We start from the raw sequence: 57,671 nt of genomic DNA on the forward strand, positions 1-57,671 counted from the left end.
CGAAGTCGAATCGCAGCGTGGACGTCTGACGCGGGGAGACGACGGAATTGACGACCGAGGCGACAGTGCCGTCGGCGAATTCGACGAGGGCCATCGAGACGTCCTCGGTCTCGACCGGGCGGGAACGGCGGGCGGCGATCGCCGTGACCCGTTCCCACGGCCCGAGAATGGAGAGGAGCAGGTCGAACTGGTGAATGCCGTGACCCATGGTCGGGCCGCCGCCCTCGGTCTCCCATCTGCCGCGCCACGGAACCTGGTAGTAGGCGTCGTCGCGGAACCAGAGGGTGTGGCAGGTGGCCAATAGCGGTCTGCCGAGTTCTCCGCTCTCCATCAGTTTCCGCAACCGGACCGCGCCGGTCCCGAAACGATGCTGAAAGACCGTGGCTACCCTGTCCGATATATCGGATATAGCGTCTATCTCGTTCAGTGACAGCGTCGGCGGCTTTTCCATCAGCACGTTCACGCCCGCGAGGAGGCACTGCCGGGCCAGGGGAGCATGGGTGGATGGCGGCGTGCACAGCTGCACCAGATCCACGTTGCCCAGTCCCAGCAATTCGGACAAGTCGCTATATACGCTCTTTATACCCCACGTCTCGGCGAAGGCCTGCGCTCGCGCGGGCACCAGGTCCGCGACCGCAACCAGCGAAATGCGATCAGCGTGCTTGCGCAGCGCCTCGGCATGAGCGGTCGCGATCGCCCCGGCCCCCACGATCGCGGCGCGATACCTCATGCGGCATCGATCGCGGCCTGCAGCTCCTTGACGAAGCTGGTCGCCGCGTCCTGCGGGGTCTTCCGCGCGAACAGCACGTCCTCGGTGTGCCGCTTGAGGATCTGCTCGACGTCGCTGGCCCCGTTCGGCGTGACCCGCGGCGACTCGCCGACCTTGATCGTGTCGAGGTATTCCGCGGCGGCCTTGTCGGTGTCGGTCAGCTTCGGCACCAGCGCCGAGCGGATCTTGGTGTTCGCCGGCACGCCCCGGTCGGTCAGCATGATGTCGGCCGCCTCCTGGCTGTTGGCCAGGAAGTCCACGAAGAGCGCCGCCTCGGCCGGCTGCTTCGACCGCGACGAGATCGACCAGAACATCGACGGCTTGTAGTACCCGCCCGCCGACGAGGCCTGCGCCTCGCCCGGCAGTTTCAGCAGCTTCAGCTTTTGCCCGCTGGCCGCCGCGAGCGAGGTCAGCTGACTGTTCCACCAGCTGCCGAACGCGGACGCGTTGGTCGCCGTGCCGGACTGGTCCAGCGGCGCGCCGGCCCGCTCGACGCTGACCGAGGCCTGCGGCGCCATGCCGCCCTTGGCCAGGTCCACCTGGTACTGCCAGAACGAGGCGAGCAGGTCGGGCGGGATCACCACCTTGCCCTCCGGCGAGTAGAGGGCGGCACCGTGCTGACGTGCCCAGATGTTCACGCCGCCGATGTCGAAGCCGAGCGACTGGGTGCCGGTGACCTTGCCGCCGGACGCCTTGGAGACCTGGTCGGCGACGGTCTTGAGGTCGTCCCAGCTCCACGTCGCGTCGTCGGGGACGGTGACCTTGTACTTGTCGAGCAGGTCGGTGTTGACGACGAACGAGTACGCGGCGAGGCCGGTCGGGATCGCGTACTGCTTGCCGTCGATCGCGCCCGTGGCGAGGGCCTTCGCGTCGAAGTCGGTGGTGGTCAGGTGCTTGTCGGCGGTCTTCAGGTCGAGCAGGGCGCCGCGCTCGGCGTACGACGCGAGGTAGAGCTCGTCCATCTGGATGATGTCCGGCGCGTCGTTGGCCGCGACGGTCGTGGCCAGCGCGTCCCAGTACCCGTTCCAGTCCTTGAACTCGCCCTTGATCGTGATGTTCGGGTGGGCCTTGGTGAAGGCGTCGATGACCTGCTGGGTGCGCTTGTGCCGGGCATCCGAGCCCCACCAGGTGAACCGCAGGGTGACCTGATCGCCGGAGATCTCGCCGTTCGCGTTGCCGCCGCCGTTGCCCCCGCAGGCGGCGAGCGCCGCGCCGGCGGCGGCCACGATGAGAGCTTCTCGACGCGTGAACCGTTTCATGAACCCCTCCGGGGAGACTATTTGATGCCGGTGGTGGCGATCCCCTTGATCAGGAAGCGCTGGCCGAGCAGGAAGGCGAGGAAGACCGGCAGCAGCGACACGACGCTCATCGCGAACATCGAGCCCCAGCTCGTCGACACCGTCGCGTCGACGTACGACCGCAGCGCCACCGGCACGGTGTACTTGTCCGGGTCGGTCAGGTAGATCAGCTGACTGAAGAAGTCGTTCCACGTCCAGATGAACGTGAAGATCGCGGTGGTGGCCAGCGCCGGGACCATCAGCGGCAGCACCACCCGCAGGAAGATCCGCGGGTGGCCGGCCCCGTCGATCCGGGCGGCCTCGTCCAGCTCGCGCGGCAGCCCGCGGATGAACTGGACCATCAGGAAGACGAAGAACGCGTCGGTGGCCAGGAACTTCGGCACGACCAGCGGCAGGAACGTGTTGATCCAGCCGAGCTGGGAGAACAGGATGTACTGCGGCACGATGATCACGTGGATCGGCAGCATGATCGTGCCGAGCATGATCGCGAAGAGGACCTTCTTGCCGGTGAACTCGAGCCGGGCGAACGCGTACGCCGCGAGCGAGCAGGACATCAGGTTCCCGATCACGCAGCCGAGCACGACGATCGCCGAGTTGATCAGGTAGTGCCCGAACGGCGAGGCCAGCGAGTTCCAGCCCTCGGCGTAGTTCTCGATCCGCAGGCCGCCCAGGATCAGGCCGGGCGAGCGGAAGATCTCGTTGTTCGGCCGCAGCGAGCTGACGACCATCCACAGCACCGGGTAGAGCATGACCAGCGCGAGCAGGATCAGCCCGGCGTGCTTGACGATGCTGCTCCCGGTCGAGCGCGGCCGGATCGGCGGCGTCTCCTCCCGGACGGGAGCCACCCGCTCCTGAAGGTCAGTCATCGTAGAAGACCCATCGCTTCGAGGCCCAGAAGTTGATCGCGGTGAAGATCGCGATGATCACCAGCAGCAGCCAGGCCAGGGCCGACGCGTACCCCATGTCGAAACTGTGGAAGCCGCGCTGATAGAGGTAGAGCGTGTAGAACATGGTCGAGTCGGACGGCCCGCCGGTGCCGCCGGAGACGACGAACGCCTGGGTGAACGACTGGAACGCGTGGATGATCTGCAGCACCAGGTTGAAGAAGATGATCGGCGACAGCAGCGGCAGCGTGATGCTGCGGAACTGGCGGGCCTTCGACGCGCCGTCGACCGCCGCCGCCTCGTAGTACATCACCGGGATCTGCCGCAGCCCGGCCAGGAAGATCACCATCGGGGCGCCGAACGTCCACACGTTCAGCACGATCAACGTGGACAGTGCCGTGCCCGGGTCGGAGATCCAGCTCTGCCCCTGCACCCCGAACCAGCCCAGAACCTGGTTGAACAGGCCGTCCGCGCCGAAGATCTGCCGCCACAGCACCGCGATCGCGACACTCGTGCCGAGCAGGCTGGGCAGGTAGAACACCGAGCGGTAGAACGCCAGCCCGCGCATCCCGCGGTCCAGCAGCAGCGCGAGGCCGAGCGCGAACGCCAGCTGCAGCGGGACGGAGACGAAGACATACGTGAACGTGACGCCGAGCGCGTGGTGCAGCCGCTCGTCGTGCAGCATCCGCTGGAAGTTCTCCAGGCCGTTGAACTCCGGCGGCTGGATCAGGTTGTAGTCGGTGAAGCCGAGCACGAACGACGCCGCGACCGGCCCCGCGGTGATCAGGACCAGCCCGGCGAACCACGGTGACAGGAAGAAGAAGGCGGCGCGGTTGTCCCGCTTGCGCGGCGGGCCGGCCGTGGAGGAGCCGAGTCGCTGAAGCTCGCCGAGGCTGCTCACGCGTCCTCCTTCCGGGTGGCGTCCCCCGCTGCGGGAAAACGTATTCCAGAGTTTGGGTGTGCCGCCCGCCACACGTCAAGTGTTTCCGTGAGATCACATCAAACTCATCGATGGATCAAACCCTTTTCCCGTACGCGCGATCTCGGCTGTGCGGGAGGTCAGGGGCGCGGGGCGCAGCTCTCGCGGGCGAGGAACGTGCCGACGACCACCTCGCGGATCGGCGCACGGCCGGGAACGACGTCGGCGAGCGCCATCTCCACCGCGCGCGCCCCGCTCGCGGCGTGCGGCAGGGCCAGCGTGGCCAGGCGCGGGGTCACGTCCGACGCCAGCGGGACGTCGTCGAACCCGGTCACGGACAGGCGCCCCGGCACGGCGATCCCCGCGTCCCGGCAGGCGGAGAGCGCGCCGATCGCCACCACGTCGTTGACCGCGACGATCGCGTCGACGCCGTCCAGCCGGCCGGTGTCCAGGGCGGTCATCACCGCGTCGTAACCGCCCTGCCGGCTGACCTCGCACTCGGCCGTGTCGATGTCGCCGCCGGCCAGACCCGCCACGAATCCGGCGTGCCGGCTCGCGGCGAAGGCCCGGTCCGGCGTACCGGCAAGAATGAGGATCTTCCGATGCCCGGTGGCCGCCAGATGCTCACCGACCAGCCGGGCCGAGGTCCGGTCGTCGAAACGCACCGAGTCGAACGGCAGGTCGACACTCCCGTAGATCACCACCCGGCCGCCGTTGCGCTCGTACGCGCGCAGTTCCTCGATGAGCCGGACGTTGCGAGCCGTCCCCTCGACCCGGGTCGACGTCAGCACCAGCGCCCGCGGGCGGAACGCGCACAACGTCCGCACGGTCTCGAACTGCCGCTCCGGTACGCCCCGGGTCTGCGCGACGCTGACGAACGCCCCGACCGTCCGGGCCTGACGCTCCATCGCCGCGACGACCATCCCGATCGACGGCGTGGTCAGATCGTCGGCGACCAGGGCGACCGTGTCGGTGCGCCCGCGCATCGCCCGCGCCGACAGGTCCGGGGTGTAGTTCAGTTCGGCGGCCGCGGCGAGCACCCGGCTCCGGTACTCCGCGGCGACCTTCCGCGTGCTCGCGCCCAGGACCCGGGAGGCGGTGGCCAGCGAGACGCCGGCCGCGCGGGCCACGTCGTGGAGGGTCACGGTCGGCCTGGCCGGATGCGGCACGTTCCCCCCTCGCTGGTCGCGGCACTCTCCCTCGGCCGCGGTGCCCGCCCTCGGTCGCGGTGCCCTCTTCGGCCACGCGCTCACTTCGGCCGCGCGCCTTCCCTGGTCGCAGCGCCGAGAATACTGTCCGTGGCGGGGATGCGCGCTCACGGGTGACTGGCAGAATCGGCGCCGTGGAGCAGGAACCGGACCGGCGACGGGTGACGTTGCACGACGTCGCGCGCGAGGCCGGCGTCTCCTACGCCACCGCGTCCCGCGCCCTCAACGGCAGCGATCGCAGCGTCCGCCGGGAGAACGCCGACCGCGTCCGCGAGGCCGCCGCCCGGCTCGGCTACCTGCCCGACCTTCCCGCCCAGGCGATCGCGAAAGGCTCCAACGGCACGGCCGCGCTGGTCGTCAACGGCATCGACGACCCGTACTTCGTGACGATCGCTGCCGGCGCCACAGCGGCCGCCGAAGAGGCCGGGATCATCCTCACGCTGGCCGTTTCCGATCACTCCCCGGATCTCGAGCTGCAGATCGTCCGGACCCTCCGCGGCCAGCGCCCCCGCGCGATCCTGATCGCCGGCACCCGGGTCGCCGGCGCGCCGTCCGCCCCGGATCTGATCGCCGAGCTGGAGGCGTACCGCACGGCCGGCGGCCGGATCACCCTGCTCACCCAGCCACAACTGCCGTTCGCGACGCTGGCCGTCGACAACCACGGCGGCGCCCGGCAGCTCGCCGAAGCCCTGATCGACCGTGGCTATCGCAGGTTCGCGCTGGTCCACGGCGACGACCGGCTGCTCACGTCCCGGGAACGGCGCGAGGGCTTCACCGCCGCCGTCCGCGCCGCCGGCATGGACGCCCCGCTGCCGGTCCCGTCCGCCTTCAGCCGCGACGGCGGCGAACAGGCGACCCGTGCCCTGATCCGAACCGGACTCCACGACATCGAGGCGATCGTCGCGGTCACCGACGTCATGGCGATCGGCGTCCAGTCCGCCCTGCGCGCCGCCGGCCTGGTCCCGGGGCGCGACATCGGGGTGGCCGGCTTCGACGACATCGCTCCCGCCCAGGACGTCACCCCCACCCTCACCACGGTCCGCGTCCCGCTGCACGACCTCGGCCGCCGCGCCCTCCAACTGGCCCTCACCTCGGAAACCCGGGAGACGATCACCGTCCCCACGCAGGTCGTCCTCCGGGACAGCACGCCTCCCCGGCACTGACAACCCCTTCCCGCCTACGCCGCGAGCCCCGCCCGTTGCCCCGCCGTGAACCTGCCGGGCCCCGCCGTGAACCCCCGCCCGTGCCCGCCGGGAGCCCCGCCCCGTGTCCCCCGCAAGGCCGCTGCCACTCCAGCCAGCCTCGCGCCCGCTCCCCCGGCTGGTGCTCACGGTCGTCATTCGTTCCTCATGACGACCGTGAGCACCAGCCGACAAGCCCGCACCGCCCGGCGGGGCCGGCGACGCGCGACCCGATCCGCCGGTCAAGCCCGCACCACGCCCGCGGCGCCGGCCCACCCCGCGCGACCCGCACCGCTGGCCGGGCCGGCGCCGCGGGCGTCCGGGTCTCAGCTGGTTCTCATGGGCGTTATCCGGCCCGGATAACGCCCATGAGAACCAGCTGGGAGGGGTGCGCCGCGGGGCGGAGCTGGAGTCGGGGTGGGCCGGCGCGGGCGGGCCAGGGGACGCTGCTCATGACGTACGCGGGACAGGGTTGGGGTTTTCAGGGCTTCGGCAGGCATGTCAGGATGTCGATGGAAACGTTTTCACGACATTCCAGCGGACCGCATCGGAGGGCCTCATGCCGGATCACGCCGAGCTGCGGGACGTGGCGCTGCTGCTGCGCGACGGCGATGACGTGGCCGTCGCCACCGAGGACCTGGCGCGGGGGCGGGCGCTGCGGCACGGCGGCACGGAGCTGACGGTCGTGACCGAGGTGCCCCGCGGGCACAAGATCGCCCTGCGGGACCTGGGCACGGGGGCGCAGATCCACAAGTACGGGCAGGTCATCGGCCGGGCGACCACCGCGATCCGGGCCGGGGAGCACGTGCACGCGCACAACCTCGGGATGGACGCTGTCGAGCACGACTACGAGTTCGGGACCGGCGTGGTGAGCATTCCACGGGCGGCCACGACCAGGACGTTCGAGGGGTTCCGGCGAGCGGACGGGCGGGTCGGCACGCGCAACTTCGTCGGGATCGTCACGAGCGTGAACTGTTCCGCCTCGACCGCCCGGATGATCGCCGATCAGTTCCGCGGCCCGATCATGGAGATGTACCCGCACGTGGACGGCGTGGTCGCGCTCGCGCACGACTCCGGTTGCGGGATGGTCCCGGCCAGCGAGGGCGGCCAGCTCCTGCGGCGGACGCTGCGGGGCTATGCGACCCACCCGAACATCGGCGGCCTGATCGTTCTCGGTCTCGGCTGCGAGATGCTCGGCGTCGAGGCGCTGCTCGCCGATCTGGACGCGCCCGCCGACACCCTGATCGAGCGGATGACCATTCAGGACACCGGTGGGATCCGTGCCACGGTTCGCGCCGGAACGACGGTGGTCCGCGCGATGCTGGAGCGGCTCGACGAGCGCCGCCGCGAGACGGTTCCCGCGTCCGAGCTGGTCCTCGGGCTGAACTGCGGCGGCTCCGACGGGTATTCGGGGATCACCGCGAACCCGGCGCTCGGGCGCGCCTCCGACCTGCTCGTCGCGCAGGGCGGGATCTCCGTGCTGGCCGAGACGCCCGAGGTGTTCGGCGCGGAGCACCTGCTCACCCGGCGTGCGGTCGACCGGGAGGTCGGTCAGCGGCTGCTCGACCGGATCGCGTGGTGGCACAAGTACGTCGAGGCAGGCGGCGGCACCCTGGACAACAATCCGTCCCCGGGGAACAAGGCCGGCGGGCTGACCACGATCCTCGAGAAGTCGCTGGGCGCGGTGGCCAAGGGCGGGGCGGCGCCGCTCGCCGCGGTCTACGAGTACGCCGAGCGGATCACCGAGCCGGGCTTCGCCTTCATGGACACGCCCGGCTACGACCCGGTGTCGGTGACCGGGCTGGTCGCGGGCGGGGCGACGGTCGTCTGCTTCACCACCGGCCGCGGCTCGGTCCTCGGCGGCAAGCCGGCCCCGGTCATCAAGATCGCCACGAACACGGAGATCTTCGAGCGGATGCGCGAGGACATGGACATCGACGCGGGCGGCATCGTCACCGGGGCGACCACGATCGACGCGGTGGGCGAGGAGATCTTCGAGACGATCCTGGCCGTGGCGTCCGGGAAGGTCACCGCGAGCGAGGACCTGGACCTGGGCCGCGACGAGTTCGTCCCCTGGCAGCTCGGCGCGGTGACCTGATTCAGTACAGTGCGGAGCCGGTGACCTTCGGGTTGCCGGAACCGAGGTAGAAGATGCCCGGCAGGCCGGTCGTCTCGAAGCCGGCGCTCGGGTTCCGGCGCAGCTTCGAGTTGCGGATGACCACGGTCCCGGTGCGGTCGTTGCTGACGAAGAAGATCGCGCCGCCGCCCTCGGCCGCCTTGTTGTTCTCGATGACGGTGCCGTCCAGGGTGAGCGTCATCCGGTCGCCGTCGTTGTAGATCGCGCCGCCGCTGCCCCCGCCCGGGGTGCCGGAGCGGGCCGGGTTCGCCCCCTTGCCGACCGCCGAGTTGCCCGAGAAGTAGCTGTTCAGCACCGTCCACGAGACGCCGATGCTGCTCAGGGCGGACCCGTTCGAGCAGACCCCGCCGGTGAACGTGCTGCCCACGACGTAGACCGGCGTGTCCCCGCCCTGCTCCAGCACGCGGATCGCGCCGCCGCCCAGGTCAGGACCCGTACGGTCGCACCTGTTACCGGTGAACCGTGAGTTGATCACCGTCAGGTGGCCGCCGCGCACGAAGATCGCGCCGCCGCCACCGCCCTCGGTGGTGTCGCCGGTGCTGTTGCCGCCGGTGAACGCCAAGTTCTGGATCGTCATCCGGGGCGTGTCCTGATCCTGGCAGTGCGACGTGGTCCAGCCCTGCGCCTGGTCACACGTGTTCTGGTAGAGGATCCGGCGCTTGCCGCCGCCGCTGAGCGTGACCTTGCCACCGCCGTCGAGCACGAGCGTGGGGTGCGCGTTCCGCACCTTGGCGGTGGCGGTCATCGTGATGGTGACCGGCGCCGGGCCGCAGTCGAACGTGACGATGCCGCCGGCCGCGACGGCCTTCACCACGGCGGCGGAGGTGCAGCTCGCCGGGGTGCCGGTGCCGACCGTCCGGTCCGGCTTCGCGGTGCTCACCGGCTTGGCCGCGCCCGGGATCGACGCCTTGCCGCCCGGGTTGCCGGGCTTCGGGAGGAAAGTGTCCTTCACCGTCTTCTTCGGAGTGGGCGTCGCGGAGACCGACGGGGCCGCTGACGGCGCCACCGACTCGGCCGGGAGCGGGAGCGTGGAGGCGGGCGCGGCGACGAAATCGACCGGCTCGTCCGCCTTGTCCTTCGCCGAGCACGCACCCACCATGAGCAGGCTCAACACGCCGGCGACCAGTACCCGTCGATTCCGCACCGGGCGATGCTAGCGGTAACCGGAGATCAAGTGGGCCCCACGCCGGGCGACGCCCGCACCACCGGGCTCGGCGGCAGCGGCGACGTCCGCACACGCGGAGATGACACCGCCCTCCCGGGCTGCGGACGATGTCGGAACGAGATCGTCAGGACAGGAGCAGTCATGAGGCGTTTTCCCCGCCGGCACGGCCTGCGCACGGTCGCGGTCCTCGCCGCGGCCTCGGTCATCGCGTTGCCGGCCGTCACGGTCGCCGCCGACGCGCATCCCGATCGCAGCGCGGCCCTGGACCGCGCGATCATGGGCGGCCGGGCCCGCAACGTGATCCTGATGATCGGTGACGGCATGGGCGACAGCGAGATCACGATCGCCCGCAACTACCAGGTCGGGGCGGCCGGCCGGCTGGCCATGGACACGCTGCCGTTCACCGGCGACTACACCACCTATTCGGTGGTCAAGGACTCGCCCGGCATGCCCGACTACGCGCCGGACTCGGCGTCGACCGCCACCGCCTGGTCGATCGGCCGCAAGACGTACGACGGAGCGGTCGGGGTCCTGCCCGACGGGCAGCCCGCACCGACCTTGCTGGAGCTCGCCAAACGGGCCGGCTACCGCACCGGCAACGTCACCACCGCGGAGCTGCAGGACGCCACCCCGGCCGCGGCGGCCGCCCACGTGGTCCACCGCAACTGCAAGGGCCCCGACTCGATGGCCGCCTGCCCGCAGAACGCCTCGGAGAACGGCGGGGCCGGCTCGATCGCCGAGCAGCTGATCAAGACCGGGCCGGATGTGCTGCTCGGCGGCGGCATGCAGCACTTCGGGCAAACCGTCCGGGGCGGTCCCGACCAGGGCCGGACCGTGCTGGAACAGGCGCAGCGCCGTGGCTACCGGCTGGTCACCGACAGGGCGGGCCTGGCCGCGGCGCGACCCGGCGAGCCGTTGCTCGGCGTCTTCGCGCCGAACAACCTGGCGCCGGAGTGGCAGGGCCCGTTGCCTTCCCCGCAGAACACGCCGCCCACCCGTTGCGTGCCCTACGCGGGCCGGGTCGACGCCGAACCGCATCTGACCGACCTGACCGACGCGGCACTCCGGCTGCTCGACCGCGGGTCGGCCGGGTCACGTAAGGGCTTCTTCCTGCAGATCGAGGGCGCCGCCATCGACAAGGCCGACCACGACGCCAACCCGTGCTACCAGGTCGGCGAGACGGTGGCGTTCGACGCGGCGATCGCGAAGGTCCTCGCCTACCAGCGGTCGCATCCGGACACCCTGGTGGTGGTCACCGCCGACCACGGTCACACCAGCCAGATCGTCGAGGCGGGTTCGGTGACCCCCGGTCTCACGGCGACCCTGCGCACCAACGAAGGGGGCGACTTGACCATCAACTACGCCACCTCGCCGGCGGGGACGTCGCAGCAGCACACCGGCACCCAGGTGCGGATCGCCGCGACCGGCCCGCAGGCGGCGAACGTCACCGGGATCACTGATCAGACCGATCTGTTCTTCACCGTCAAGCGGGCGCTCGGCCTGCGCTGACCGGACGCCGGCCGCGCCCGCCCCGTCGCGAGGCCGCGGCCGGCTCCACCCCACGACCGGTTTTGTGCCCTGACCGTGCCCACCCACGGAGATCGCCCTGGAGGGCTTCGCGTTCCGGGCCGGCCACGGCCCTGCGAAGCCCGCAAGGGTCCCCGCGGGAGCTGCGCAGAAGGACCACAGCGGAGAGAGGACCTGAAGATCTCAGGTTTGCATGATCGTGACCCCGGCTTCACGAAGGGCCCGCAGCGTCGGATGGTCCGGGCCGGCGTCGGTGACGATGCCGGTGACAGCCGACGGGGGCAGGACCGTGAACGGTGAGGCGGTGCCGATCTTCTCGGCGCTGGCCAGGACATACGTCTCGGCGGCCCGGGCGGCCAGGGTTCGCTTCATGGCGGCCTCGTCGGCGTCACCCGTGGTGAGCCCGGCCTCCTCGTGGACCCCGGTCACGCCGAGCAGGAAGAGATCGGCGGTGATGCCCTGTGCGGCTTCGGCGGTCGCGGCGCCGCAGGTCACCGCAGAGTGCTTGAACAAGCGGCCACCCAGGACATAGACGTCGACCGACGGGTGGGTCACCAGGGCCGCGGCGACGGTCGGGCTGTGCGTGACGATCGTGGCGTGTAGGTCCGGCGGCAGCGCGGCGGTCACCGCGAGCGCCGTCGTGCCGCCGTCGAGCAGGACCGTGTGGCCGGGACGGATCAGCGCGGCGGCCGCGCGAGCCACCCGTTCCTTGCTGGCGACGGCGAGGGTGGCGCGGGTGCCGTAGTCGGCCGCCGCGGGTGACACCGGCAGCGCGCCGCCGTAGACCCGCTGGCAGAGCCCGGCCGCAGCGAGGTCCCTCAGGTCGCGCCGGATCATGTCCTCGGTGACGCCCAGCGCGGCGGCGACCTCCTTGGCGACCACTTTGCCGTCGGCCCGCAGCCGGGACAGCAGCACATCGCGACGCTCGGCCGCCAGCATGCGTGTTCCTCCTCATTGTTGTCGACTGTTGCGCGTTCAGAAGCTACGGTACCGCCATGACTCCGATTCCTGGCATCGACATCCCGGACGCGCGTGGCCGCACCGGCCTGGACCGGGCCGGCCGTGACCTGACCGGCAACCCGGACGTGACCGTCCGCGATGTGGAGCTGCTGGCCACCGCCTGGCACGTGTTGCGCCGGACGACGTACGACTTCCGCCGCAGCGACGGCACTGTCACCCGCGAGCAGCGCGAGACCTACGACCGGGGCGACGGCGCGACGGTCCTGCTCTACGACGCCGAGCGCGGGACCGTGCTGCTGACGCGGCAGTTCCGCTATCCGGTGTATGTGAACGGCCACCCCGACGGCAGGTTCGTGGAGACGGCCGCCGGGCTGCTCGACGGCGACGATCCGGCGGCCGCGGTCCGGCGCGAGGCGAGCGAGGAGCTGGGTGTGGTGATCGGCGAGCTGGAGCCGGTCTTCGCGGTGTGGATGAGCCCGGGGTCGGTGACCGAAAGGGTTCACTGCTTCGCGGCGCCCTACTCGGCGGCGTCGCGGCTCGGCCCGGGTGGCGGGCTGGCCGACGACGGGGAGGACATCGAGGCGGTCGAGATGCCGTTCGCCGAGGCGCTCGAGCGCATCGGGACGGGCAGGATCGCGGACGCCAAAACGGTCATGTTGCTGCAGTGGGCGGCGCTGCGCGGCCCGTTCCGGCAGGCCGCCCCATCGACTCGGTAGGAGTGCCATATATTTGCGCGATGGCAAAGACCGAGCGCGTCCTGGATGTCCTGATCGTCGACGACGATGACGCCGACACCCTGATGATCGAGGAAGCGCTGATGGCCGCCTCGCCGCCACCGGCGGTGCACCGGGTCGCCGACGGCAGCGAGGCGATCGACTACCTGCGGCAGCGCGGGCAGTACACCGACGCGGCCCGCCCGGATCTCATCCTGCTGGACCTGAACATGCCGCGGATGAGCGGGCACGAGGTGCTGGCCGAGGTGAAGAGCGACGAGCGGCTCAAGAGCATCCCGGTGGTGGTGCTGACCACGTCGACCGCGCTGCCGGACATCACCGCGAGCTACACGCGGCACGCGAACGCGTTCGTCACCAAGCCGATGGATCTCGACGGCTTCGAGGCCGCGGTTCTCAAGATCAAGCGCTTCTACAACGAGACCGCGGTCCTTCCGGGGGACAGAGAATCGTGAAACACCTCACGCTCCGTAGAGGTTAGGCGAGCCTTACAAGTACTTTTACCTGCGCAAATGGCTTTCGGGCGGTATCCCGACCGGCAGGACGAAACTTGATCTGAACCTAGGTTGAAGTTTTAGAGTTCGTCTTCGCCCGGACGTCGATCTTGGCTGAGCCGGATTCGCAGATACGAGTGAGTGAGGGATCGCGACCTATGGACCGCCCCCTGAGGGTTGCCGTCATCGGCGCCGGCCCGGCCGGCATCTACGCCGCTGACCACCTCATCAAGGCCAACCCGGACGTCACCGTCGACATCCTCGACAAGCTGCCCACGCCGTACGGCCTGATCCGCTACGGAGTGGCGCCCGACCACCCGCGGATCAAGGAGATCATCACCGCGCTCTTCCGGGTCCTGGACAACCCGCGGATCCGGTTCATCGGCAACGTGGCGTACGGCGTGGACGTCAAGCCGGAGGAGCTCAGCCGCTTCTACGACGCGACGATCATCTCGACCGGCGCCGAGAAGGACCGCGCGCTCGACATCCCCGGCATCGACCTGCAGGGCAGCTTCGGCGGCGCCGACTTCGCGTCGTGGTACAACGGCCACCCGGACGTGCCGCGCGAGTGGCCGCTGGACGCCAAGGAAGTCGCCGTCATCGGCGCCGGCAACGTCGCGATCGACGTGGCCCGGATCCTCGCCAAGACCGCCGACGAGCTACTGGTCACCGAGATCCCGGACAACGTCTACCAAGCGCTCAAGCAGAGCCCGGTCACCGACGTGCACCTGTTCTCCCGGCGTGGCCCGGCGCAGGTCAAGTTCACCCCGCAGGAGCTGCGCGAGCTCGACCACTCGCCGAACGTCGAGGTGATCGTCCACCCCGAGGGCATCGAGTTCGACGAGGGCAGCCTCGAGGCGATGCGGCAGACCCGGCACGTGAAGATGTGCGTGGACATCCTGCAGAACTGGGCCGTGCGTGACCCACGGGACCGCCCGCGCCGCCTGCACCTGTACTTCCTGCAGGCCCCGGTCGAGGTGCTCGGCGAGGACGGCAAGGTCGTCGGCCTGCGCACCGAGACGCAGGAGCTGACCGGCGACGGCTGGGTCCGCGGCACCGGCGAGTTCACCGACTGGAACGTGCAGGCCGTCTACCGCGCCGTCGGCTACCTGAGCAGCGCGCTGCCGGACCTGCCGTTCGACACCCGGACCGGCACCATCCCGCACGCCGCCGGACGGGTCCTCGACCTGGACGGCGAGCACATCCCCGGCATGTACGTGGCCGGCTGGATCAAGCGCGGCCCGGTCGGCCTGATCGGCCACACCAAGGGCTGCTCCGGCGAGACCGTCACCAGCCTGCTGGAGGACATGGACCGCTTGGAGAAGGCTCCGCGGCACGACCCCGCCGAGGTCATCGCCTACCTGGAGCAGCGCGGTCTGCCCTACACCACCTGGCAGGGCTGGCAGAAGCTGGACGCCCACGAGATCGCGCTGGGCGAGGCCCAGGGCCGCAAGCGGGTCAAGGTCGTCCCGCGCGACGAGATGACGACGATCGCCGGTCGCTGAACGCGAAAAATCCGCCCGCTGGGTCGTCTCACAGCGGGCGGATTTTCATCACTGTCATGTCACAGCGGGCGATCTCTCGCCCCGTCATGTCACAGCGGGCGGATGTTCTCCGCCTGGAGACCCTTCTGGCCCTGGGTGACCTGGAACTCCACCCGCTGGTTCTCCTCCAGGCTGCGGAAGCCGGAAGCCGCGATCGCGGAGAAGTGCGCGAACACGTCCGGGCCGCCGTCGTCCTGGGTGATGAAACCGAAGCCCTTGTCGCTGTTGAACCACTTGACGGTGCCGGTCGCCATGACCACTCCTTGTCGGTGTTCTCGAAAACACCTGTCTAAAAGCAAAACGCCTGCTGGGGTCAATACCCATCAGGCGCGTGACATCGTTACCCTAGCACGGGCCCGCGGTCAGCGGACCGAACCCAGCACCGAAACCTCGGTGATCCCGGCGTCCTGTGCCGCGCCCAGCCCGGTGATCCGATAGGCGCGCAGCACCTGCAGCCAGTGCTCCGGCACGTGCCCGCGACCCGGATCGCCGACCAGGACGGTCGCGCCGCGGGCGGTCGCGCGGCGCAGGAACACCGTCATCCGCGCGGCCAGGTCACGGTCGTAGAACGCGTCCCCCACCAGGATCACCTCGGCGTCACCACCGTCGCCACCGAGCAGGTCACCCTCGAGCAGGCGCAGGCTCACGGCGTTCGCGTCGGCGTTCATGGCCGCGGCCGCGCACGCGTACGGATCGATGTCGTTCGCGGTCACCACCGCCGCCCCGGCCCGGGCCGCGGCGATCGCCGCCACGCCGCCGCCGCACGCCACGTCGAGCACGCGGCGGCCGGCCACCAGCTCCGGATGGTCCAGCACATACCGCGCGACGGCCTGCCCACCGGCCCACGCGTTCGTCCAGAACGGGTGGAACGTCATGCCCGACTGGATCTCCAGCCGCGCCTCCAGCACGATCGCGTCGTCGGCGAGATGCAGGGAGATCTCCGGCACGAACGGCAGGCGCACCAGCCGCAGGCCGTCGTAGCCGTCGGCATCGGCCTCGGAGGTGAGGAAACGGGCAAGCAGGGTTCCGGAAGGGCTCGGCACGGCACGCTCCTGTCATGAGGGCCGCCACCGGGCACGAAAACGGCTGGACCCGACAGTACGCGACCGGACCGGCCCGCACCCGTCGACGGTGTCACACATGACACGTCCGGGTGGGAGCCGGCCCGGGAGCGCCTCAGGCCGTCTGCGCCGGGTTGTACTGCAACGTCCACCGGTACGCCTGGACCAGCCGGGTGTCGAAACCGGACGCCGACCCCCATAGGAAGATCCGGAAGCGGCGGTAGAGCTCCTCGCCCCACCGGGCCACGATCTCCTCGCGCCGGGCGTCGAGACGTTTCGCCCATTCCCGGCACGTCAGGTAGTAGTTGTGCCGGTCGTCCTGCACGCTGAGCAGGTCGAACGGGGACCGCGCGACCTGGTGCAGGTATTGGTGGAGCAGCAGTGGCGCCGAGCGGCCCGGGTACACGTACTGCTTGAAGAACGTCGACGCGATGTGCTTGCGCCGCATCGCCAGCGCGTCCAGGTAGACGCGCCCACCTGGTTTGAGCAACCGCGCGTACGTCCGGAGGGTCGCCGCGTAGTCCGGCAGGTGCTCGGTGACGCCCATGTTGACGATCGCGTCGAAGCGTTCCTCGGACCGGAACCGGAGAATGTGCTCCCGGACCACGGTGACCGGCAGCCTCTCCCTGGTGAACAGCTCCTTGAGGAACCTCTCCGACTCGGCCGCCAGGGTGACGGTGGTGACGTCGATGCCACGGCGGGCGGCGTGCTCGGAGAACGCGCCCCAGCCGCCGCCCACCTCGAGGACCCGGTCGCCCGGTTTCACCCCGAGGTCGTCGAGGGCGATGTCGAGCTTGCGGGTGACCGCGTCCTCCAGCGGCTCGTCGTCCCCGGCGAAGACGCCCTGGGTGTAGCAGCGGTGCCGCTCGTCGAGGAAGGTGAGGAAGAAGTCGGACTCCTCGTCGTAGTGCTGGGAGATGGCACGCCGGTCATGGCCGGTCCGGCCGTGCCACAGCGACGGCGCCCACCGGCCGGCGAACGCGACGGGATGGAGGTCGGAGAAGAACCTGCGCATGTCGAGTGCGGCGCCGAGGTCACCCTCGACGTCGAGATGCCCGCGCAGGTACGCCACGGCGACCTGCAACTGATCGAGGGACGCCAGTGCGTCGTGGCCCGCGTCGTCGCGGACCACGAAGCAGAATCTGGACGGGGCGGACTCGCTGACGCCGTACCGCAGAGTGGCGCCGTCGCGGGTCAGGATCTCGAAGGGAATCGGGGTGCGGTCACGGAAGAATTCGTCGTAACGCCGGCTGAAGACGTCGGCCAGAGAACGCCGCCTCATGCCGTGATCCTGCCACCACGATCAGGCCGCGATCAATGCGTTCTGCTCGCGCATCGCCCACGGCGAGCCGTACTCGGTGAGCAGGTCCAGGAACGGCCGCGGCGGGAACGCCTCCGGGCCGAGCACGCCGGTGCCGGTCCACACCCCCGTGGCGAGCAGTTCCAGCGCGACGACCGGGTTGATCGCGGTCTGCCAGACGACGGCCTGACTGCCGTACTCCCGCATCGACCACTCGTTGTCGACCACGTGATACAGGTAGACCTCGCGCGGCGCGCCGTCCTTGGTGCCGCGCACCCAGGTGCCGGCGCACGTCTTGCCCCGCATCCGCTCCCCCAGCTGCGCCGGGTCGGGCAGGCTGGCCGCGACCACGTCACGCGGGGAGACGGTCACCGGGCCGTCCGGGCCGGGCACGATCACGCCGTCGGTCCGGTCGAGCCCGATCTGGTGCAGGGTGCGCAGGGTCCGGATGAAGTCCTCGCCCAGGCCGTACTTGAACGTCACGCGGCGGGCGCCCACCCAGCGCGGGATCAGCAGCACCTCCTCGTGCTCCACGTTCACGCACTGGACCGGGCCGATGCCCTCCGGGAAGTCGAAGATCTCGGGCTCGCTGAACGGCGCCGTGGTGAACCAGCCACGGCCGGCCTCCCACACCACCGGCGGATTCAGGCACTCCTCGATGGTCGTCCAGATGTTGAACGACGGCGCGAACTCATAACCGTCGACGGTCAGATTCCCACCATCGCGTACGCCGATCTCGTCGATCTCGTCGAACAGCTCGTCGGCCGCGTAGCGGGCGAACACGTCGGAGAGTCCCGGCTCGACGCCCATGCCCACGAGGGCCAGCGCGCCCTTGCTCTCCCACACGGTCTGCTCGGCGAACTGCGCGTCGCCGAGCTTCACCCCGGTCTTCGAGTACGGCGCGTCGGGGTGCGGCCTGGACAGTGACATCGCCATGTCCAGGTAGGTCACCCCGGCCTCCTGCGCCGCCTCGAACAGCGACGTCACGAAGCGCGGGTCGGTGGCGTTGAGCAGCACGTCACAGCCGGCCCGGCGCAGCAGCGCGACGACGGCGCCCGGATCCGAGGCGTCCACCCGCTCGGCCCGGAAGCGGGGGTCACCGGCCGATGCCACCGCGGCTTGCGCCCGGCCCAGGTCGTAGTCGGCCACCACCATCTCGTCGAAGAACGGCCGCCGCGCCGCGATCCGGGTGATCGCCGTGCCGACGCCACCCGCACCCACCAGCAGGACACGCATGACCTGCTCCTTTCCTTGCCTTTCGCACCAGAGTCATCAGGGGCCCCGCACAGATCAAACTGTCCCGGACGGCGTAAGGTCAACTGTGTTGGCATAAGAGGGCGGAGGTGACCCGTGCCGAAAGCAGTGGTCAGCGAGGAGAGGCGACGCCGCCGGCGCCCCACCCGCAGCGGCACCGTGCTGTCCGAACAACTGATCGTCGATACGGCGTTACGCCTGCTCAGAGAGCACGGCAGCGCCGGGCTGAGCGCCCGCCGGCTGGGGCTCGCACTGGACTGCGACGCCAGTGCGCTCTATCGGTACTTCCGCGGCATGGACGATCTGACGCTGGCGATCGGGGACACCCTGATCGGGCAGGCGCTCGACGGATGGCGGCCGACCGGGGCGTGGCGCGAGGACCTGCGGCGGCTCGGCATGCGCATCCACGCGGCGTACGTCGCGCATCCGCAGGCCGCGGTGCTGACCACCAGCCGGGTCACGGGCCGGGCCAACGAGCTCGCGGCGGACGAGGCGGTGCTCGGCGTGCTGCGGACCGCCGGGCTGCCGGTCGCCGAGGCCGTCCGGGTGTACCACGCGTTCATCGACCAGACCCTCGCGTTCGCCGCCCTCGACGCGGCGTCGCTGGCGCTGCCCAACGCCGCGCTGCGCGCCGAGGACGAGGTGTGGCGGTCGACCTACGGCCACCTCCCGGCGTCCTCGCACCCGAACATCGCGGCGGCCGCTCCCCTGCTGGCCACCGAGATGGTCCGCAGTGCCTACCCGTCCGCCCTGGACCTGCTCCTGGACGCCGTGCAGGCACGACTGACGGCCTGATCTCGCCTCAGCGACGGCCGTTGCGCCGGCGGACCATCACCACGATCCCGGCGACCACGAGCAACAGGGGAAGAAAGAGCCCCCACATCAGCCATCCGTTCACCGGAACCCCTCACGCTCGGCGGAACCATCCCGGCAAGCGTCGAGCCCCGCCCGCGATGACGAATCATCCGCGCCGGGTGAAGGACGGCGTCACGGTGTTCACGCGGCGCGACGTCACCCGCCGGGGGCAACCTATCGATCATGGTGAGCGCGGCAGCGGCGTGGCGCTATGGTGGGGGCCGTGCCGATTCGCGGAGTCCGGCCTCTGGCCCTGCTGGCTCTCGCGCTCACCTGCCTTCCCGCGGCCGGCTGCGACCACGTGGTGGCGGCACCGGCCCCGAGCCCCTCCCCCGCGCGGACGGCGCCGGCGCCGAGTCAGTCCACACCGGTGAGCCTGGCCCCACCCCGGAGTCCCGCAGCGACGCCGAGCCCGGTCAGCTCCTCGGCTCTCGACCTGCTCACCGGGCCGGCTCGACCGTCCGACCTGGACGTCATGACGTTCAACCTCCGCTATGCCAGCGAAGCCGGCGCGAACACCTGGACGCAACGCCGGCCCGTGATGCGCGAGTTGCTCGACGACGAGCGACCGGACCTCATCGGCACTCAGGAGGGCTTCGCCACCCAGCTGCGCGACGTCGCCGCCGACCTCGGCCGCGACTACTCCTACCTCGGCCTGGGCCGGGACGGCGGTGACCGGGGCGAGCACATGGCGATCTTCTACGACACGACGCGACTGCGCGCCGTGGAGTCCGGCGACTTCTGGCTGTCCGAGACGCCGGAGGTCCCCGCGTCGACGAGCTGGGGGACGGCGCGCCCCCGCATGGTCACCTGGGCGCTCTTCGAGGACCCGCGGACCGGCAAGCGGTTCTACGCCGCCAACACGCACCTGGACAACGTCAGTGAGAACGCCCGCCGCCACGGCGCCGCGCTGATCGCCGGGCGGCTCGCCGTGTTCGAGCGGCTGCCGATCGTGCTGACCGGCGACTTCAACAGCCCGGCCACGGCGGTCAGCGAGGTCCACCGCACCCTGGTCGACCGGGCCGGCCTGCAGGACGTCTGGGCGACGGCCCCAGTGCGCGGCCCGGCCTACGCGACGATCCACAACTACGGGCCGCTGATCGCGGACGGCGAGCGTGACGACTGGATCCTGACGACGCGGGGCGTCACCGCGGTGGCGGCGCTGATGAACACGTACCGCCGTGCCGGCCGGTATCCCAGCGATCACCTTCCCGTCCAGGCACGCCTGCGCCTGCCCTGACGGCTGTCGATCATCGCGCAGGGCTACCAACCGGTAACACCCCGGCGTAGCGTGACGGCCAGGCACTTCCGACGTCGCCAGGGGTGAACCGATGACCACGACGCATGGGAAAGACGTCTCGGAGAAGCAGGCCCGCCAGGTGGCCGAGGCCGCCCGCGAGTCCGAGTGGCGAAAACCGAGTTTCGGCAAGGAGCTCTTCCTCGGCAAGTTCCGCCTCGACCTGATCGATCCGTGGCCCTCGGCGCCGCCCAGTCCCGAGGCCGACGATTTCCTGCGGAGGCTCGGCGCGTACGTCCGTGAGGGGCTGGACGGCGAGCAGATCGAGCGCGACGCCCGGATCCCGGACGAGGCGTTCCACGAGTTGGCCCGGCTGGGCGCGTTCGGCATGAAGATCGATCGCGAGTACGGCGGTCTCGGTCTGTCCAACCTGCACTACTGCAAGGCGCTCACGCTGATCGGCTCGGTCAGCCCCTCGACGGCCGCGCTGCTCTCCGCGCACCAGTCGATCGGGGTGCCGCAGCCGCTGAAACTGTTCGGCTCCGCCGTACAGAAGCAGGCCTTTCTGCCTCGCCTTGCCGGTGGCGAGGTGTCGGCGTTCCTGCTGACCGAGCCGGACGTCGGGTCCGACCCGGCGCGCCTGGGCACCGTCGCCGAGCCCGTCGACGGAGGTTTCCGCCTCAACGGCGTGAAGCTCTGGGCGACGAACGGGACCCTGGCCACGCTGCTGGTGGTGATGGCCCGGGTGCCGGAGAAGGGAATCACCGCGTTCGTGGTCGAGGGCGACTCGCCGGGGATCACCGTCGAGCGGCGCAATGCGTTCCTCGGGCTGCGCGGCCTGGAGAACAGCGTGACCCGCTTCCACGACGTGTTCGTGCCGGCGGAGAACGTGATCGGCGGGCTCGGCAAGGGCCTGCGCATCGCGCTGACCACACTGAACACCGGCCGGCTGTCGCTGCCGGCGATGTGCGTGGGTGTCGGCAAGCGGGCGCTGGCGATCGCGCGGGAGTGGTCGGCGGACCGGGTGCAGTGGGGACGGCCGGTCGGCAGCCACGAGGCGGTCGCGAAGAAACTCTCCTTCATCGCCGCGACGACGTACGCGATGGAGTCGATGCTCGACCTCTGCTGCCTGATCGCCGACGACGCGCGCAACGACATCCGGATCGAGGCGGCGCTGGTGAAACTCTTCGCCAGCGAGATGGGCTGGCAGATCGCCGACGAGCTGATCCAGATCCGGGGCGGGCGCGGCTACGAGACCGGCGATTCCCTGCGGGCCCGGGGCGAGCGCGGCGCGGAGGCCGAGCAGATGCTCCGCGACATGCGGATCAACCGGATCTTCGAGGGCTCGACCGAGATCATGCACCTGCTGATCGCGCGCGAGGCGGTCGACGCGCACCTGTCGGTCGCCGGCGACATCATCGACCCGGACGCCGATCTGGCCCGCAAGGCCCGGGCCGGGGCGCGCGCCGGGCGGTTCTACGCGCGCTGGCTGCCGACGCTGGCGGTCGGCAGGGGGCAGAACCCGGCCGAGTTCGCCGAGTTCGGGCCGCTCGCGGCGCATCTGCGGTACGTCGAGCGGGCGTCCCGCAAACTGGCGCGCTCGACGTTCTACGCGATGTCGCGCTGGCAGGGAAAGCTGGAACGCAAGCAGGGCTTCCTCGGCCGGATCGTCGACATCGGGGCCGAGCTGTTCGCCATGTCGGCCGCGTGCGTGCGCGCCGGCGCGTCGCAGCGGGCGCCCGAGCTGGAGCTGGCCGACCTGTTCTGCCGCCAGGCCCGGATCCGCGCCGAGGCGCTGTTCGCGGCGCTGTGGGACAACACGGACAGACTGGACGTGAAAGCGGCGAAACGGCTCCTCGACGGGCGGTACGCGTTCCTCGAGGAGGGTGTCGTGAATCCGGCGTCCGACGCCGCCTGGGTCGCCCCGTGGCAGCCCGGCCCGGCCACCACCGACGACGTCCGCAGGCGCATCTCCCCCGATCGGTAACACGCGCGTGCGGCATTGACGGAAACCACAGTGATCTTGAGGAGGGTTTCGGATAAGGTTGCCACTCGGTGAACTGAGGGTTAATCAGCAGGGAAACGGGGAGTCGGTCGAGCGTGCCAGCCAGAGATCGTGCGGAGTCGCGCGCGCGCCGCCCCGGCAATCGCCCCAGCACCAGGAACGTCGGCAAGTGGGGATACTGGGTGCCCCCGGTGGACCGCTCGGGCCGCACCCTGAAGCTCGCCGGCCAGGCCGAGCGCGTCGAGCTCAAGGTCGTCTCCAGCGAACGGGAGTGCCGCTCGCTGGAGATCGACCGCGCGCGGGCCCGGACCCGCCGGGTGTTCTTCCTGGACACGCCCGATCTCGCGCTCTACCGCCACGGCCTGGTCGTGCGGATCCGTGACCACGACGACCGCCCCGACGACGCGGTCGTCAAACTCCGGCCGATCGGCTCGCACACCGTGCCGAAATGGCTGCGCCGCAAGAACGCCCTCGAGGTGGAGATCGACGCCATGCCCGGGCAGCAGGTCTGCTCCGGCTCGCTGAAGGTCCGCCTCGGCCGCGGCGTCGTCGCCCGCACCTGGAACGCCGGGCGCCCGCTCGCCAAGCTGCTCGCCCAGCCGCAGCGCCGGCTGCTCGCCGCCTGCGGCCCGGACAGGTTGTCACTGAACGACCTGGTCGTCTTCGGGCCGGTCGAGGTCCGCAAGCACAAGCTCCAGCCGGCCGGCTTCGACCGTCAGCTCTGCGCGGAGAGGTGGGCGTTCCCGGACGGCTCCTCCGTCCTGGAGTTCTCGACCCGCTGCCCGATCGGCAAGGCCCCCGAGGTGGCCGCGCGCCTGACCGCGATCCTCAGCGCCCACGGCGTCTCGCCGTCGCAGGAGCAGGCCACCAAGACGGAGATGACCCTGCGTTACTCAGTGGCCGACTGGGCCGCCTGAGGCACCTGCGCGCCGGCCGGCTCCCGGCGGTGACCAGTCGCGCGCGGCCGCGACGAGGACCGACGGCCTCGACGCGGCTCGACCAGCCGAAACCGAAGATCAACGTCAAGTCTTCCTTGCCTGCCCTGCTGTGGTCCAGATCGTCGCTCCTGCGGGGACCCTCGCGGGCTGCGCAAGGCGCCGGGCGCCCAGAACGCTCAGCCCGCGAGGGCGGCGGATGCGGCTTCGCCCGTCGCTCAGCAGGCGCGGCTGAGCGCATCGAGACCGCCGCGGACGTCGCCACAGCCGACCCGGCCCACCCCCTGCGCGCCGCCGACGAGGCTGTGTGCGCCGCCAAAGCCCGCCGGCCGCAACCGCATCGTGGCTGGCTCGACCGGCTCGCATCCGACACCGAACACCGTCAACCAGTCCGATGAATCAGTGCATCGACCGCAGCGCGGCCGCACTCCTCGACGATGACATTCTCGAGTGGGACGGCATCCTCAGCCGCATCTCAGGATCAAAAAATACACTCGCCAGTGTGCTTTTGACGGGAACGACTGACACTACGGGCATCCGAGCCCTCAGCCTCACCAAGAACTACGGCCGCCGTACGGCGGTCAAGGAGCTCTCCTTCACCGCCGCACCCGGAGTGGTCACCGGTTTCCTGGGGCCGAACGGAGCCGGCAAGACCACCACGATGCGCATGCTGCTGGGCCTGACCAGACCGAGCAGCGGCACCATCACCATCGGCGGCCGGCCCCTCGCCCGGCTCGACAACCCGGCGCGCGAGGTCGGCGCGCTCCTGGACGCCCGTGCCACCCACCCGCAACGGACGGCGTTCCATCACCTTCTCGCCTTCGCCCAGACCATGGGTCTGGGCCGCGGACGGGTCGACGAGGTCCTCGGCCTGGTCGGGCTCTCGCAGGTCGCGGGACGCCGGACCGGCGAGTTCTCCCTGGGGATGAATCAGCGGCTGGGCATCGCCACGGCACTGCTCGGCGACCCCGAGGTCCTGGTGCTCGACGAGCCACTCAACGGCCTGGATCCGGAAGGCATCCGCTGGGCGCGGACGTTCCTGCGCGACCTGGCGCGCGAGGGCCGGACCGTCCTGTTCTCCAGCCATCTCATGTCGGAGATGGAACTGACCGCGGACGACCTCGTCGTCGTCGGGCAGGGGCGGCTGATCGCCGAGTCCAGCCTCGACGAGTTCGTCCGGGCCAACACCGTCCAGGCGGTCACCGTGCGTGCCGCGGCACCTGATGAGCTGGCCCGCGCGCTGACCCGCGCCGGGACCGGCGTCAGCGTCCAGCCCGACGCAGCCCTGCTGGTGACCGGCACCGACACCGCCACCGTCGGCCGGATCGCGGCAGCACAGGGAATCGCCCTCATCGAGCTGGCACCGGTCCGCGAATCGCTGGAGGACGTCTTCCTGCGCCTCACCGACGACGCCACCGAATACGAAGGACAGCCGGCATGAATCTCCTGCGTTCCGAATGGACCAAGCTGCGCAGCGTCCGCAGCACCTGGCTCGCGGCGCTCAGCGCCGTCGTGGCCGGCGTCGCCCTCAGCGTTCTCGGCGTCTCCGACTTGCTCGGCACGTCCTCCGCCGACCTGCCGCCGCGCTGGGACCCGACCGCGGAAAGCCTGAAGGGCTTCCTGTTCGCCCAGCTCATCATCGGCATGATCGGCGCACTCAGCGTCACCGCCGAACACGGCACCGGCATGATCGGTACGAGCCTGGTCTTCGTGCCGTCCCGGTCGCGGCTGCTTGCCGCCAAGGCCGTCGTCGTCGCCGGCCTGACGTTGCTGATCAGCGCTCTCACGACGGTGCTGAGCTTCACCGCCGTCCAGGTAATGCTGGGCAGCTCGGGACTTCCCGTGGCCGGCCCCGGCGATCCGGGCGTCGCCCGCGCGCTCGCCGCAGGCACGCTCTACCTGGCCCTGATCGGGCTTGTCGGACTGGCCGTCGGCTCCCTGCTCCGATCGGCCACCCAGAGCCTGGCCGTGCTGGTCGGCATACTGCTGCTCGTACCCGCGCTCGGCCCGGGGTTACCCGGCGCCGTGGGTGACTGGTTCGCCCGGTTCTGGCCGATAACCGCCGGTCAGGCGGCCTACGCGGTGGTTCCGGGCGCCGGCACGCTTGCCCCGGGCCCGGGCATTCTGATCCTGGCCGTCGCCGCTGCGGGGATCACCGCCGCCAGCCATGTAGCGTTCCGGCTGCGCGACATCTGAGCCTCAGCGGTAGGCGCGGAGAAAAGCGTCCACGCCGTCGGCGATGATCTGCTCGGCGACCGCCGAGGGCGACCCGTCCCCGGCGGCCTCGCCCTCGTCCAGACGGTCGGCAGTGGCTTCTTGGGCTGAACGGATCGTCAGCGCGGTGAAGTGCCGCGCCGCAACGCCCGGGTCGGATGCCCGCAGCGCACCCTGCGCCGCCAGTTCGGCGAACCGCTCCGCCAGCATCTGTTCCGGGCGATCACGGACCGCCGCGGGAAGCCGGGGCACCGGCCGTTGCCGCGACGTCAGCCGGTGGAAGGCCGAGTAGTCCGACGACGCGAAAGCCCGGTCGACGATGCGGTGCCCGAAGCCGAGCAACGCCTCGCGGAGATCACGGCCGGGGGCCAGCTCCTCGTCGATCGCCGTCCGGACGGTGCCCACCAGCGCGTCGGTCACCCGCTGCAGCACCCGCAGAAAAATCGTCTCCTTGTCGCCGAAGTGGTCATAGACGGTCCGCTTCGACACCTGGGCGCGTGCGGCGATGGCGTCGACAGTCGTGCCCTCATACCCCTCGGCGAGGAACAGAGCCTGGGCCGCGTCGAGAACGGCGGCCTGCTTGCCCTCCGAGCGCCGGCGGCGACCTGGGGTCTGCACCTCCGCGATCGCCCTGGCCACGGCGGCCAGCTTACGCCGCCCCATCAGGTTCGAACGGCCCACGCCCGAGGCGCCGACACCCTCGGAGCCGATCGGCCTTCCAGCAGAGCCACTGCCCTGGGCTCTGTTTCGCGAGACACCACCGAACGTCTTCTTCGCACCACCAGGGGCTCGTGATGGCGGGTGACAGTCACGAGTGACGGCTCAAGGCGGCCTTGGCCGAGGCCGATCGGTACGACCGGCCGCGGCACGGCCTCAGGGGCCGGCGAGGGGCAGGGTGAGCGCCAGCGGCCACGCCACGACGACGGCGCCGGTCACGGCGATTGCCCAGGTGGGCGCGGCGAAGCGGTGCAGGAACGCGCTCCACAGCGCCTGCCAGAGCAGCAGCCCGATCAGCGGGACCAGCACGAGCAGCACAAAACCGCTGGTCAGTCCGGTGACGGCCGCAGCAACCAGGACGACCACGAAGACCGCCGCGATCGGCACGAGGTTGAGGGCGACGCCGCCGGAAAGCTTCTCCGAACCGTAGGCGAGTACGGCGAACGCCGCCCAGACGATCACCAGCAGCCACCAGCGATCGCCGGCCGGCCAGGCGTGGGTCATTCCCCAGTGCACCGGTACGGCGATCGAGGTGATCGCGTACGCAACGGCCAGCAGCAACCGGGGACTACCGGTCGCCGACTCGGGCTGATACGCGGAACGCCTGCTCGCGTACGCGAAAAGCAACGCCCCGGTGACCGTCGCATAGCCGACGACGTACCCGGCGATCGCCAGTGGCAGCCGAGTCGAGGGCAACAACCGAGCGAACACCGCCCCGATGACCGCCGCCACCACCGTCACTCCTGCGATCCGAGCCGTCCTGCGCCACGAGGAGCCGGAGCACCGCGGCCACGGGCGGGCGGCCGTGCCGGACAGCCAGGCCACGAGCGGATGGAAACCGAGCAGGAACGCCAGCATCAGCAGAACCGTGCCGATCAGACGCCGGGCGGGAAACGGGATCGCATGGTCGTTGCGTGCCCCACCGAACGCGTCGTCCAACCACTTCACCATCTGCCGGTGCGTTTCCGGGGCGTACAGAATGGTGATGTGCTCGACGCCGGGGATGATCCGGAGCGCGCGGTCGCCGTGGCCGGCCGCCACACTGCCGGCGACCGATCGGAAGGCGGGGAACTCCAGCGCGCCGGCCATGGTGAGCAGTCGCGCGGGCCGGCCGGCTGACGCGTCGGCCGCGTCCGGCAGAGAGATCGCCACGGTCGCGGTCACCTCGGGGTGGGCGCCCGCGTACCGAGTGACGGCGCCGGCACCCATCGAGTGCCCTACCAGCGCGACCTTCGACGCGTCGACGTCCGACAAGGATCGCAGGTGGGCCAGTGCCACATCGAGATCGTGCTGCAGGATCCCGGTGGAGTCCTGGTTCGGAAGCCGCCTGGTGCTGGCACCGTGCCCGGCGAAGTCGAGCAGGACGACGACGTAGCCGCGGGCCGCCAGGGTGTCGCCGAACGGAGCCATCAGCTTCGCCGACCCGGCGTAGCCGTGCGCGACGACGACGCCGGGATGCCGGCCGCTCACGGCCGGATGCACCTCGTCGAGCGGAACACCGGCCGACGTGACATGCGCGTGACGCAGGCCGTGCCCGGCCCCGGCGATCAGCCAGCTGCCGCCGGCCGCGAGGAGGAGCAGAACGAACAGAAGACGTTTCACGGACTCTCCCCCGCTCCGGCTCCGTCAACTCTTTCCCTCCGAAGACGGACGACGAAGGAGAGGATCACACATGGACGCCACTGCGATACTCCTGCGGTCGCGCGAACAGCGCGGCGAGCGCGGTGGGTGGGCCGGCACCCCGGCGGGCGTCACGACTCCACCGTGACGCCCGCCGGGGCGTGGTTAGACTTCCGGGTGGCAGTTCGACTGTGCGTCACGAGCGATCGCGGCGCGGCTCCGGGAAGGTGTTGCAGCACCTTTCCGGAGCTCAGTCACAGAAGACCCGCACCTTCGCGTCGGGCTGGTCGACCTCGACGGTCATGTCACCGAGGTGTTCCACCAGCTCCTCCAGCTGCTCGGGCTTGAGCTGGGTCAGGTCGAACGGGATCCCGTTCTTGCCGAGCTCCTCGTTCGCCTTCACCAGCGCCTGCGGCGGGATGAGCGCGGCCAGCCGCACCCCGGCCCGCAGCAGCTGCAGCGGCACCCGCACGTTCACGCGGCCCGGCTCGCCGCCCTCCGTGGTGTCCACCTCGACCCGCAGATACTTCGGTTTGCCCGCCGGCCGCAGGTCGGACGCGGTGGCCACGGACGGCCGCCCCCGGTCGAGCGCGGCGATCAACTGGTCCGCCTCCTCCGCGGTGATCTTGCCCTCGGCCAGCATGTCGAGGATGTCCCTGCGTTGTTCGGTCATGTTTCTCTCCTTGTCGGATGGTGACGAGCCCCGTCGGATGGTGACGAGCCCTATCGGATGGTGACGAGCACGGCCGAACGCCCCTCGTGGACGTCGACCCGGGTGCCGGACAGGGCGCAGAAGAACCGCCATCCCGTGACGAAGGCCTGCAGCACCGAGATGCGGTAGACCACGCACGCGACGACCGCCACCAGCGCGGCCAGCATCAGGAGCGGCGAGAACACCAGTGCCACCGGCAGCACCGGCAGCCAGAACCGGATCAGGCGACGCGACGGGCGCTGCACCCGGACGGTCACCAACTGCGGCATCACGCGCCGCCACCCAGCTCGGCGAGCGCCTGCTGCGCGGTGATCTCGCCGCGCCGCAACCGGTCGATGACCTCGGCCCGCGGCGGTGCCGGATCCGTCTCGACGAAGTCGAGCTTCTGGGAGATCCGGTTCAGCCGGGACTTGATCGTCGGGTAGCTGACCCCGAAGATCCGCTCCATCTCCTTGATGGAGCCGTGACACCGCACGAACGCCGTCACGAACACCTGGTCCTCGACGCTGAGCTGAGCCAGCTGCGGCGGCTCGAACCCACCCTCGATGGCGACGCCGTTGTCGGCCAGGCGCACCCGCTCGACCACGAACGGCTTGCCCCTGGTCAGATTCGTCAGCTCCTGCCAGTCCATTGCCCGCTCTGTCATAACTAAAGTTATAGACCACGACAGTATTGATTTTCTACAAGTTGATCTTAAATTTATTAATCTCAGGGTCAACTCAGGGTCAGGCCACGGTGAACTCGCACCACGGCGACCATCCGTCGGCCGGGATCCAGGGCGGCTTGCGGCAGCACTTCGATCGCGTACAGGCGCTCTCCCGCGGTTGCAAGCTCTCTGCGGATGGGGTCCAGAACCACGGTGGCCGTCGCGCCCCGCGCCAGGACGAAGCGGGTGTGCACACGCAGCTCGTCGACCGGCACCACGTTCTGCGCGCGGCGGGCGACGAGCAATGCATGGTGCTCGAGTTCCAGGACAGCTTGGCGCCACCTGGTCGACGCCGAAGCCGAGCGCGTCAGCGAGCCGTTCGAGGGTCGTCGGCGCGTACGGCGAGCCGCAACAGCACCGCGGCCGACTCCTCCAGGCGCTCGTCGACGACCGGACGCGGGGCCGCAGGCGCGCTCACAGCAAGCAGCTGCGCCTGTGCGATCGCGCCGGCGAGCGCCTGCCTGATCCGGTCGGCGTGCCAGAACTCGATCGTGCCGTCTGTCAGCTGGGTTCGCAGTTCCTCCAGCGCGCTCTCCCAGCCGGCCGCGGACCGCGGGTACCGGTCGCGGACGACACGCTCCACGACCCGCTCGGCAGGTTCGGTCCGGACGATCCCAGTATCGAGATCGGCTTGCAGACGACGGCTGGCCGTGCGTGCCTCATACGCCCGCTGCCGGCACGCACGGCCGCGGCAATAGCGCAGCAACCGGCCCGTGGCGTTCTGCCGCACCGCCTCACCGCACCCACTCACACGGGGTCTGCAGCGGCCGCTCGGACACAATCATGCGGCAAACCGTACGTCACTGACATTCGAAGAACACCGTGAATGCCAAGGGGTGTACTGCGGACAAGTGCAGGCTGGTGCGAGATCTGCCATCTCGTTGTCAGCGGCCGCCGCTTGAGTGACAGCAGATCTGCCGCGAGCGTGTCAGCAGGTATCGGAGTTCGAGCGCCCTTACATTGATCGGGGCCGCTGACTGGCCTGGGTGGGGTGTTCGTGGGAGAGGGCTGCGGCATGGCGGGCTCGGACCGGCGGGTGTTGCGCGACGCCGCGGTACGTCGGCTCGTCGGGCTGGCGAAGGCCGGGCCGCTGTCGCGGGAGCAGGTCGCGCTGGTGGCGCAGGGCTTGGGTGTTTCCGAGCGGACGGTGTGGCGGTGGCTTGCCCACGTGGCGGGGCGAGCGCCGTCGTCGGAGCGGGCGCGGTTCACGCTGGATGCCGCGCTGCGGCAGCGGCTGGCGTTCTGGCGCGGCAACGTCGCTGCGGTGCACTGGGAGCTGACCGCGACCGCTGCGGCTGGTGGGCCGCCGGCGCCGAGCCTGCGGACGTTGCACCGGGCGGTGGATGCCGCGTTGAGTCCCGGTGAGCTGGCTGGGGTTGCGTAGGGGCGAGCACGCAGCCCGGGCGTACGACGTGTTCATGCAGCGGCCGGCGACGCATCGCAATCCGCGATCCGGGTGACCGCCGTGCCGACGCCGCCCGCACCCAGGCGTGGGAGGCCGACCATGTCGAGGCGCCGGTGGAGGTCGACATCGACGGGCGGTTGGTGAAGCCGTGGGTGACCTGGTTCGTCGACACTGCGGCGAACATCGTGTTAGGTACCGCGGTGACCCCCGGGGGGCGCCAAGCCGGGAGAGCATCCTGGCGGCGCTGCGCGCGGCGATCAGCATGGAGGAGCCGTACGGCCCGGCCGGTGGGCTGCCGCAGGTGATCCGGATCGATCGGGGGCAAGGACTTCCTGTCGGGCACCGTCGCTGCGGCGTGCGCGGTGTTCGCGGTCCGGATCGCGGATCTGCCCGGGTACACGCCGCATTTGAAGGCTCGGTGGAGACGCTCAACGGCGCGGCGAAGCCGATGTTCTCCGCCGGGCTGCCGCGCTACACCCAGGCACCGCGGCTGGCCAACCGTCGGCCGGCGGACCCGGACGCGCCGCCGTTGCGGTTCGAGGCGTTCGTCGACGTGCGGAAGACCAATGGGTCTGTGGGCTCCTAGACCAACTACCCCCGAGCAACGCCGCGTGATGGAAGTTACGGCTTCATTCACCGTGTCCTCACCGAGTCCGGAGTCCAACTGCGGCAGCGTGGCGGCGCGAGACGGCGGAAGAAGGCTTAACGGGGACGGCGCGAGGACCGGAAGAGCACGGTAGCCGGGCGTGCTGGTAGCCGGCGCGCTGCAGCTGGGCCGCTCCCCACTGGGCTGCCTGGGGTGATCCTTTCGCCGCTTGCCCACAGGAGGGCGTCCGCTAGGGCAACCTTCACCGGATGGGATTCCTCGCGAATATGTCCATTAAAAAACGCTTGCTCCCTTATATCCTGGTCGGTGGTGGGGGCCACGGAGGCTGCCTTGGCGCACGGGTGGGGCTCGGTGGGCAGGATTCTGGTGGTCGATGATGAGCCGGATCTGCTGTTCATCCTGCGGCGGGTCTTCACCCGTGCCGGTCACGAGGTCACCGAGGCAGACAACGGTGCCGCCGCGCTGGCAGCGGTGCAGCAGTCGCCACCGGATCTGGTGGTCACCGACATCATGATGCCGGTGATGAGCGGCGTTGAACTCATCCGGGCGCTGCGGGCCGATCCGGCGACCGCGGCGATTCCGATCCTGTCGGTCAGCGGCGACTGGCAGCTGGCGGTCGACGCCGACGCCGCGCTGGCCAAGCCCTATCAGTGCAAAGAAATACTCACTGTGGCCGAAGGTCTGCTGCGGGAAGGACGGGGCACAAGATGAAGCGGCTGACGACCGGGCTGCCGGACCTGGATTTGATCCTCGGCGGTGGCCTGCGACCTGGTTCGGTGGTGGTCCTGGCCGGGCCGCCGGGTGCGGGCAAGACGATCCTGGCACAGCAGATCTGTTTCGCCAACGCCACCGTGGAGCACAAGGCCGTCTACTACACGACCCTGTCGGAACCGCATTCCAAGCTGGTGGAGCACCTGCAGGGATTTCCGTTCTTCGAGGCTGCCGCCCTGGGGCCGAAGGTCGAGTACGTGCACCTGGGCAACATGCTGCGTGGCACCAGCGCGAACGATCTCGAACCGATGATCAACGAGGTGGTCCGCAAGTCCCTTGACGATCAGCCGGTGCTGGTGGTGATCGACAGCGTCAAGATGCTGCGCGACTTCGTCAGCGACCACGCCCTGCGGATGGCGCTCTACGACCTGACCAGCCGCGTCGCGCACAGCAAAGCCGTCCTGCTGCTGCTGGGCGAGTACACCCCCAAGGAGATGAAGAGCGGGGCGGAGTTCTCCCTGGCCGACGGTGTCCTCCAGCTATCACACAAGCGCCGCGACCCGGTCGACCGGCGCGGCCTGCGGGTGATCAAGATGCGCGGCGCCTCCCATCTGGGCGGCGCCCACACGGTGCACATCACCGACGACGGTTTCCAGGTGTATCCACGCGTCGAGTCGTTTCTCACGGCAGAGGTGCCCCCGACCAGCGGGCGAATCCCCACCGGGATCCCCGGCCTGGACGCGTTGATGGCCGGTGGCATACCGGAAAGTGACGCCACCCTCGTCCTGGGACCCTCCGGCGCGGGTAAGACCATCGGCTGTCTGCGTTTCGTCGCCGAAGGCCTGGCCCGAGGCGAGCGATGCCTCTACATCACCTTCCAGGACACCGCAGATCAGCTCGTCGGCATGGCCGGCAAGTTCGGGTGGGACTTCGCCACCGCCCGCACCAGCGGTCAGCTGGGCATCTCTCACGTGCCGGTCGGCAACCTCGACCTCGACGTCGTAACCTCAGTGATCCGCCACGGCCTCGCCGACGGCGCCACGACCCGCATCGTGATCGACAGCCTCGCCGAAATGGTCCAGGCCGCCCGGGAAACCCACCGGTTCCCCGCCTACCTACGCAGCATCATCGGCGTCATCCGCGCCGCCGGCGCCAACCTCTGGGTCACCAGCGAGACCCGCACGTTCGGACCCATGGAAGAACCCCTGGCCGGGCTCATGTTCCTGTTCTACAACGTGCTCCAGATCCGCTACATCGAACACTGCACCGACACCGGCCGGACCATCAACGTGTTCAAGATGCGCAACAGCCACCACGACAACAGCATGTACGCCTGCCACATCACCGACGACGGCGTCACCGTCGGCGACAAAATCGACCACCTCACCGGAATACTCGGCTGGAGCGTCCTACGCGACTGCCCCACCACCTCAGGACACGACCAGACCCAAGCACCGGGCTGAACACCGCATCGGTACCGACGCCCTACCCGGCGGCTCGCCTAAGCCCCGGGAGCCCTGGACCCCTCTCTACCAACATGCCTGGTGTCGAAGATGGCGATCGGCGTGGCTGCGTCCACGGGTGAGGCGGACGCGGCAATGGTGCTGACGACAGGCCGGCTCGCGCAGGAACGTGACCGGCTTGTCGACGAGCGGCAGCAACGCGCCAGTGAGCACCACCGGTGGGAGGACATCGGGAGGACGTGGCCGACGCCCGTGAAACGTGCTCTCGGATCAACCGGCTCCAGATGGTAAACCAATGCATCCGTTGCCAGACTGAGTATCGGACATTACGGGTACGCTGAGCGTGACAGCGTCGATCGATCGCCTTCCGGGCATGGCGCGGCCACCAGCCGAGACCCCTGCTGGGGGTGTGTGATGACGCACGACGCATCCGAGAAGGTCAATGAGACCGCCGGTGTGGTGGGGCAGGCGCAGGCCGTGCTCGCGGTGGCGCTGCAGGCGTATATCGCCATCGACACCGACGGCCGGGTGAAGGGCTGGAACCCCGCCGCCGAGCGGATTTTCGGCTATACCCCCGCGCAAGCCTGTAAACGCGATGTCGCCGATCTGATCGTCCCGGCCCGGTTGCGTGACGCGCACCGCGCCGGCCTGGCCCGCCTCGTCGTCGGTGGCCCCGGGCGGCGGCTGGGGCAGCAGATGCAGCTGAGCGCGTTGCACCGCGACGGCCACGAGTTCCCGATCGAGCTTGCCCTGACCGTCACCGAGGAACCGGGTGGGCGGATGTTCCATGCCTTCGCCCACGACGTCACCACCGCGCGCCGGGCCGCCCGGTTTGCCGACATCGAAGCCGCCATCGCCCTGGGAATGGCCGAGGCCGACTCCAGCACGGTCGCCGCGCGGCGGGTGGTTGACGCCCTGGGCGTGAAGATGGGCTGGGCGGTCGTGGAGCTGTGGCTGGTCGACGAGGACCGGCAGCTGCTGACCTGCGCGGCCCGGCACACCGAACCGGGTCGGCGGCTGGGTGACTTCGCCCTCAGCGACCTGGAGTTCGGGGTGGCGCTGCCCGGCCGGGTCTGCGCCGACGGCGCGGCGCGGTGGATTCCTGACCTGTCGGCTGACGGGGCGTCGCTGCGCAGCGTCGCCGCCGCCCGCCTCGGGCTGCACGTCGCCGTCGGCGTGCCGCTGTCCACCGGCCGGCACACCCTGGGCGCGTTGTGTGTGTACGGCGACCGCGTCGAGGACCCCGAGGACACCGTGCTCGGGCTGCTCAGCGGGTTGGCCGCGCACGTCGGGCAGTACCTCGAACGCCGCCGGGCCGAAGAACTCACCGTGGAACTGGCCCGCACCAAAGACGAATTCCTCGCCATGGTCACGCACGAACTCCGCAACCCGCTGGCGGTGATCGCCAGCACCGTCTCGCTGTTCGGCGAGGAACTCGACGACCTCACCGGTGAGCAGCAACGCCAATACCTGCGCGTCATCGCCCGCAGCTCCCAGCGGCTGTCGGTGATGGCCGAAGACCTCCTCGACCTGGCCAGCCTGGAATCCGGGCACCTGGCCGTCGACCTGGTCGACACCGACCTGTGCGCCATCATCACCGAAGCCGTCCACACGAACACCACCCCGGTCGCCGCGAAGCAGCTCACCATGACCGCCCATCTGCCCGACCGCCTGGATCTGCACGCCGACCCGTCCCGGCTGCGTCAGGTCGCTGACAACCTGCTGTCCAACGCCATCAAGTACACCCCGGCCGGTGGCACGATCACCGTCACCGCCGGCCTCGACGACACCGGTCAGAAGATCGTCTGGACGGTCGCCGACACCGGTATCGGCATCCCCCGCGCCGAACGGCCCCGGCTGTTCCGCCGCTTCTACCGCGCCTCCACCGCCCTGAACAAACGCATCCCCGGCTGCGGTCTCGGCCTGGTCATCATCCGCACCATCGTCGAACGCCACCGCGGCACCATCACCCTGGGCGAACATGCGGGCCCAGGCACCACCTTCGTGATACGCCTGCCCACCAGCGCACCCACCGGCTGACCGGTCAATCCCCTCGGCACGCGCGCCGCTGGTGAGCCCATCTGCCCGGTGCGCCCCGGGCCCGGCACGGACCGGGCCTGAGCGAACCAACCCGCAATCGCCGAGGTTCGGGACGACGATGGGGTCGTGGGCCTGCCAAGGAAACCGGACCGAGGTCAACTCCAACCCGCGCTGCCGCGCCTCGGCCACCATCGCGGCCGCCGCGGTCTGCTCCGGCGACAGCCTTCGGCTCTCGCCCCCGGGGCTTCTTCCGTGGACTCAACGATCCTCGAAGTCATTACTCAGTGCCCATCCCACGGTCTCAAATCCGGCGAATCGGGCCAGAAACACCGTTGTCCGTGGTACAGCCCCGAAGCCTTGGGCGGACGCGGGTGTGGTTGGCCCGGTGCAACGCGGTCGCGTCGTCGGCCCACGCCTGCACCGGCGTCCACTCTGCGTCCGGGATCGGCCGCTCGTCCTGCCGGACCGACAGCGAGCAGTGCCACACCGTCTTGTCCTCACCGACCGACCCGGCAGCGATAGGGGAACGTTCAACGGACGCCGGGCGTCACGACTCACCGATGGCATCGGCCGGCGCCTTGCGCGTCTCAAATGAGGTGTCCGGAGATTTGTCCGGTGAGCGGGGGTCATCCGTTACGCTTGCTGGGTGACCGCCGCGCTGATCGGGTACGCCCGCTGTTCCACCGTCGCGCAGGACCTCGAAGCGAACCGGCAGATCCTGCTGGACCTCGGCGTGAGTACCGATCAGATCTACCTCGACCGCGGCTACTCCGGCACCAACCGCGCCCGGCCAGCACTTGATCAAGCGGTGGCCGCCGTCCGGCCCGGCGACACCCTGGTGGTTCCCAAGCTCGACCGGTTGGCCCGATCCGTGCCTGACGCCCGGCAGATCGCTGACTCGCTCGCGGCCCGCCGGGTCCGGCTGCAGCTGGGCACGATGATCTACGACCCGACCGACCCGATGGGCAAGACGTTCTTCAACATCTTGGCGACTTTCGCCGAGTTCGAGGTTGACCTGCTGCGCCTGCGCACCCGCGAAGGCATGGCCGTCGCCAAAGCCAAGGGCAAGCTCAAGGGTCGCGTGCCGAAACTGTCCCCCACCCGGCAGGCGCACCTGCTCAAGCTGCACGCCGCCGGCGAGCACACCATCGCCGAACTGGCCGAGTTGTTCGAGGTCTCCCGGCCGACGGTGTACCGGGCCCTCGACCGCGCCGCCGCGAGCGCCGAACCGGCGGCGTGATCGGCCGCACTGATCATTGCGTCAGCGGCGCCGGGCGGTTCCGCGCGTTCGGCGGCGCCCGGGCTTACCCCACCGTGCGCGAACAACGCCTGCCCACGGTCCCCGCCGCCCTGCGCCGCGATGCCGACAGCGCTGTCACGCAACGACAGGTGGCGACCGACCTGCAGGGTCGTGCAGATCGGCGGAGCACTAGGCACGACCACACTGTGACGCCGCGTTACGGAGCATGTAACGTTTAGGCCCCCTTTTTCGGACAACGCGTCGAACGCTTCCGTCGGAGCGCTGTTTATACAGTTCAGACGGTAACGGGATGCCCCACGCATGTGTCCGTCGAGGGCCCGCTTATCGTACGGTCGGAGTACGCTAGAGCTTGACAGCGTCGATCGACCGCCTTCCGGGCATGGCGCGGCCACCGAGCCGAGGCCCCTGGGGTGCGCGATGGCACAAAAAGTATTGGAAAGAGTCAATAACGTCGATGGCGTGGTTGGCCAGGCGCAGGCCGTGCTCGCGGTGGCCCTGCAGGCCTACATCGCCATCGACACCGACGGCCGGGTAAAGGGATGGAACCCCGCCGCCGAACGGATTTTCGGCCATACCGCCGCCCAAGCCTGCGACCGTGACGTCGCCGACCTGATCATCCCCGCGGGATTTCGTGACGCGCACCGCGCCGGCCTGGCCCGCCTTGCCGCCGGTGCACCCGGCTGCCGTCTCGGACAGCAGTTGCAGCTCAGCGCCCTGCACCGCGACGGTCACGAGTTCCCGATAGAGCTGACCCTGACCGTCACTGAGGAACCCGGCGGGCGGATGTTCCACGCCTTCGCCCACGACATCACCACCGCGCGCCGGGCCGCCCGGTTCGCCGACGTCGAGGCCGCCCTCGCCCTGGGGCTGGCCGAGGCCGACTCCAGCACCGTCGCCGCGCACCGGGTGGTCGACGCCCTCGGCGTGAAGATGGGCTGGCCCGTGGTCGAGCTGTGGCTGGTCGACGACCAGCGGCAGATGCTCACCTGCGCGGCCCGCCACACCGGGCCCGGCTGGCGGCTGGGTGACTTCGCCCTCGCCGAGCTGGAACCCGGCGTCGGGCTGCCTGGCAGGGTCTGCGCCGGCGGCGTTCCGCGATGGATTCCGGATCTCGGCTCGGACGGGGTGTCACTGCGCAGCGTGAGCGCCGCGCGTGTGGGGCTACGCGTCGCCGTCGGGGTGCCGCTGTCCACCGGCCGCAACACCCTCGGTGCGCTGTGCGTCTACGGCGACCGGGTCGAAGATCCCGAAGACATCGTGCTCGGGCTGCTCGGTGGTCTCGCCGCGCACGTCGGGCAGTACCTCGAACGTCGCCGCGCCGAGGAACTCACCGTGGAACTGGCCCGCACCAAGGACGAGTTCCTGGCCATGGTCACGCACGAGCTACGCAACCCGCTGGCGGTCATCGCCAGCACGCTCTCGATGTTCGGCGAGGAACTCGACGAGCTCACCAGCGAGCAGCAACGCGAGTACCTGCATGTCATCGCGCGCAGCTCGCAGCGACTGTCGGTGATGGCCGACGACCTGCTCGACCTGGCCAGCCTCGAATCCGGGAACCTCGCCACGGACCCTGTGGACACCGATTTGTGCGCCATCATCGGCGACGCCGTGCAGGCCTGCACCGCATCGGCCGCCGCCAAACAGCTCACCGTGACCGTGCGGCTGCCCCACCGCCTCGACCTGCACGCCGACCCGAACCGGCTGCGTCAGGTCGCCGACAACCTGCTCTCCAACGCGATCAAGTACACCCCCGCCGGCGGCACGATCACCATCACCGCCGGTCTGGACGACACCGCCCGGACGATCGTCTGGAGCGTCGCCGACACCGGTATCGGCATCCCCCGCACTGAACGCCCGAGGCTGTTCCGCCGCTTCTACCGCGCCTCCACCGCCCTGGGCAAACGCATCCCCGGCACAGGACTCGGCCTGGTCATCACCCGCACCATCGTCGAACGCCACCACGGCGCCATCACCCTGGCCGAGCACACCGGACCCGGGACCACCTTCGTGGTGCGGCTGCCAGCAGCCGACGCCTGACCTCGTCAGCACTCCAGCACCGAAACGACGTCCGGTCGAACCCGACCGGCAGGTCCAGCGCTGACCGCAGGACCCGGTAGCGCCCGCATCACCGACCGCGGCCGGCACCCTGCCGACACCGCCACCACAGGCATGCCCGCCACCGGGCACTAAGCCACCCGTTCCTCGGCCACGAACGCGAAGGAGGCCCCATGACCAGTGCATAAAACGTCGTACGTCACCACGGCACCATCATCCTGGCCTGGCACAGCGGACCCGGGTCCACTTTCCTGGTGGGACTGTCCCAGCACGGCAGCCGGCGCCTGACCTGTCAGCCCCACCGTAAGGACCGGCACCGCAACATCGCCGGTCGGCCAAACCCGCCAGCGGGTCCGCGCTAACCGCAGGATCCGGTAGAGCGCCTGCACCACCGACCGCGGCCGGCGCCCTGCCGACGCCGCCACCACAAGCGTGCCCACCACCGGGTGCAAAGCCGCCCATTCCTCGACCACGAACGTGAAGGAGCCCACGTGACCACTGCGCGATTCGACTACAACCGGACGGCCCGCAAGAACATGCTCAGTGCCCTCACCGAAGCTGTCGGCGCCGAGGCCGCCACGGTACTGACCAACCTCGCTTTCAGGAGCCTGGACCAGCGACGTGCCGCCAGCGCGGAGGAACTCATCAAGATGGCGGACTACCTCATGGAGCTGGGGAACCTGGTCCGTGGCGCCGCGCGGTCGCAGAAGGTCGAGGCCGTCACCTACCGGGCCTTGTTCGCTGCAGTGGACTGATCCGCGCGCACTGCCACGTCCACAAACATCGTCATCACCCGCCGACGCCGGTCTTCGACGTTCCCCGAGGCGCCGACGCGCCCCGCACGAACAGTGCGGGGCTTCCCACGACTTCTGCAAGGCATAGACGTCCACTTGCACAACGACCTTTTCGGAGTGTTACTGGTGCCATATACCACTGCCACAGCGCTGGGATTCGACGATCGCCCGCAGGTCCGGCAAAGGCCTCCGGCACGACCCGTCCGTCGGAGCGGCGGCGCGCTGGCCACCTTGGTGGTCCTCGTCGTCGACGACTCGGCGCTGATGCGCCGGGCGATCAAGGAGATGTTGACCGATGCCGGCGGGTTCGAGGTGCACACCGCCCGCGACGGCCTGGACGCGCTGGAGCGACTCGGCCAGGCACCGGGCGCGATCACGATCAGACCCTCGCGAACATCGAACCCGACCTTGAGGCCGGGCTTCCAACCGAGGCTGGCCGTGATGAGCGTCCGCCCGTCGGAAGCCAGCGATCGCGGCCGTGCAGTCCGACGTCCTCCTCGTCGAGCCGGAATCAGGTTCCCGGATCGGCAGCCTGCGCACGGCCGGCGCCGGCAAGCTGGCCGTCGCCGGAGACGGGACGTGGCTGGCCACCGCGATCAGCAATGTCGTGCAGGTCTGGAACGTCCAGGACCACAGCCTGCTGAGCACGATCTGCGCGACGCTGGGGTATGCCCACCCCATCGCGGCCGTGCCGGACGGCAGTTGGTTTGCCGTTGCCGACCACCGGGTGGTGTTGATCTGCGACGTCAGCGCGGGAGCCGTCGCCCGGCGGCTGGTCCGGCACAACGGCATTGTGCTCGCGCTGGCCGTCTCGGCCTACTGCAGGCACTTGCCGGATCGGGCCTGGCTTGCGGCGGGCGGCAGCAGGATCCAGATGTATCACCCGGCCGACGGGACGCAACGGACCTTCGCCGACGGGCCGTTCGAGGTGGGCGCGCTGGCCGCCTCCCTCGACGGAACCGTACTGTTCGCGGCTGACGACCGGACCATCCGGTCGTGGAGCGTGCCCGATCGCCGCCCTCTTGCCATGCTCACCGGGCACACCGGTGTGGTCCGGGATCTCGCGGTGTCACCGGACAGCGGCCTGCTCTCCTCGGTCTCCGGCAACGGGGAGTTGCTCGTCTGGCGCGACGGCGAGCCGATCGCCACCATGCGCGTCGACGCGCAGCTCACCTCCTGCCTCTGGCAGAGTCGGGATGTCCTGGTCATCGGCGGTTCCCGGGGAACGTTCACCTTCCAGGTCGTCAGCGAACCTTGAGGACAGCACTAGGCGAACCGGCAAAATCCGTTGACGGCGGGCAGGGCAGGTCCGAGGGTTCGATGGTGATTATTCGACGTGAGCGGTCCGGCGATGTCGACGCGATCCGCACGATTACGGCGGCCGCGTTCCGTGGTGTCGCGTACAGCGCGCCGCCGGTGGAGCCGGGTGGTGATCCGGGCGAGGCGACGCTCGTCTCGTGGCTGCGCGACGATGCCGGCTGGATCCATGAACTGTCGCTGGTGGCGGTCGAGAACGACCAGGTCGTCGGCCATGTCGTCGCGACGCGGGCCCATGTCGGCGAGCGGCCGGCCCTGGGTCTGGGGCCGCTGAGTGTCCTCCCGAGCCGGCAGCGGGCCGGGCTGGGGTCCGCCCTGATGCACGCTGTTCTCGGCGCGGCCGACGCGCTCGGCGAACCCCTGGTCGGGCTGCTCGGCAACCCGGCCTACTACGGCCGGTTCGGCTTCGTCGCGGCACAGCCGGTGGGGATTGTCGCGCCGGACCCCGCGTGGGGTGAAAACTTCCAGGTCAGGACCCTCAGCCAGTACGACGGTCAGACCGGCCGTTTCCGGTACGCGGAACCGTTCGACCGGATCTGACCTGGTTCTGACGGCATTGACGGCCGCACCCGGACGGGGCGGGATCAGGCGGTCGTCGCAACCCTGCTGGTGAACGACTACAACGCCGAGCCCAGCGAGTACAGCAGCGCCATCAGCGACGGCCCGTCACGGCTTGCCGGGCGCGCGGATCGCGGCAGGGCCCGGCCTGACGCCATCGGCATCTCGGCCAAGGTCCGGGGCTCGGTGCGCTCGCTACCGTGGGCGGCGACCCGGCCGACGATCCGTGAGCTTCGGGCTCGAGGTTTGGCTTTGTCGGTCAGTCCGCCGAGGCAGGTTCCGCATGGTTTGCAGACTGTTCTTCGCGGATTCGGGCAGTCACGCCGCCCGAGCGCTGGAGTCGCTGCGGGCCGGCCCCAAGGAGGGAGACCCCCTGTGGATCTGACCCAGGCCATGCTGGCCGCCACCGACAACCCGCCGCCCACGAGCATCGACGTCGACCGGCTGATGTCCGGCGAACGCCGGCGCACCCACCGCCTGTACGCAGTCACCGGCGCCGCCCTCGCCGCGGTGCTGGTCGGCGGCATCGTGGTGGCGCGGCAGCCGGTCAGGCACGCCGAGGCGACCGCCGGTGCGGCGCCCCCACCGGCGGTCGCCTCGGAGGAGCCGCCGTCCTGCGGAATCAGCACACAGCTGGATGACGGCCTGCTCACCGGCAAGCCACCGCTGCGGCCGGTCACCGAGTCGTGCCTCGTCGGGGCCGGCCGCCTCGGCGACGCGCTGACCACGGTCCTGACCGACCAGCTCCCGGACACCACGATCACACCACCGCTGCCGGCCGAGATCGCGAAGCTCGTCGCGGGGGACGGCTACTTCACCGCGTTCCGAGTCGCCGGCGGCGACCTCGAGGTGCGGGTGCGCGGATCCGAGACGACCGCGGCCGGCTTCGACGCCTGGCGGGCGAGCCGGTGCCTCCAGGTGACCTGCCGGGTCGAGCAGCACGACGGCCGGCCGGTGCTGATCCGCACCTCGACCGGCACCGTGGAAGTGGTCGCACTGCACGCCGACGGGACGATGGTGTCGGCGCTGGCCCGCGGCGGGCTCACCGAGCAGCAGCTCGTCAGCATCGCCGTCGCGCCCACGCTGACCGTCTACCCCTGACCGGTGTCCCGCTGCCGGCGGACGACCTCGCCGGTGGCGTTTCAGCGAAGCGCAGCGACGACGTAGACGTCACGTGAGACGGAGAACCTTGCGAGGCGGTACTCCCGCACCGCCTTCGGGTCCACGTCATCGCCGTGGTGCAGAACGATCAGGCGTGGGACCTCGAATATCGTGAGCTCAGCTCGGGGTCAGGCCACGGTGAATTCGCACCACGGCGACCATCCGTCGGCCGCGACCCAGGACGGCGTGGCACGCACCCGCCAGCGGTACGACTCCCCGTGCCTCAGGTCGCCGTAACGCCACAGGTACAGGCTCGCCCGCCGCCCGTCGATGCTCTCCCGGCTGCCGTCCGCCGTCAGATCCCGATCGGTGAAGTGGTCGAGCCCGGTGATCTGAAAGGTCGACAGGATCAGGCCCGGCCCCGTTCCCGGCGTGAACGCCGCCGTCAGCGTCGGCCGCACCGTCCCCAGGAGCGGCCGCCCCGCCCCGGCGGCACAGGGCGCGCCGCTCGCGGACAGCTCGACCGGAAGCACCGCGCCGGCGTACCGCGGGTCGCCCGGATCCGCCGCCTCCCCCGCAGCGAACGGGTTCATCCCGGTCGGCCGCGGATACCCGCAGGTCTCCTCCTCGGGCAGGCTCGTCCGGGCTGCGACCGCGGCCTGGCAGTCGGCGAGCGACATCAGACCGGCCGCCGGGGCCTCGCCGGTGGCGCCGGGCCGGTTCCCGCCGCTCGTGGGCCGGGTCGCCACCACGACGGCCACCGCAACCACGACGAGGAGCGTCGCGCCGACGGCCATCCGGAACAGCGACCGGGATGCCGACGGCCGCTCGGACGCGGGCCGGACGGTGGCGGGCGGTGGCAGATCAGGCCGTGGTGACGGTGACGGGGCGGGTCGCCGCTCCGCCAGGAGGCGGACGGCGACCGCCGTACCCACCAGCGCCCCGCCCACGGCGAGCAGAATCCCCCACCCGGGAGCCCGGCGGCGGGGCGGCAACTCCGACGGCGTCGTCACGGCCCGCTGCTTCGGCAGCCTCGCGCCGGAACTGAGGGCTTTCCGCCAGGAGCTGAGGACTTTCCGCGCTGGAGCAGAGGATCTCCGCACGGTGCGCACGGTCCGGGACCGTACGCACCGCCCCGGCGACGCGACGCGCCGGGCACGAAGCTCAGCTGACCGGTTCGTTCACCGGAGAGCCGGCCGGTGAATCGGTCGCCGAGCCGGTCGGCACGCGGTCGTGGTGCAGGGACGACCGGGCGGTCTCCCGCGAGGCGAGCACCGCGGCCACGGTCAGCACCGACGCCACGGTCATGTAGATCGCGACCGCCGTCGTGTTCGGGTGGCGCACGTCGCCGAGCAGCTTGAGCGCGATGATCGGCGCGAGCGCCCCGGCCAGGATCGACGCGAGCTGGTAGCCGACGGACGCGCCCGTGTACCGCACCGACGTGCCGAACAGTTCGGCGAAGAACGCGGCCTGCGGCGCGTACATCAGCGAATGCAGGATGAGACCGACGAGCACCGCCAGGATGATCTTCGGCTCCGACCGGCTGCCGACGAGGTCGAAGAAGACGTACGACCACGCGGCGATCCCGATCGCACCGGCGAGGTAGAGCGGGCGCCGCCCGATCCGGTCCGACCACGCCCCGAGCAGCGGCACGAGGACGAACTGAACGGCCGAGCCGATCAGCAGCGCGGTCAGGATCTTGCCCTTGTCCGCGCTCGTCCCGGCGAACGTCGTCAGGTAGGTGATCGAGATGACCGTGACCAGGTAGTACCCGATGTTCTCGGCCAGCCTCATGCCCATCGCGAGGAGGATCTCCCGCGGGTAGCGCTTGATCACCTCCAGCAGCGGCTGATGCTCTTTCGGCGAAAGCTTGGCGCGCGCCTGGAGGAAGACCGGGGACTCCTCGACGGAGAGCCGCACCCAGAGCCCGACCAGCACGAGCACCGCGCTGAGCAGGAACGGGACGCGCCAGCCCCACGAGTTGAACGCGTCGTCCGACTGGACGAGGGCGAGCAGCCACAGCACGCCGGTGGCGAGCAGGTTGCCGAGCGCGACCCCGGCCTGCGGCCACGACGACCAGAAGCCGCGGCGCGCGTCGTCACCGTGCTCGGCGGCCATCAGCACCGCGCCGCCCCATTCGCCGCCGACCGCGAAGCCCTGCGCGAGCCGGCAGACGAGCAGCAGGATCGGGGCGGCAACGCCGATCGACGCGTACGTGGGAAGAAGTCCGATCGCGATCGTCGCGACCCCCATCATCATGAGCGACACGATCAGCATCTTCTTGCGGCCGACCCGGTCACCGAAGTGGCCGAAGACCACCCCGCCGAGCGGGCGCGCAACGAAACCGAGCGCGTACGTGCCGAACGCGAGCAGCGTGCCGGTGACCGGATCCGACTTCGGGAAGAACAGGGCGCCGAAGACGAGCGCGGCGGCGGATCCGTAGAGGAAGAAGTCGTACCACTCCACGGCGGTACCGACCAGGGAAGCGAAGACGACCTTGACGATCGGGGCACGTGCGGTGGTCGACATGTGCGTCCTCTCCAAAGGTGTGACGTAGGTTACGGGGACGCTACGTCCCCGCACGTCACGAAGCCCATGGATGGGATCCACACATCACGCTCGCGCTAGGTGTGCCCGGCCCCCAGGGAGAGCCGGTTCAGGCGCAGGGCCAGCTGGAGATCCAGGACCCGCCGCGGGTGCTGCCAGTCGTCGCCGAGCAGCTGGGCGACGCGCTCCAGTCGCTGGGTGACCGTGTTGACGTGCACGTGCAGCGCCTCGGCCGCCTTCGCCAGGCCACCGCCCTGGTCGAAGTAGACCTCCAGGGTGGTGATCAGCGCGGTGCCACGGCGGGCGTCGTAGTCGATCACCGGCCCGAGAACACCCCGCACGAACCCGGTGACGTCGCGGCGCTCGCCGAGCAGCAGGCCCACGTACCCCAGCTCCTCCGTGCCAGCCCCGGAGCCGGAGCGACCGAGAGTGATCAGCGCGCTGAGGCACTGGTCGGCCTCCCGGTACGCGGGTGCGACAGCGACCGCCCCGCGCGCCGGTCCGGCGCCACCCGCGGTGACCGGCCGCCCCAGCGCCCGGCTGAGCTCCTTGGCGACCTGCCGCGCGGTCCCGGCCGGGTCCTCCCCCGGCAGCAGCAGCGTGATCCGCCCGTCGCGGGCCATCGCCAGGCCACGACGGGCGGCGGCGAAGCTGCGGGCCCAGGAGACCGCGCGGTGCCGCAGGCCGTCACCGGTGTCGTCGCCGGCGGTGACGAGCACGTACGGCGCGTCCAGGTCCAGCCCGAGCCGGCCGGCCCGGTCACGCACCGCGTCCGGATCCCGCGTCGCGCGGCTGATCAGGTCGTCGAGCAGGTCGCCGCGGACCTGCGCCTCGGCCTCCGCGACGGTGCGGCGGAAGAGCAGCAGCAGCGCGGTCACCTGGGCGGCGCGTTCCAGGATCCGCTGGTCGGCCGGGGCCAGGGGCGTGTCCGGGCGGAAGACCAGCGCGCCCAGGTTGTCGGCGCCGGCCACGACCGCCGCGATGATCAGATCGTTGCGGCGTACGCTCCGGCCCTCCCCTCGCGACGCCGCGACCGCCTCGCCGGCCGTGGTCTCGTCCGGCTCCGGCAGCGGCGCCGAGCTGCCCGGCGTCCGGGCGGTCGCCAGCGTCCGGCCTTGCGCGTCGATCACCAGCAGCGCGCCGTGCAGCACGCCGGCGATGTCGGCCGCGACGTCGTCGACTCCCCCGCCGCGCAGGACCAGGGCGGTCATCCGGTCGTGGGCGTCGGCGGCGCGTTCCACCGACGCGCTGTGCGCCTGGATCGTCGCGTTCGCCGCGGACAGCTCGCCGAGCGCGGTCTGCGTCTCGGTCAGCAGCCGCGCGGTGTCCAACGCGACGGCGGCGTGCGCGGCCAGGGACAGCAGCAGCGCCACCTCCTCCCGGGCGAACGGGCGCTCGGCCCGGTTCGCGGCGAACAGCACGCCGATCACCGCCGAGCCGAGCCGCATCGGCACACCCAGGATCGCGATCAGCCCCTCGTCGCCGACGCCGTGGTCGATGTCGCTGGTGTGCGCGAAGCGGGCGTCGGCGGGATAGTTCGCGGTCGCGTACGGCGTCCCGGTCTGCGCCACCAGGCCACCGAGCCCCGCGCCGGGCGGCAGTCGCAGCCGCTGGAAACTGGCCGCCACCGAGCCGTCGGTGACCCGCATGTACGTGTCACCGCGCTCGGCGTCGTTCAGCGTCATGTACGACACGTCGGCGTTGAGCAGCGTCCGTGCCCGGTGCACGATGGCCCGCAGCACCGCGTCGACGTCGCGCAGCCCGGCCAGGTCACCGGCGGTGTCGTAGAGCGCGGACAGCTCCTCCTCACGGCGGCGCCGGCGCTCGAGCAGCGCACGGGTCTTCAACGCGAGCAGTTTCGCCTGCTCCAGCTCGTCGAGCTCGGCAGCGGGCGCACCGGCGGCCCGGGCGGCGATCAGCGGGCGCTCGAACTCCACCAGGGCGGCCTCACGTGCGAGGAGATCGAGATATGCAAGTCCCCGGGACATGTGCGCCACCTTACGGGCGGGTGGCGATCGCCCACATGTGCCCGATCGCCATGCCGCGCCCCCGACGGGTGGGGTTCTGCGACAGGGGCGCGGACGGCGTACGGCAAGCGGGGTCTACGGGTGGTCTTCGGGGTGAGGTCCGGCGCCCCTGCTCGCGCCCCGGCCGGACGACGCGACACCGGCTAGGGTGCGCTGGTGGGTATCTCGTCGCACCTGGCTCGGCTGCGGACGATGATCGGGCACGATCTGATCCTGCTGCCGTCGGTCTCGGTCATCGTCGTCGGCGACGACGGACGGCTCCTGCTCGTGCGGCATGCCGGTCATCGGGAGGGCTGGGCGGTGCCCGGCGGCGCGGTCGATCTCGGCGAGTCCCCGGCGCAGGCCGCGGCGCGTGAGATCCGTGAGGAGACCGGCCTCGAGATCGGCCGGCCGCGGCTGCTGGACGTGCTCGGCGGCCCTGACTACGAGGTCACCTACCCCAACGGCGACCGGGCCGCCTACGTCACCACCGTGTACGAGGCAGATGTCGCCGCCGGAACGCCTGTGCCCGACCGGGAGGAGATCAGCGAGCTGGACTGGTTCGCCCCGGCCCGGCTGTCCGGTCTCGAACTCACCCGGTTCACCCGGGCGCTGCTGCGTGCGACCGGCCACCTACGGCTTTGACCGGTGGAAACAGATCGCTTGATTTCCATGGATGATCAGGTTTGCGCCTGAGCCGTGCGGAGGATGCGCGCTCGCTTTCATGGGTGGAAACCTTCCGGTTCCAGACGCTTCCGGCCCGGCCGCGAAGTTTCCGGTTCGTTCCGTCCGCGGGGGTGATTCCAGATGTCTCTGAGTGCAGGATCTCATCTGCTGAACGGCCGTTACCGGTTGATCGGGTCGGAGATATCCAGGGTCGGTGACGGCGAGCTGTGGGGCGCGATCGACGAGGAGGAGGTCGGTAAGCCGCTCCTGCTCAAGGCGTGGGCGTTCCCCGACGGACATGACGGGTCGCCACGCCACCGGCCGGACGACGTGCAACGCGCCTTGTGGGACGGTGAGCTGCGCACCCTCTACCGGGTCCGCAGCGCGCCCGGCTCGGAGGACTCCCTCCTCCAGTTGCGCGACGTGGGTATCGACTACGACGAGCGCTACTTCGTGATGCTCTTCGAAACGGCAGGTCTGCAAACGCTCGCTACCCTGCTCGGTTCCCGCAGTGACCACGACTGGCTCAACGGCCGCCCCGAGGAGCGTGTCGGTCTCTGGCAGATGCTGGCGCGATTCACCGACGGTCTCGGCCTGCTGCATGACCAGCAGGTCGTCCATCGCAACGTGGTGCCCGCGTCGGTGCTCCTGGATGCGGATGAAGGACCGGCCTCAGCCAGGCTCGGAGGCTTCGAGTGGAGCATCCGGCTCGGCCGTCCGGCGGCGGCTCGCGCGGGGGCCGGCAGCATCGGCTGGGAGACGGCGCCGGAGGCGTTGGACGGGCTCGGCGCGTTCGGCCCGAACGCGGACTGGTTTGCGTTCGGCATGCTGGCCGCGCGCTGCATGCTGCCGATCGAGCATCTCGATGCTCCGAACACGTCCGCCGAGGGCCGGTATCGAGGGGTGCTGAAGCAACTTGAACGCCCCAGGGCTCGGCTCACCACGCTGGAGGCGGAATTCATCCGTCGGCTGATAGCCGAGGATCCCACCATCCGGCTGTCCCACCACTCCGACATCTCCGCCACGATCCGCGACATTATCGGCACTCTGCGCGACCCCGAGCGAGGTGACGGCCCGTCCCGTCCCCACATCGTCATCATCAACCCGGCCAATCGGAATCTCGTTGACGACTGCCTGGACCGCGGACTGAGTGAGATGCTGGGCTTCGAGCCGGGCGACACCTTCGATCCGCAACGCCTGGAACACCGCAGCCAACTGCACAACTTCCTGTACCGGGACTTCGCCGACGGCGCGACCGTGACCCCGGCCCACGGTCGCGATCAGTACCTGCTCTCCGGCCGGTCCATGCATCTGATGATCCGGCCGGCGACCAACGACATCGATGGCAAGAAGACCTGGCAGAACGCGTTCTGTCACGGAAGCGCCGAGCACCTCACCGCGGACCCGCTGATCCAGACGACAGTGCCTCCCGGCCGGTTGGAGTTCTTCGGCACACGGGACAAGCGGTCGCAGGGCGACCGCCTGGCCGGATCGGCACGGTGGGAAGAGCTGCTCCCGGAGATCGACAAGGGCCGCCAGCGCCGCGATGAGCACGAGCGGTTCCTGGACTTCCTCCGTTTCACCAATCAGGTGGACATCCTGATTCGCGACGCCGAACTGTTCCGCTGCGAGATCACCGACGTGAAGGAGTTGGACGGTGCGTGCCTCGGGGTCGAGGTACAGGAGATCGACCGGGAGAACCCGGCGTTCCGCAAGTTCCGGATGGAAGGTGGAATGGCCGAGTTCCTGGTCCGGGAAAAGCACAGTGGCAAGCCGGGCAGCAACTTGATCCACCTGGGGTCCCCGTCGTCGGAGAGCATGGAGACACAGATCGTTCCGGGCGAGAACGACCCCGAATGGATAGTCGACGAGGTCGACATCCCGAATGGGACCGCATGGCTGGTCCCGCACCAGGAGCCGGCCAAGATCCCCAAGATCGGCGACGTGCACGTGCTGCGTACGAGCGGTCTGCGCGGACAGGTGTCGCTGATTCGTCGCCGCAAGGACGCGATCGCGAAGCTCGCGACCCACTCCTACCTGCTCGACAGCCTGACAGCTCCAGGGCAGGTCTTGATGAACAACGAGATCGCGCGGCTCCCGGTGCCGTTGGACAAAGACACGGTGGACAAGAGCAAGCTGACCCAGATCAAGACCATCCTCGGGGCCCGGCCCATCTACACCGTCCAGGGACCACCCGGTACCGGAAAGACCCACATGGTGTCCTGGCTGTTGCGCGAGATCCTCGAGGAGGATCCGGTCGCCCAGGTACTGATCACCGCCCAGGCACATCATGCGGTGGACGTGCTGAGGTCCAAGGTGGACAAGATCTTCGAAGCGGTGCCCGAACGGCGCCGTCCGCTGGCGATCCGGCTTCGCAGCACCTCGCGCGGGCGCAAGGACATCCCGCAGATGACCCCGGAGAACGGGTCTGAGCAGCAGGTGACGCGTGATTTACTGCTCCAGGCGATCGATAGGATCGAGGCACTCGGCGTTCCGGCGGAGGCGTCGGTGCAGGCCGATTGGCTCGAGGCGTGCCACACGATGGTCGCCGACCTGGTCAGCCAGAACGCCGAGATCGCCAAAGAGTTCCGCGAACTGGTCAAACGGAGCGCCAGCATCACTTACAGCACCACCAATGACGGCGATCTCGCCGCGCTCGGCAGTGACGTCTCCTACGACTGGGCCATCGTCGAGGAGGCCGGCAAAGTGCACGGCTTCGAGCTGGCGCTGCCGATGTTCCTCGGACACCGCTGGCTGCTGATCGGGGATCCAAAACAGCTGCCGCCGTACCGGATCGAAGACTACGACAAGGCAATCGCCGAGGTTGCGTCCACCGTGCAGGCGCTGGAACAACTGCAGCTGCCGAACAAGAACGTCGATCGGGATTTCATTCACGGCTGGCGTGACCGCACCGAGCAGCAACAACAGGACTTCCAGCGGTACTGCACAAGATGGCTGCGCCTGTTCGAGCGCTTGCACAAGTTGACAGCCCACCATGAGCCTGAGGGTGGATTGCTCACCGGACAGCACCGGATGCATCCGACCATCGGCGAGCTGGTGTCCGAGGTCTACTACGACGGCCAGCTGGAACACTTCACGCAGGACGCGACGACACTGGCGCCGAAGCCGAAGATCCTGCACAACCTGATCACGCCGGACGAACTCCGAGGCCGCGCGGTGGTCTGGCTCGACCTACCGGCCGACGACCCGCGCACTCGGGAGATCGCCACCCCGAAGTATCGCAGCGAGGCGGAGGCACACGCTCTCGACCGATTCCTGCGTACCCTGCGCTTCGGCAATCCCGAGCCGCTCGAACTGGCAGTGCTGTCCCCGTACGCTCAGCAGGTCGCCTACCTGCGGAAACGGCTCGGCACGGCGGAATTCCGCGAGGTGCTCCTCGATCGCGGCCTCGTACCCGCGGCGAATCCGCAGAAATCGCCGTCCGACGGGGAACGGCGGATGCATGACGGCTTCTTCACTGTCGACTCGTTCCAGGGAAATCAGGCCGAGGTCATCGCCATCAGCCTCGTTCGCAACAATCAGAAGCAGCCCTCGGACGGCCTGGGTTTCCTCAGTCACCCCCAACGGATGAACGTCCTCATCTCCCGGGCCGAGCGCCTGCTGATTCTGGTGGGATCGTGGGACTTCTTCCGCGCCCAGGTCGCTCACGTGTCCCGCAATCCTGACCAGTCCTCGGGTCTCCGGCACCTCGCGTTGATGACCGACCGCTTGGAGAGCTGGTTCGCCGAGGGCAAGGCGGTTCGGGTGCCGGCCGATCTCACCGATTTCCGGACGGGGATAGCCGAGCCACGTCAGCAGCCGGCCACGCTGGGAGGAACGCTCGGATGACCATGATCCGCACCCTGGTGCCTCTGCAGATGTACGTGGTCACCTACGAATTGGCGTACGGTCGCCCGTACAGCAAGTTCGAGGAACTGCTGCTGAAAGCGATCAACGAAGCCAGCGAGACCGGCGGACGGACCTCGCAGGAACTCGAACGCATCTTCCAGGTGCACCTCCGGTTGCTCACCGAGGGCCTGGTCACGCTGATCCAGGAGGGCTGGGTCGCGATGGCCCAGCGAGACAGCCAGATCTACTATCTGGTGACGGCCGAGGGCCGATCGACCGTCGCCACCGGTCGCCGGCCGATGCGAGTACGGACCGCCCACTCCAAGATCGTTCGGGAGCAGCTGAGCGGTCAGATGGCCAGAGCCAACGACCTGAGCCTGGTCACCGCGAACAATCTGCGCCGACTGCCGAGGGGCACCCCACGCCGCCAGGCGCTGCAACCGAAGATCATCCGAACGAAGATCAATGGCGGCGAGGCCGAACGCCTGTTGCCCCGTTCGGACAACCAGCACGAGTGGGTCCGCTGGATCGACTCGGCCACCCGGGTGAGCCAGGACCTGCACTACCTGCCGGTCCGGGTGGATCTGGACGCCGACAAGGCCCTCGGTCTGCCCTACCAGTGGCAACACCTCACCGGCATGATCGTGCAGGAGGTCCGGGACCGGATCCAGCAGTTCGAGGCCGATCCGGAGTTTCAGGCAGCGCTCGGCCAGCTCATGCAGAGAAACACGGGACGTGTGCCGAGCATCGGGGAGGGCGAAGCAACCGTCGATCAGTGGGCGGCGCCGTACGCGCAGACGATGATCAGTTGCGCTGACCTCACGTTGAGTGGTGCCCTGGGTCGCGGCCTCGCCGCCGACCTTCTTGCTCGAGCACAGGGCAGCGCCCTCCTGATCGCCGGTCACCTCGACCCGGCGTCCGCGGTCGCCTTGAGGGACGCGGCTATCGGACTGAGGCGCCGCGGGGTGCACTGCGATGTGCTGTGGTCCTGCGACGACGACGAGCATGCTGCGACGATCGGGCGAACGATCAGCGCCATCCGGGCCGATGACTCCCTGCCCGGCAAGTTGTCCTTCAACAGGGAACCCGCCACCGCAGTGGCTGACATGATCATTACGAACACGGCGGACGGACCAGCCGCCGCGATCGGCGCCGGACTGTTCGGCGTGCCCGCTCAGGATGACGAGCTGCGGCCGGTACTGCGGATCACGGATCCGGCGGCAGCCGCACAACTGTCCCGGATCTGCTCCGGATGGTGGGAGGAAGTGCCCGGTTCCGAGGCGGCGCTGCCGGTACACCGCTGGAAGCATCTGGCCGAGCAGTGGGCCGGCAACCTGGCCCGCACTCCCGCTGCCGCCCCGGTCCCGGCGGCCTGCCCTGATGATCCATCCCGGTGCTGTGCGGGCAAGGCCGTCGTCCTGGTGGGACCACAGCAGGCCGCGTTCCGGGATCGGCTCGCAGTCGAGCCGAGCACGCGGTATCTGCGTACCGAGCCCGGCCGACCGGTCGACGAGATGATCGCCGACCTCACCGCGTTGGACGGCGCCGTCGGGCGGATCTTCCGGGTGGTAGGTGGCGCGGACGGCTGGCGATCCGCCCGGCGCAAGGCGGCAGCCTGGTCCACCGAGGTGGTACCGGCTGCGCCACCGTCCCCGGCGCAGCGAGTCCTCGCGGTGAACGGACAGTGGCTGGTACAGAGCGGTGACCCGGACCGGTCCAGCATCTCGTTCTGCGTGGAGGGCCACGTGGGAGAGCGGGCGTGGCTCCGAGCCATGAATGCCTGAGTTCTCGAGGCGCCCGATCGGCGATCGGCCGGCGGTTGTCAGCGTTGGCGCTGTCCTCCCGGTTCAGAGCCCAACAGTGCCGTAGTTCACCTTTGCTTTCGATTTCCGGTTCGCCCGGCTCGTACCGTCAGGACCGCGTCGGCGAACGCGGCGGGCGCCTCCTGGGGCAGGTTGTGGCCGGCGTCGACCAGCCGGTGCTCGTGACCGCCGATGAACATCGGGGCGTGGTCCGCGGTGCCGCCCGGCTTCAGCGTGTCGGTGGCGCCGTCCAGGGTCACCGCGGGCACCGTGATCTTCGGGCGCGCGGCCAGCCGGGCCTCGAGACCGTCGTGGGCCGGATCCCCGGCGGCCTGCCCGAGCGCGTGACGGTAGGCGTGGACGACCACGTCGACGAAGTCCGGGTTGTCGAAGGACCCGGCGGTCCGTGCGAAGGTCGCCTCGTCGAAAGACCAGCGCGGCGACCACTGCCGCCACAGCATCCGGCACAGCTCACCGCGGTGCGCGGCGAGGGTCTCCCGGCCGCGCTCGGTCTGGAACAGGTGCTGATACCACACGGCGTGCTCGACGGCCGGCGTGAACGCGTGCCGCTGCCGCTCGATGTCGATGATGTCGTACCCCGCCATCGACACCAGCCCGGCCACCCGCTCCGGCCACAGCGCGGCGGCGACACAGGACGCCAGGCCGCCCCAGTCGTACCCGGCGATGATCGGCCGCTCCAGACGCAACGCCTCGACCAGCGCGATCAGGTCGGACCCGAGGGCGGCCTGCTGTCCGCTGCGGACGGTCGCGGCGGACCGGAACCGGGTGGGGCCGAACCCGCGGAGGTACGGGCGGATCACCCGGGCGCCCCGCGCCGTCAGCACCGGGACGACCTCGTCGTAGGCGTGGACGTCGTACGGGAAACCGTGCGACAGCACGACGGGCCAGCCGTCCGCCGGACCGTCCTGCAGATAGGCGACCGACAACACGCCGGCATCCACACGTTCCATGACGCCACCCTACGATCATCCGTGCGATGGTGGTTCATGCCGTTGAGCGAGCACCACCTCAGGACCTCGATCGCCGTCTCGGACATCACCCGCGCGGTCGCCTTCTACGAGGGGAGGCTGGGCCTGCGGCCACTGTGGTCCGGCCCCAGCGCGGCGATCCCCGGGGGCAGCCGGGTCTACGCCTGCGGTGGCGGTCCGGCGCTGAACGTCTACCAGTCGACGACCGCCGGAGCCACCAGGGCCACCCTCGCGACCTGGTATGTCGACGACCTGGACGGGATCGTCGACGAGCTCGCCGCGGCCGGTGTCACGTTCGTCCGCTACGACGGGCTCGAGCACGACGCGCGCGGGATCACGCCGCGGGCCGGCGGCGGGCGGCTCGCCTGGTTCCAGGACCCGGACGGCAACACGTTCGCGGTGGAGGCCGACGTCTGACTATTCCCGCCGACACGTTCGGGAAATGAGATTCAGATCAAGGGCCGGACCGGTTGGCACCGCAGTATCGTCACGGCGTGTTGACAACCACGGACCTGACCAGCGCCGACCTCGACCAGATCCGCAAGACCGCGCTCGGCGAGGCCGATCCGCTCGGCATCGCGGCCGGCCTGGCCGATGCGGTGGACGCCGGGCGCCTGGCCGACCCGGAGATCGCCGGTGAGGCGCTGATCCTGGCGGCCGAGATCGCCGAGAGCCGCGCGAAGCACGAAGCCGCCTTGCGGTACGCGGAGCGCGCCGTCGAGGCGGACGCGAAGAGTGACGGCATCAAGGCGCACGCTCTGCACGCCCGCCTGCTGTTCCGCGCCGGCCGCGCCGACGAGGCGATGGCCGAGCTGGAGCCGCTGCGCCCGCGACTGACCGAGCACAACGACGCGCCGGCCTACATCGCCGCCGCCCTGGCCGTCGGCGGCCGGCACAAGCTCGCCGAGGAGTGGCTGACCGAGGCGGTTCAGGCCGCGCTCGCCGAGCGCTCGTCCGACCCGGCCTCGGCGGAGGATGCCGGCCTGCTGTTCTTCCTGCTCCAGCAGCGTCACGGGATCCGGCACGCGCTCAACCTGCCGCACGACGCGCACGACAACCTGGCCGACCGGCTGGAGACCCGGCTCGCCAATGCCTCGACCACAGCGGTCGGCGACGAGCTGCTGTTCTTCCCGCAGGCCGAGTTCGACCGGGTGATCGCCAAGTGGCCGGCGCTCACCGCGGCCTACGGCTCGACGTGGGACGAGCACCGCGCCCGCCTGGAGCGCGAGCTGTCCCGCCGCGCCGCGTCGAACCCGGCGCCGCTGCCCGGCACCGCCGACGGCCTGGCCACGTTCGCCGGGCTCGACGCCGACCCGGCCGACCCCAAGACGCGCGCCGGCTACACCCGTCAGCTCGCCGTGAAGCCGTCCTCGATCACCTGGCCGCCGGAGCGCAACGGGTCGTGCTGGTGCGGTTCCGGCCTCAAGTACAAGAAGTGCTGCCTGCCCCGAGCCCGCGCCTGAGCAGGTGTCGTTTCCCGTTTAGATTCCTACATTTAACGGTTTGTATAGTCCCTCTCTACCGGCATCCCCTGGAGGACGGCGGTAGAGAGGGACCTCACGATGAGAAACCCAATGCGGGGGCGGTGGCGGGCGATTCCGGCCATCGGAGCGGCGATCCTGGCCGGGATCACGGCGGCGGCTGTTCCGGCCGGGCCGGCGGCAGCGGCGGACACGCCGTACACCCATGCGATCTTCACCGATCCGACCGGGGACACCGCGGCCAAGGATCAGATCTACACGCGGCTCAAGGAACTGATCGACGGGGCCGAGGCGGGGTCGACGATCAGCGTGTCGATGTACTACTTCTTCGCCACGACCCTCCCGAACGCGCTGGTGGCGGCGAAGAGCCGGGGCGTCAAGGTGCGGGTGGTCGCGGACGTCAAGACGGTGGCCAACACGGCCAGCTACGACGTGCTGCGCACCGGGCTGGGCACCGACACCACGCAGGCGTCGTACTTCACCACCTGCCCGAGCGGCCGCGGTTGCATCGCCGGCTACGACTACTCGATCAACCACAACAAGTTCTTCCTGTTCAGCCGGACTCTCGGCGTGGACGACGTGGTCGTGCAGACCTCCGCCAACATGGGCGGCACCGCGTGGCGGGACGGCGGGACCGGCTGGAACGACGCGCTCGAGGTGACCGGGAACGCGGCGCTCTTCGACTCGTACACCGGATACTTCGCTGATCTGGCCGCGAAGAAGGTCAACAACAACTACTACGACACCCGGGTCCCGGTCCAGGCCGGCGCCGCCAAGGTGTTCTACTACCCGCGCGCCGGCGACACCCTGTACGGGGACCCGACCGAGGACACCGTGATGACGATCCTCAACAACACCGAGTGCTTCGGCAACACGACCGTCGGCGTGCAGAGCGACGGCACGCACCGCACGATCATCCGGGTCACGGTGACCGAGTTCGCCCTGGACTACATCGCGGACAAGCTGGTCGCGCTGGACAAGGCCGGTTGTTACGTCCTGGTCAACCTGCGCTACGACCCGGACAACGACTACCAGACGACAGCGCTGAAGAGCCTGCTGGCCAAGACCACCGACAAGTACAACGGGGTCATCGTCAGGTACTACTGCGAGAGCGATCCGATCTGGATCCACTCCAAGAACTTCTCGATCGAGGGCAACTACTACGGCAAGGGCGACCGGAAGATCGTCTGGACCGGCAGCCTCAACTGGAAGGGCGGCAGCCTGCGCGGCTCCGACGAGGTGATGCTGCAGATGGAGAACCCGGCCGTGCACGCCGCTTACGTCCAGCAGTACAACGCGGTGGCGGCGGCCGCGACGCACAAGCCGGCGAACGGCGCGGCTGCGACCTGCTGATCCCGCCACCGACACAACCCCGCTGACCCGCACGTTCCGCAGATACGCGAGATCACGGAGCGCGGGTCGGCGTGGGCGTGTGGGATAGTTCCCGACCATGATCGAGACCATTGATCTGACGAAGGCGTACCGGAGGGTCCGCGCGGTCGACGGCATCTCGTTCGTCGCGAGGCCGGGCCGGGTGACCGGGTTCCTCGGGCTGAACGGCTCGGGCAAGACCACGACGTTGCGCA

Annotated in this window: 50 protein-coding genes and 2 pseudogenes (2 of these 52 only partly in view); 30 read left to right on the forward strand and 22 right to left on the reverse strand. The window is 69.9% G+C overall.

Going from position 1 to position 57,671, the window contains the following annotated elements:
• The 5 genes from Acy02nite_RS01205 to Acy02nite_RS01225 form a co-directional block, all read right to left on the reverse strand.
• Positions 1-730, reverse strand: partial view of a Gfo/Idh/MocA family protein gene (locus tag Acy02nite_RS01205; protein ID WP_203737698.1) — the 5' portion only. The gene continues 365 nt to the left of window position 1, outside the view; the window shows 730 of its 1,095 coding nt (coding positions 1-730); it begins with the start codon at positions 728-730; the stop codon falls past the left edge of the window.
• The gene (locus Acy02nite_RS01210) at positions 727-2,028 is read right to left on the reverse strand and encodes an ABC transporter substrate-binding protein (RefSeq protein ID WP_203737700.1); all 1,302 of its coding nucleotides are present in this window, start codon (positions 2,026-2,028) and stop codon (positions 727-729) included. Before Acy02nite_RS01210 ends, Acy02nite_RS01205 begins: the two co-directional genes overlap by 4 nt.
• A 17-nt stretch (positions 2,029-2,045) precedes the next feature.
• Entirely contained in the window at positions 2,046-2,933 is an 888-nt protein-coding gene (locus Acy02nite_RS01215; protein ID WP_203737702.1) for a carbohydrate ABC transporter permease, read from the reverse strand.
• Positions 2,926-3,852, reverse strand: coding sequence for a carbohydrate ABC transporter permease (locus Acy02nite_RS01220; RefSeq protein WP_203737704.1), 927 nt, complete (start codon positions 3,850-3,852; stop codon positions 2,926-2,928). Before Acy02nite_RS01220 ends, Acy02nite_RS01215 begins: the two co-directional genes overlap by 8 nt.
• 158 nt (positions 3,853-4,010) lie before the next feature.
• The gene (locus Acy02nite_RS01225; RefSeq protein ID WP_203737706.1) at positions 4,011-5,039 is read right to left on the reverse strand and encodes a LacI family DNA-binding transcriptional regulator; all 1,029 of its coding nucleotides are present in this window, start codon (positions 5,037-5,039) and stop codon (positions 4,011-4,013) included.
• A gap of 173 nt (positions 5,040-5,212) precedes the next feature.
• On the opposite strand from Acy02nite_RS01225, the gene Acy02nite_RS01230 reads away from it, so the two are divergent.
• Both Acy02nite_RS01230 and Acy02nite_RS01235 read left to right on the forward strand, forming a co-directional pair.
• Positions 5,213-6,241, forward strand: a complete 1,029-nt coding sequence (locus Acy02nite_RS01230; RefSeq protein ID WP_203737708.1) for a LacI family DNA-binding transcriptional regulator — start codon at positions 5,213-5,215, stop codon at positions 6,239-6,241.
• 577 nt (positions 6,242-6,818) lie between these two features.
• Positions 6,819-8,357, forward strand: a complete 1,539-nt coding sequence (locus Acy02nite_RS01235) for a UxaA family hydrolase (protein WP_203737709.1) — start codon at positions 6,819-6,821, stop codon at positions 8,355-8,357.
• A 1-nt stretch (position 8,358) separates the two neighbouring features.
• Here the strand turns inward: Acy02nite_RS01235 and Acy02nite_RS01240 are convergent, their stop codons facing one another.
• Positions 8,359-9,495 (reverse strand): hypothetical protein, encoded by a 1,137-nt coding sequence (locus tag Acy02nite_RS01240; protein WP_203738104.1) that lies wholly within the window; start codon positions 9,493-9,495, stop codon positions 8,359-8,361.
• Positions 9,496-9,702: 207 nt separating this feature from the next.
• Here Acy02nite_RS01240 and phoA point away from each other — a divergent pair, with 207 nt between their 5' ends.
• Positions 9,703-11,070 carry an alkaline phosphatase gene (gene phoA, locus Acy02nite_RS01245; protein ID WP_203737710.1) on the forward strand — a complete coding sequence of 456 codons (1,368 nt, stop codon included), beginning with the start codon at positions 9,703-9,705 and terminating at the stop codon, positions 11,068-11,070.
• A gap of 201 nt (positions 11,071-11,271) precedes the next feature.
• Here the strand turns inward: phoA and Acy02nite_RS01250 are convergent, their stop codons facing one another.
• Positions 11,272-12,027: a DeoR/GlpR family DNA-binding transcription regulator gene (locus Acy02nite_RS01250; RefSeq protein ID WP_203737712.1), complete on the reverse strand. Its 756-nt coding sequence runs from the start codon at positions 12,025-12,027 to the stop codon at positions 11,272-11,274.
• Between the two features lie 56 nt (positions 12,028-12,083).
• Between Acy02nite_RS01250 and Acy02nite_RS01255 the strand changes: the two genes are divergently transcribed.
• From Acy02nite_RS01255 to Acy02nite_RS01265, 3 genes are all read left to right on the forward strand, one after another.
• Positions 12,084-12,764 (forward strand): NUDIX domain-containing protein, encoded by a 681-nt coding sequence (locus Acy02nite_RS01255; RefSeq protein ID WP_203737714.1) that lies wholly within the window; start codon positions 12,084-12,086, stop codon positions 12,762-12,764.
• 20 nt (positions 12,765-12,784) lie between these two features.
• Positions 12,785-13,234, forward strand: a complete 450-nt coding sequence (locus Acy02nite_RS01260; protein ID WP_203737716.1) for a response regulator — start codon at positions 12,785-12,787, stop codon at positions 13,232-13,234.
• Between the two features lie 197 nt (positions 13,235-13,431).
• Entirely contained in the window at positions 13,432-14,778 is a 1,347-nt protein-coding gene (locus Acy02nite_RS01265; protein ID WP_203737718.1) for an FAD-dependent oxidoreductase, read from the forward strand.
• Positions 14,779-14,867: 89 nt separating this feature from the next.
• Here the strand turns inward: Acy02nite_RS01265 and Acy02nite_RS01270 are convergent, their stop codons facing one another.
• The 4 genes from Acy02nite_RS01270 to Acy02nite_RS01285 all read right to left on the reverse strand — a co-directional run bounded on the left by Acy02nite_RS01270 (position 14,868) and on the right by Acy02nite_RS01285 (position 18,414).
• Positions 14,868-15,071: a cold-shock protein gene (locus Acy02nite_RS01270; RefSeq protein ID WP_203737720.1), complete on the reverse strand. Its 204-nt coding sequence runs from the start codon at positions 15,069-15,071 to the stop codon at positions 14,868-14,870.
• 108 nt (positions 15,072-15,179) lie between these two features.
• The gene (locus Acy02nite_RS01275; protein WP_203737721.1) at positions 15,180-15,860 is read right to left on the reverse strand and encodes a class I SAM-dependent methyltransferase; all 681 of its coding nucleotides are present in this window, start codon (positions 15,858-15,860) and stop codon (positions 15,180-15,182) included.
• A gap of 133 nt (positions 15,861-15,993) precedes the next feature.
• Entirely contained in the window at positions 15,994-17,160 is a 1,167-nt protein-coding gene (locus Acy02nite_RS01280) for a class I SAM-dependent methyltransferase (RefSeq protein ID WP_203737723.1), read from the reverse strand.
• Between the two features lie 21 nt (positions 17,161-17,181).
• Positions 17,182-18,414 (reverse strand): saccharopine dehydrogenase family protein, encoded by a 1,233-nt coding sequence (locus Acy02nite_RS01285; RefSeq protein WP_203737731.1) that lies wholly within the window; start codon positions 18,412-18,414, stop codon positions 17,182-17,184.
• Between the two features lie 114 nt (positions 18,415-18,528).
• On the opposite strand from Acy02nite_RS01285, the gene Acy02nite_RS01290 reads away from it, so the two are divergent.
• The 6 genes from Acy02nite_RS01290 to Acy02nite_RS01315 all read left to right on the forward strand — a co-directional run bounded on the left by Acy02nite_RS01290 (position 18,529) and on the right by Acy02nite_RS01315 (position 25,660).
• The gene (locus Acy02nite_RS01290) at positions 18,529-19,227 is read left to right on the forward strand and encodes a TetR/AcrR family transcriptional regulator (protein ID WP_203737733.1); all 699 of its coding nucleotides are present in this window, start codon (positions 18,529-18,531) and stop codon (positions 19,225-19,227) included.
• 283 nt (positions 19,228-19,510) lie between these two features.
• Positions 19,511-20,527, forward strand: coding sequence for an endonuclease/exonuclease/phosphatase family protein (locus tag Acy02nite_RS01295; protein ID WP_239174039.1), 1,017 nt, complete (start codon positions 19,511-19,513; stop codon positions 20,525-20,527).
• Between the two features lie 91 nt (positions 20,528-20,618).
• A complete protein-coding gene (locus Acy02nite_RS01300; RefSeq protein ID WP_203737744.1) occupies positions 20,619-22,511 on the forward strand; it encodes an acyl-CoA dehydrogenase family protein in 1,893 nt (630 codons plus the stop codon).
• Positions 22,512-22,624: 113 nt separating this feature from the next.
• On the forward strand, positions 22,625-23,446 hold the full coding sequence (locus Acy02nite_RS01305) for a CYTH domain-containing protein (protein ID WP_239174041.1): 822 nt from the start codon (positions 22,625-22,627) through the stop codon (positions 23,444-23,446).
• Positions 23,447-23,966: 520 nt separating this feature from the next.
• A complete protein-coding gene (locus Acy02nite_RS01310; RefSeq protein WP_239174043.1) occupies positions 23,967-24,905 on the forward strand; it encodes an ATP-binding cassette domain-containing protein in 939 nt (312 codons plus the stop codon).
• A complete protein-coding gene (locus tag Acy02nite_RS01315) occupies positions 24,902-25,660 on the forward strand; it encodes an ABC transporter permease (RefSeq protein WP_203737753.1) in 759 nt (252 codons plus the stop codon). The genes Acy02nite_RS01310 and Acy02nite_RS01315 overlap by 4 nt, the downstream gene beginning before the upstream one ends.
• 3 nt (positions 25,661-25,663) lie before the next feature.
• Here the strand turns inward: Acy02nite_RS01315 and Acy02nite_RS01320 are convergent, their stop codons facing one another.
• The 7 genes from Acy02nite_RS01320 to Acy02nite_RS01350 all read right to left on the reverse strand — a co-directional run bounded on the left by Acy02nite_RS01320 (position 25,664) and on the right by Acy02nite_RS01350 (position 30,016).
• The gene (locus Acy02nite_RS01320; RefSeq protein ID WP_203737755.1) at positions 25,664-26,317 is read right to left on the reverse strand and encodes a TetR/AcrR family transcriptional regulator; all 654 of its coding nucleotides are present in this window, start codon (positions 26,315-26,317) and stop codon (positions 25,664-25,666) included.
• Between the two features lie 234 nt (positions 26,318-26,551).
• Positions 26,552-27,997, reverse strand: coding sequence for a dienelactone hydrolase family protein (locus Acy02nite_RS01325; RefSeq protein ID WP_203737756.1), 1,446 nt, complete (start codon positions 27,995-27,997; stop codon positions 26,552-26,554).
• A gap of 268 nt (positions 27,998-28,265) precedes the next feature.
• Positions 28,266-28,688 (reverse strand): SHOCT-like domain-containing protein, encoded by a 423-nt coding sequence (locus tag Acy02nite_RS01330; protein WP_203737758.1) that lies wholly within the window; start codon positions 28,686-28,688, stop codon positions 28,266-28,268.
• Positions 28,689-28,738: 50 nt separating this feature from the next.
• Positions 28,739-28,996: a hypothetical protein gene (locus tag Acy02nite_RS01335; protein WP_239174096.1), complete on the reverse strand. Its 258-nt coding sequence runs from the start codon at positions 28,994-28,996 to the stop codon at positions 28,739-28,741.
• Positions 28,996-29,373, reverse strand: a complete 378-nt coding sequence (locus tag Acy02nite_RS01340) for a DUF2089 domain-containing protein (RefSeq protein ID WP_203737762.1) — start codon at positions 29,371-29,373, stop codon at positions 28,996-28,998. The genes Acy02nite_RS01335 and Acy02nite_RS01340 overlap by 1 nt, the downstream gene beginning before the upstream one ends.
• A 68-nt stretch (positions 29,374-29,441) precedes the next feature.
• Positions 29,442-29,678: a hypothetical protein gene (locus Acy02nite_RS01345; RefSeq protein ID WP_203737764.1), complete on the reverse strand. Its 237-nt coding sequence runs from the start codon at positions 29,676-29,678 to the stop codon at positions 29,442-29,444.
• Between the two features lie 62 nt (positions 29,679-29,740).
• Positions 29,741-30,016: a hypothetical protein gene (locus tag Acy02nite_RS01350; protein ID WP_203737766.1), complete on the reverse strand. Its 276-nt coding sequence runs from the start codon at positions 30,014-30,016 to the stop codon at positions 29,741-29,743.
• A 432-nt stretch (positions 30,017-30,448) separates the two neighbouring features.
• Between Acy02nite_RS01350 and Acy02nite_RS46295 the strand changes: the two are divergent.
• From Acy02nite_RS46295 to Acy02nite_RS01410, 11 genes and pseudogenes are all read left to right on the forward strand, one after another.
• Positions 30,449-31,388 (forward strand): annotated as a pseudogene (locus Acy02nite_RS46295) (TnsB C-terminal domain-containing protein); the annotation flags it as partial.
• Positions 31,389-31,457: 69 nt separating this feature from the next.
• Positions 31,458-31,544 (forward strand): annotated as a pseudogene (locus Acy02nite_RS01365) (helix-turn-helix domain-containing protein); the annotation flags it as partial.
• A gap of 252 nt (positions 31,545-31,796) precedes the next feature.
• Positions 31,797-32,156 (forward strand): response regulator, encoded by a 360-nt coding sequence (locus tag Acy02nite_RS01370; RefSeq protein ID WP_203737772.1) that lies wholly within the window; start codon positions 31,797-31,799, stop codon positions 32,154-32,156.
• Positions 32,153-33,619 carry a DUF7125 family protein gene (locus Acy02nite_RS01375; protein WP_203737773.1) on the forward strand — a complete coding sequence of 489 codons (1,467 nt, stop codon included), beginning with the start codon at positions 32,153-32,155 and terminating at the stop codon, positions 33,617-33,619. Before Acy02nite_RS01370 ends, Acy02nite_RS01375 begins: the two co-directional genes overlap by 4 nt.
• Positions 33,620-34,033: 414 nt before the next feature.
• Complete coding sequence (locus Acy02nite_RS01380; protein ID WP_203737775.1) at positions 34,034-35,659, forward strand: sensor histidine kinase; 1,626 nt, start codon at positions 34,034-34,036, stop codon at positions 35,657-35,659.
• Positions 35,660-36,305: 646 nt separating this feature from the next.
• Positions 36,306-36,899 (forward strand): recombinase family protein, encoded by a 594-nt coding sequence (locus tag Acy02nite_RS01385; RefSeq protein WP_203737777.1) that lies wholly within the window; start codon positions 36,306-36,308, stop codon positions 36,897-36,899.
• Positions 36,900-37,379: 480 nt separating this feature from the next.
• Positions 37,380-38,957 carry a sensor histidine kinase gene (locus Acy02nite_RS01390; protein ID WP_203737780.1) on the forward strand — a complete coding sequence of 526 codons (1,578 nt, stop codon included), beginning with the start codon at positions 37,380-37,382 and terminating at the stop codon, positions 38,955-38,957.
• A gap of 509 nt (positions 38,958-39,466) precedes the next feature.
• Positions 39,467-39,730: a hypothetical protein gene (locus tag Acy02nite_RS01395; RefSeq protein WP_203737782.1), complete on the forward strand. Its 264-nt coding sequence runs from the start codon at positions 39,467-39,469 to the stop codon at positions 39,728-39,730.
• Positions 39,731-40,247: 517 nt separating this feature from the next.
• Positions 40,248-41,027, forward strand: coding sequence for a WD40 repeat domain-containing protein (locus tag Acy02nite_RS01400; RefSeq protein WP_203737784.1), 780 nt, complete (start codon positions 40,248-40,250; stop codon positions 41,025-41,027).
• Between the two features lie 62 nt (positions 41,028-41,089).
• A complete protein-coding gene (locus Acy02nite_RS01405; protein WP_239174045.1) occupies positions 41,090-41,626 on the forward strand; it encodes a GNAT family N-acetyltransferase in 537 nt (178 codons plus the stop codon).
• A 393-nt stretch (positions 41,627-42,019) separates the two neighbouring features.
• Positions 42,020-42,745: a hypothetical protein gene (locus Acy02nite_RS01410; RefSeq protein ID WP_203737787.1), complete on the forward strand. Its 726-nt coding sequence runs from the start codon at positions 42,020-42,022 to the stop codon at positions 42,743-42,745.
• A gap of 188 nt (positions 42,746-42,933) precedes the next feature.
• On the opposite strand, the gene Acy02nite_RS01415 is transcribed toward Acy02nite_RS01410, so the two are convergent.
• The 3 genes from Acy02nite_RS01415 to Acy02nite_RS01425 form a co-directional block, all read right to left on the reverse strand.
• Positions 42,934-43,758, reverse strand: a complete 825-nt coding sequence (locus Acy02nite_RS01415; protein WP_203737789.1) for a hypothetical protein — start codon at positions 43,756-43,758, stop codon at positions 42,934-42,936.
• A gap of 151 nt (positions 43,759-43,909) precedes the next feature.
• Positions 43,910-45,274, reverse strand: coding sequence for an MFS transporter (locus Acy02nite_RS01420; protein ID WP_239174047.1), 1,365 nt, complete (start codon positions 45,272-45,274; stop codon positions 43,910-43,912).
• 95 nt (positions 45,275-45,369) lie between these two features.
• On the reverse strand, positions 45,370-47,280 hold the full coding sequence (locus tag Acy02nite_RS01425; protein WP_203737791.1) for a helix-turn-helix domain-containing protein: 1,911 nt from the start codon (positions 47,278-47,280) through the stop codon (positions 45,370-45,372).
• A 195-nt stretch (positions 47,281-47,475) separates the two neighbouring features.
• On the opposite strand from Acy02nite_RS01425, the gene Acy02nite_RS01430 reads away from it, so the two are divergent.
• The 3 genes from Acy02nite_RS01430 (at position 47,476) to Acy02nite_RS01440 (ending at position 53,597) form a co-directional block, all read left to right on the forward strand.
• Positions 47,476-47,943, forward strand: a complete 468-nt coding sequence (locus Acy02nite_RS01430) for an NUDIX domain-containing protein (RefSeq protein WP_203737793.1) — start codon at positions 47,476-47,478, stop codon at positions 47,941-47,943.
• A gap of 162 nt (positions 47,944-48,105) precedes the next feature.
• Positions 48,106-51,813: an AAA domain-containing protein gene (locus tag Acy02nite_RS01435; protein WP_203737794.1), complete on the forward strand. Its 3,708-nt coding sequence runs from the start codon at positions 48,106-48,108 to the stop codon at positions 51,811-51,813.
• Entirely contained in the window at positions 51,810-53,597 is a 1,788-nt protein-coding gene (locus tag Acy02nite_RS01440) for a hypothetical protein (RefSeq protein WP_203737796.1), read from the forward strand. Before Acy02nite_RS01435 ends, Acy02nite_RS01440 begins: the two co-directional genes overlap by 4 nt.
• Before the next feature lie 86 nt (positions 53,598-53,683).
• Here Acy02nite_RS01440 and Acy02nite_RS01445 read toward each other — a convergent pair whose 3' ends face one another.
• Positions 53,684-54,586 (reverse strand): alpha/beta fold hydrolase, encoded by a 903-nt coding sequence (locus Acy02nite_RS01445; RefSeq protein WP_203737798.1) that lies wholly within the window; start codon positions 54,584-54,586, stop codon positions 53,684-53,686.
• 21 nt (positions 54,587-54,607) lie between these two features.
• On the opposite strand from Acy02nite_RS01445, the gene Acy02nite_RS01450 reads away from it, so the two are divergent.
• The 4 genes from Acy02nite_RS01450 to Acy02nite_RS01465 all read left to right on the forward strand — a co-directional run.
• Positions 54,608-55,021 carry a VOC family protein gene (locus Acy02nite_RS01450; protein WP_239174049.1) on the forward strand — a complete coding sequence of 138 codons (414 nt, stop codon included), beginning with the start codon at positions 54,608-54,610 and terminating at the stop codon, positions 55,019-55,021.
• Between the two features lie 77 nt (positions 55,022-55,098).
• Positions 55,099-56,067, forward strand: coding sequence for an SEC-C domain-containing protein (locus Acy02nite_RS01455; RefSeq protein ID WP_203737800.1), 969 nt, complete (start codon positions 55,099-55,101; stop codon positions 56,065-56,067).
• A 99-nt stretch (positions 56,068-56,166) separates the two neighbouring features.
• Positions 56,167-57,438 (forward strand): phospholipase D-like domain-containing protein, encoded by a 1,272-nt coding sequence (locus Acy02nite_RS01460; RefSeq protein ID WP_203737803.1) that lies wholly within the window; start codon positions 56,167-56,169, stop codon positions 57,436-57,438.
• Between the two features lie 97 nt (positions 57,439-57,535).
• Positions 57,536-57,671, forward strand: partial view of an ATP-binding cassette domain-containing protein gene (locus tag Acy02nite_RS01465; RefSeq protein ID WP_203737812.1) — the start only. 740 nt of this gene lie beyond the right edge of the window; only the first 136 of its 876 coding nucleotides appear in the window; its start codon is at positions 57,536-57,538; the stop codon falls past the right edge of the window.

This window comes from Actinoplanes cyaneus (assembly GCF_016862095.1).
In the GTDB taxonomy this organism is placed as follows: Bacteria; Actinomycetota; Actinomycetes; order Mycobacteriales; family Micromonosporaceae; genus Actinoplanes; species Actinoplanes cyaneus.

What these genes read in the sequence shown, in the direction of transcription:
- Acy02nite_RS01210 (WP_203737700.1), bottom strand. Translation starts at nt 2,028, where the DNA reads ATGAAACGGTTCACGCGTCGAGAAGCTCTCATCGTGGCCGCCGCCGGC.
- Acy02nite_RS01215 (WP_203737702.1), bottom strand. Translation starts at nt 2,933, where the DNA reads ATGACTGACCTTCAGGAGCGGGTGGCTCCCGTCCGGGAGGAGACGCCG.
- Acy02nite_RS01235 (WP_203737709.1), top strand. Translation starts at nt 6,819, where the DNA reads ATGCCGGATCACGCCGAGCTGCGGGACGTGGCGCTGCTGCTGCGCGAC.
- Acy02nite_RS01240 (WP_203738104.1), bottom strand. Translation starts at nt 9,495, where the DNA reads ATGGTGGGTGCGTGCTCGGCGAAGGACAAGGCGGACGAGCCGGTCGAT.
- phoA (WP_203737710.1), top strand. Translation starts at nt 9,703, where the DNA reads ATGAGGCGTTTTCCCCGCCGGCACGGCCTGCGCACGGTCGCGGTCCTC.
- Acy02nite_RS01250 (WP_203737712.1), bottom strand. Translation starts at nt 12,027, where the DNA reads ATGCTGGCGGCCGAGCGTCGCGATGTGCTGCTGTCCCGGCTGCGGGCC.
- Acy02nite_RS01255 (WP_203737714.1), top strand. Translation starts at nt 12,084, where the DNA reads ATGACTCCGATTCCTGGCATCGACATCCCGGACGCGCGTGGCCGCACC.
- Acy02nite_RS01260 (WP_203737716.1), top strand. Translation starts at nt 12,785, where the DNA reads ATGGCAAAGACCGAGCGCGTCCTGGATGTCCTGATCGTCGACGACGAT.
- Acy02nite_RS01265 (WP_203737718.1), top strand. Translation starts at nt 13,432, where the DNA reads ATGGACCGCCCCCTGAGGGTTGCCGTCATCGGCGCCGGCCCGGCCGGC.
- Acy02nite_RS01270 (WP_203737720.1), bottom strand. Translation starts at nt 15,071, where the DNA reads ATGGCGACCGGCACCGTCAAGTGGTTCAACAGCGACAAGGGCTTCGGT.
- Acy02nite_RS01280 (WP_203737723.1), bottom strand. Translation starts at nt 17,160, where the DNA reads ATGAGGCGGCGTTCTCTGGCCGACGTCTTCAGCCGGCGTTACGACGAA.
- Acy02nite_RS01285 (WP_203737731.1), bottom strand. Translation starts at nt 18,414, where the DNA reads ATGCGTGTCCTGCTGGTGGGTGCGGGTGGCGTCGGCACGGCGATCACC.
- Acy02nite_RS01300 (WP_203737744.1), top strand. Translation starts at nt 20,619, where the DNA reads ATGACCACGACGCATGGGAAAGACGTCTCGGAGAAGCAGGCCCGCCAG.
- Acy02nite_RS01315 (WP_203737753.1), top strand. Translation starts at nt 24,902, where the DNA reads ATGAATCTCCTGCGTTCCGAATGGACCAAGCTGCGCAGCGTCCGCAGC.
- Acy02nite_RS01330 (WP_203737758.1), bottom strand. Translation starts at nt 28,688, where the DNA reads ATGACCGAACAACGCAGGGACATCCTCGACATGCTGGCCGAGGGCAAG.
- Acy02nite_RS01335 (WP_239174096.1), bottom strand. Translation starts at nt 28,996, where the DNA reads ATGCCGCAGTTGGTGACCGTCCGGGTGCAGCGCCCGTCGCGTCGCCTG.
- Acy02nite_RS01340 (WP_203737762.1), bottom strand. Translation starts at nt 29,373, where the DNA reads ATGACAGAGCGGGCAATGGACTGGCAGGAGCTGACGAATCTGACCAGG.
- Acy02nite_RS01375 (WP_203737773.1), top strand. Translation starts at nt 32,153, where the DNA reads ATGAAGCGGCTGACGACCGGGCTGCCGGACCTGGATTTGATCCTCGGC.
- Acy02nite_RS01380 (WP_203737775.1), top strand. Translation starts at nt 34,034, where the DNA reads ATGACGCACGACGCATCCGAGAAGGTCAATGAGACCGCCGGTGTGGTG.
- Acy02nite_RS01405 (WP_239174045.1), top strand. Translation starts at nt 41,090, where the DNA reads ATGGTGATTATTCGACGTGAGCGGTCCGGCGATGTCGACGCGATCCGC.
- Acy02nite_RS01420 (WP_239174047.1), bottom strand. Translation starts at nt 45,274, where the DNA reads ATGTCGACCACCGCACGTGCCCCGATCGTCAAGGTCGTCTTCGCTTCC.
- Acy02nite_RS01425 (WP_203737791.1), bottom strand. Translation starts at nt 47,280, where the DNA reads ATGTCCCGGGGACTTGCATATCTCGATCTCCTCGCACGTGAGGCCGCC.
- Acy02nite_RS01435 (WP_203737794.1), top strand. Translation starts at nt 48,106, where the DNA reads ATGTCTCTGAGTGCAGGATCTCATCTGCTGAACGGCCGTTACCGGTTG.
- Acy02nite_RS01440 (WP_203737796.1), top strand. Translation starts at nt 51,810, where the DNA reads ATGACCATGATCCGCACCCTGGTGCCTCTGCAGATGTACGTGGTCACC.
- Acy02nite_RS01445 (WP_203737798.1), bottom strand. Translation starts at nt 54,586, where the DNA reads ATGGAACGTGTGGATGCCGGCGTGTTGTCGGTCGCCTATCTGCAGGAC.
- Acy02nite_RS01460 (WP_203737803.1), top strand. Translation starts at nt 56,167, where the DNA reads ATGAGAAACCCAATGCGGGGGCGGTGGCGGGCGATTCCGGCCATCGGA.